This is a genomic window from Desulfonatronum thiosulfatophilum (assembly GCF_900104215.1).
In the GTDB taxonomy this organism is placed as follows: domain Bacteria; phylum Desulfobacterota; class Desulfovibrionia; order Desulfovibrionales; family Desulfonatronaceae; genus Desulfonatronum; species Desulfonatronum thiosulfatophilum.
Window position 1 is genome coordinate 57,672 of record NZ_FMXO01000013.1, and the last position, 57,671, is coordinate 115,342.

A 57,671-nucleotide genomic window follows, 5' to 3' on the forward strand; every position below is an offset into this window, starting at 1 on the left:
TCCCTGGAAGCCCTGCGCCCCGTGGCCGCGCGCTACTCGCTGCGACGAATGGTTCCAGGCCTGTCCGACAAGACCCTGCTCGACAACCTGGAGCAGCGGATGGATGAGCTGGTCAATCTGCCCAGACGGATCACCAAGCTGCTGGATACGGCCGTGGCCGGCAAGCTGTCCGTGGAACTGCACCAGAGCGATTTCGGCCATTTTCCCGACCAGCTCCGCCTGATCGGCAACCGTCTCGGCGGTGCCCTGATCACGGCGGCATTGATCATCGGCTCGACCCTAGTCTATATTTCAGATGTTGGACCGCACTGGAACGGCGTGCCTGCCCTGGGCGTGGCCGGATTCAGCGTGTCCGGCCTGCTGGGGGTTTTTCTGGCCTGGAAGATGTTCCGCGGAACCTGATGATTATGTTTCAACCGCTCCTGGACGAGCGCTTTTGGGAGAAATGAATGTCGGACCTTTTTCAGAAAGGATTCCAGACCGGATTGGGTGCGGGATTGCTGCTCTCCCAGGGGCTTGCGGACAAGGCGAACGAGATCCTGAAGACGCTGCAGGTCGGCCCGGAAACCATGCGCTCCCCCCTGGACAAGTTCGCTGCCGGAATATCCGAGGAACTGGCCAGTCTGAACATACGTGGTGAGGAGGAAACCGCACGGATTCTCGCGGACCTCGGCTTGGCCCGAAAACGGGATCTGGACATCCTGCAAGCCCGGATTGAGTTGCTGGAACAGGCTGTTGCCGAACTGCGGAGTAGTCCATGAGCCGGATTCTGGTTACCGGAGCCACGGGCTTCATCGGCCTGGAATTGGCCCGACAGCTGGCGGCCCGGAACATGGTCCCGAGGCTTCTGGTCCGCCGGCCGTCCAGGGCCGCGCTGCTCAAGGGCCTGGACGTAAAGATCATCCCGGGCGATCTGGAAGATGTTCAGAGTCTGCAACGGGCCGTTCAGGGCGTGGATACCGTGATCCATCTGGGCGGCAGAGCCCTGTTCGAACGCTACGAGCTGGTCCGGCCGACGTTGGTGGGCGGTTCGGCAGAGCTGCTGCGCGTGGCCGCGGCTGCCGGGGTCCGGTCCTTCGTTTTCGCTTCCAGTCTGCTGGTCTACAAGAGCCATGAAGGTTTCATTGACGCCGATACCCCTCTGACCCCCACCCTCGGCTATGGCCGGGCCAAGGTCGAAGCGGAACAGGTGCTGACCAGAATGGCCGGGGAAGCCGGGATGCGCTTGGCCATCATCCGCCTTCCACACATCTACGGGGCCACGTCCCTGATGTTCGACCACATCCGGCGCGGCTGGGTGATCCAGCCCGGCCCGGGCGACAATGTCTTTTCCCACATGCATGTCCATGACGCGGCCCGAATCCTGCGCGCCGCGGCCCTCTCCGACTGGAGCGGCGCCACTCCGGTGGGCGACAACCAGCCCATGAGCTGGGCCGCGTTCATGACCCAGGCCAAAGAACTGTACCCCCACTTCCGTCACCTGAAGGTTCCGGTGTGGCTGGCCATGACGGGGTGCACCGTGCTGGAAACCTGGTACCGCCTGCTGCGCCGCCCGGCCCTGCTGACCACGGACGCCGTACGCGGGTTCAATCTGCGGGTGGCCGTCCGCCCGAACCTGCTCTTCCCGGAGCTGGGTCTGGAACTCCGCTACCCGACCGTGCTCGATGGCATGGCCGAGATATTCTGCGAAAACGTCCCCTTTTCCTGGCTGCCTTCGGTCCGCGACCGCTGCGCCTGCTACCTGGACAAAGGGGCCTGCCCTTTGCCGGACGCCTGATCCTAAACCGGTACGTTCATGACTTCACCGCTATGGTGTCAAGTCTTTACGATTTCATAAAAAAGGTTCTCTGACCTTTCTATTTTTACCGCTCAGCGACGAACATGTGCTTTTCTGAACATGGGTGGACAGATTCCGCAAATCCCTCCGACCCGGATTTCGGGTCGGCTTTCACCTTAAAGGAGCTGCCCATGACCAACGATCGTTCGCCGGCCACTTTGGACCACAAGAAATTTCAAGATTTGATTGTCCGCAAGTGGAAAGTCTCACTCACCCTCGCCGCGATCCTGCTGATCGCGTATTACGGATTCATTCTCGTTCTCGCTTTTGCCAGTGACCTGCTGGCCGTAAAGGTCGGGGAGCATATGACCCTGGGAATTCCCGTCGGCATCCTGCTGATTGTCCTGGCCTGGGTCCTGACCGGGGTCTACGTCTTCTGGGCCAACTCATCCTATGACAAGTCCGTTCAGGATGTGCTCAAAAGCATGAGGAGGCAGTAGCATGGACCCAGTCGTCACTTCCATAGGCCAGCCCAATGCCACGTCCATCATGTTTTTTCTTGTCTTCATCTGCGCCACCCTCCTGGTCACCTATTACGCGGCGAAAAAAAGCCAGTCCGCATCCCAGTTCTATGCCGCCGGCAGAAGCGTGACCGGCATGCAGAACGGCCTGGCCCTGGCCGGCGACTACATGAGCGCGGCCTCTTTTCTGGGCATTGCCGGATTGGTATCCCTGCGGGGATACGACGGCCTGATCTACTCCATCGGTTTTCTGGTGGGATGGCCGATCATTATGTTCCTCATCGCCGAACCCCTGCGTAATCTCGGAAAATACACTTTCGTTGACGTGGTGGCCTATCGTCTTTCGCAGAAACCGATCCGCATCGCTGCGTCCATCGGTTCGTTGATGACCGTGTGCTTCTATCTTATCGCCCAGATGGTCGGCTCCGGTTCGCTGATCACGATGATCTTCGGGATGCCGTATGAAATCGCCGTGGTCATCGTCGGTGCGGTCATGATGATGTACGTACTCTTCGGGGGCATGCTGGCCACGACCTGGGTCCAGATCATCAAGGCGGTCCTGCTTCTTGGCGGGGCGACGATAATGGTCTTCTTCGTCATGCTGCAATTCGACTTCAGCTATGGAGAACTGTTCAGGCAGGCGGCCATCACCTACGGAGGTCAAGTTCTGGAACCCGGCGGATTGGTCTCCAACCCCTGGGACGCCATTTCCCTGGGCATGGCCCTGATGTTCGGCACGGCAGGACTTCCGCATATCCTGATGCGCTTCTACACCGTGCCCGACGCCAAGGAAGCCCGCAAATCCGTATTCTACGCCACGGGTTTCATCGGCTACTTCTATATCCTGACCTTCACCATCGGCTTCGGCGCCATGGTCATCGTCGGGCAGGACGTCATTGCCGCCATGGATTCCGGAGGCAATATGGCCGCGCTGCTCCTGGCCGAAGCCACCGGGGGGACGGTCTTCCTCGGATTCATCGCAGCCGTGGCCTTTGCCACCATTCTGGCCGTGGTGGCCGGGCTGACCCTCTCCGGAGCCAGCACCCTGTCCCACGACCTCTTTGTCAGCGTTTTCCGCTCCGGCAAGTCTTCCGAGGAGGAAGAGGTCAAAGTGGCCCGCATGGCCACCCTGGCTCTGGGCGTCGTGGCCATTGCCCTTGGACTGGCCTTCAAGGGGCAGAACGTGGCCTTCATGGTCGGCCTGGCCTTCGCCATCGCTGCCAGCGCCAACTTTCCGGCCCTGATCATGTCCATTCTGTGGCGAAATTTCTCGACCTTCGGCGCGGTCCTGAGCATTGCCACGGGAACAACCCTGGCCGTGGGCCTGATCATCATCAGCCCCACGGTCTGGGTTGACATCCTCCATAACCCCATGGCTATCTTTCCGTTGCGAAACCCGGCCATCATCTCCATGACCGGTGCATTCGTCATGGGATACGTGGGGTCGAAACTCAGGCCGGATGCCGAGGCCTCACGCAAGTACGAGGATCAGAAGATCAGGAACTACCTGGGCGTCGGAGCTGAATGAACCGCGAACTCATTGCCTTTCTTTCTAAAATCCACCCTTTTACCGACCTCCTCCAGGAAGAACTGGAGGAGGTCGGACTTGATGCACGGCTGGAGCCCGCTCCGGCCGGAGCAGTCCTGGTTCCGGACCGGGAAGACGAACGGTCGCTGTACGTCGTCCGGGATGGAACACTGCGGGTCATGGTGGACAACGAGATCATCGACACCCTGATCCGGGGTGATTTCTTCGGCCATGTCCAAAACTATTTTCCCTCCCCAAGCGGAGAATCCGTCACCGCCGTCCAGGACAGTTTGCTTGTAGTCCTACCCGCTTCCGCTTTTCAGCTTCTGCGGCGCCGCCAAAGCATCGACCGACATCTTCGCCGCAAGGCCAAAATTTTCCGAAAGAAAATCGTCGATATCCGAGACCGACGCGATGTTTCCCGTATCGATCCCTACCTGCGCCTGTCCCTGCGGGATGTGACCATCAAAAAGCCGGTCTATGTCCCCGCCGAGGCCACCGTGTCCCAGGCGGCCAAGCTTATGCAGCGCGAAAATGTCACGACCTGCCTGGTTGGACAGGAGCAGAACGTGCTGGGCATCGTAACGGAACACGACATCCTGAAAAAGATCGTAGCCCAAGACATACATCCCGACACCGCCGCCATCCGGTCCATTATGTCCAGCCCGGTGATCACCATCAAACCGGACGGCTTGTTGTTCGAGGCTTTTTCCAGAATGGTCCGGTCGGGCATCCGCAGACTGGTCGTCCGGGATGGCCAAACGAAAATTTTCGGCATCATCGAGGATCGAGACCTGCTCTCCGTGAAAGGGGAAAACCCCGTCTATCTGGCCGGGGAAATCAGACGGGCTGAAAACCTGACGGCCCTGACCAAGGTTTTTGATCAAGTCCAGAAAATGGTCGCCCGCTCCGTGGTCGAGGGAATCGGAATCCTGCAGATCGGTCGCTTGACCAGCGACATGCGAGACCAGATCCTCGATAAGGTTCATGACCTGGTCCTGGCCGAAATGGATCATCCGCCTCCCGCATCCTTCTGTCTGGCGGCCCTGGGCAGCGAAGGCCGCCGGGAACAGTATCTGGCCACGGATCAGGACAACGCCCTGATCCATTCCGCAACGCACGCGGAACATGCCCGGCGCTTCTTCGAAATATTTGCCGACAAATTCATCCGGGCCCTGCTTGATCTCGGCATCCCTCCCTGCCCGCACCAGGTCATGATCACCAATCCGGATTGGCGGATGAGCATCGACGAGTGGCTGGATACGGTGGATGCATTGACTCGTGGAACGGATCGCAACACCATTCTCAAAACGTCACTGCTGTCGGACATGCGCCCCGTGGCCGGCGATGCCCAACTGGCCGGCCATCTGAAGTCCTATCTGTTCAGGCGCATCGCCCAAAGCCCCTTCATCCTGAAATACATGGCCAATGAAGCCGTGCGGTTCAAGCCTCCCGTGAGCTTTTTCAACAAGTTCATCCTGGAAAAACGCGGAAACCACAAAGGCGCTGTGGACATTAAAAAGGGGGGAGTCTTTCCCATTACCCAGGGCGTCCGGACCCTGGCCGTGGAACATGGTGTTCTGGAAACGTCCACCGAGGAACGAATCAGGCTTCTGCATGACAGGGGCGTTTTTTCGGCCGGCCTGAGCGCCGGCATTCAGGAAGCCTATGCATCCTTCCAGACCCTGCGTGTCCGGTTCCAGACGCACCAGGTCAGATCAAACCACCAACCCGACAATTTCATCTTCCCGGACCAATTCTCGGCCATGGAACGAGACATGCTCAAGGATGCCTTCAAAATCGTTGCTGAATTCCAATCCCTGCTGTTCACCAAATACGGCCTGCACCTGCTGACATGACCCTCTTAGTCCCGAATTCGCCGCTTCGCCGCCTGCGCAAATGGCTTGACCGGTTCCCCGCACCCGAGGGCGGCCTCTTTCTTGTGGGAGGAGGCGTTCGGGATCTGGTTCTGGGCAGGCCGATCAGGGACCTGGATCTGGTCTGCCGAGGAGCCGCGAACTTCTCCGCTCGAATCGCCGCAGGACCTGGAACCCGTCTGGTCCCGCTGGGCCATGACCACGATCCTCCCAGCTATCGGGTGGTTTTCCGTGACGATCTTGCCAAAGAACTGAATATTCCCTCCAATTTCTTAGATATCACCGAGATTCACGGCCGCGACATCATCGACGATTTGCAGCGCCGCGATTTCACCGTCAATGCCATGGCCCTGGAGCTGAACAGTTTTTCCGCAACCCGTACACACCTACCGAACATGATCGATCCTCACGGCGGGCTCGCTGATCTGCGCGGGGGCCTCGTGCGCCACACCGGCCCACTAACCATTGCGCAAGACCCGGTGCGCATCCTGCGCGGTTTCCGCTTGCGCGCCCAGCTGGGATGGCGGATAGATCCCGCGACCTTCGCCGACTTTGCCGACCATGCCTCGGCCTTGTCCGCGATAGCGGCTGAACGCATCAACCTGGAACTGCGGCTGATCCTGGAATGTCCGTGCGGCGGCAACCTGCTTCCGGAACTGGACCGGGCCGGGGTGCTGCCCGTGCTCTTCCCGGAGATCGAGGCCATGCGGGGATGCAGCCAGAATCATTTCCACCATTTGGACGTTCTCGGCCATTCTCTCTTTGCGGTGGAACAGCTGGAAATTTGTCTTGCCGGTCTGGAAACGCTTTTTGGCCCGCAGCACGAGCAGGTCCGCCAAAACCTTTCAGCGTGGCGGCTGCCCTGGCTGAAACTGGCGGTATTCCTGCACGACGTGGGCAAACCCCAGTCCAGAGGTCGCAATCCGTCAACCGGCAGAACCACATTTTATGGACACGACGCCTTGGGAGCGGAGAAGGCGCATGCCATTGCGGGCAGACTGCGCCTGTCCGCGGCGGAACGCGACTACATCGCGTCTCTCATCCGCCACCACATGCACATCGGCACGCTGCTTCGCCCAGAAGCCAAGAAAAAAGCGCGCCTGCGCTGGATGCGCCGCCTGGGATCGGACCTGATCCCCGCCACTCTACTCTGCCTGGCGGACATTCGCGCCACCCTTGGCCCGGGCAGCCTGCTCCAGGATCGCCGGGATCAGGAAAAACAATCCATCAACCTGGTTAGCGAATACCTGGAAGAGGCGCAGACAACCCTGACAGCCTCCCCTCTGCTCACCGGACGCGACCTGTTGGCCCTGGGCATGATCCCGGGTCCGGCACTGGGCCGGACCCTCAAACTGCTTCAGGAAGCCCAGGATTCAGGAGAAATCACGAACCGGGAACAGGCTGTGAAGATGGCCCGGGAGTTGATACAAACGGAGTAATAATCAGTTGAAGAAGATGCCGAAGGACCATTTGATAATGCTGGAGCGGTTTCCTCTTGTAAGACGGCTCCGGAACGGATATTGCGCAGCCACCGCGACCTTTCACTCAACTTCCATATTCAAGGCCTCACAATGACGGTGCCGAACTCTCTGCATGCTGTCCTGCTGTTTTTACGCAGAAACATCATCGATGCCCTTGGCGTCTGCGCGGCACTCTTCAAGATCATGATTCCGGTGATGATCCTTATGAAAATTTTGCAGGAACTGGGGCTTGTGGCTGAACTCGGTCATTACATGGCCCCCCTGATGCAACTCTTCGGACTCCCCGGCTCCGTGGGTCTGGTCTGGGCCACGGCTTTGCTGACCAACCTTTATGCCGCCGCCATTGTCCTGATCACCCTGCTGCCGGAAACTCCCTTGACTTCCGCCCAGGTCACGGTCATTGCAACCATGATGCTCATTGCCCACGGCTTGCCGGTGGAACTGAGCATTGCCCGCCGCTCCGGGGCACGGATCCGTACGCAGTTCCTGATCCGAATGATTGCGGCCATGCTTTGCGGCTGGCTGCTGTACATGATCTATGCAGGGCTGAACTGGGGGACGGGTTTTGTCCAGCCGGCATGGATTCCCGATGCGCCCCCTTCCGGCCTCCCCGCCTGGGTGCTTCGTGAAATCCGCAATCTTGCCGGCATCGCGACCATCGTTCTGGTCATGCTCATGCTGCTGGACATCCTCAAACGTTTGGGTATCACGGACTTGATGATCCGCCTGCTCTCTCCAGTATTCAATTCCATGGGCATCGGCCGGGAAGCCGGAACCATCACTATTGTCGGCGTGACCCTGGGCTTGTCCTACGGCGGCGGATTAATTATTCATGAGGCCCGTTCCGGCCGCATTCCGGCAAAAGACGTTTTTTTGGCCCTGACCTTCATGGGCCTTTGCCATGCCCTGATCGAGGATACGCTTCTGATGCTTCTGCTGGGTGCGGATCTCGGCGGCATCCTCTTGGCAAGGATGGCTTTTTCCCTGGCCTTTCTTTGGGTGCTCTCCCGGATTGTGGCCCGCCTTTCGGAATCCACAATCAACGGCCTGCTGTTTCGCCAGGATGCGGTTCAGCGGAAACCGCCACCCTTTTTTTCCGTATAGTTACAATTCAAGGAGACGACCATGCTGCGTTTATTACGTTCCCTGGAGGGATTCCGACTGACACTGATCACGTTGGCCCTTGCCCTTCCCCTCGTGGCGGCTGCCCTGCTCTTCTACCAGATGCAGACGTGGGTTATCCTGGCCTGGCTGATGCTGGGCTCGACGGCAGTTGTCTTTTCGGTTCTTCTTTTCAGCCGGAATTTGTCTCAAGTTTTGCGTTCCAACACCCAGTGCGCGCGAGACATGGTTTCCGGAAAATACAGCACATTTTTCGAATTTGGGAGTCACCCCGGCCTGATTGGCGGCAACCAGACGGCGCTGCGGGAAATGCTCATCGACCTGAAGCATAAATTGAGCTTGTCCCAGGGTGTCATGAACAGCATGGTCACCCCCTACGTAGTCACGGACGTCAACGAAGTCTTTATTTCCGGCAACCCGGCACTGATCAGGATGCTGGAGCATGAGGGCAAGCCGGAGCAGTATTATGGGCAGGATGTGTCCATGTTTTTCTATGGGGAAAAACGGCAGACCGTGCTTGGACTGGCCATGCGGGACAAGAAATCCATCAGCAAGGAGGTGGAGTTCACCGGCCGCAAGGGGGGAAAACGCTTCATCCATATCGACGCTTCCCCGTTATTCGACATTGAGGGAAACATGATGGGTGCGCTGTGCATCTATACGGATCTGAGCGAAATTCGGGTATCCGAAGCCAAACTCAGCACCCAGAACGAGATGATTTTCAATTCCGCGGCCAGGGCCACGGACATTTCCAACGCCATGGCCACGGCGGCGGAAGAGCTGGCCGCCCAGGTGGAGGAGGCCAGCCGGGGTGCCGATGAGCAACGGAGTAGAACCACGGAAACCGCCACAGCCATGGAAGAAATGAACGCCACGGTCCTGGAAGTCGCCAAAAATGCCTCCCAGGCCGCTGAGGCGTCAGCCCAGGCCAGCATGAAGGCCCAAGATGGAACCAAGATTGTCGGCGAGTCCGTTGCGGCCATCAACCAGGTTCAGAAGCAGTCTTTGGAGTTGAAAAACAACTTGGGCAAACTCGGCCAACAGGCAGAGCAGATCGGCCGGATCATGAACGTGATCGAAGACATAGCGGACCAGACCAACCTCCTGGCTCTGAACGCGGCCATCGAGGCTGCCCGGGCCGGCGATGCCGGACGCGGATTTGCCGTTGTGGCCGACGAAGTGCGCAAACTGGCCGAGAAAACCATGAACGCCACCAAGGAAGTCGGACAAGCCATCGCGGACATCCAGCAAGGCACCCGGACCAATATCGAGAGCATGGACCATGCCGCCGCGGCCATTGCCGAGGCCACGTCCCGCGCCAACGCCTCCGGTGAAGCGCTCCAGGAAATCCTGCGTCTCGCCGAACTGGCGGCGGATCAGGTTCGCTCCATTGCCACGGCGGCGGAACAGCAGTCCGCCACCAGCGAGGAGATCAACAGGGGCGTGGACGATATCAACCGGATCTCATCGGAAACCAGCGACGTCATGAACCAGTCCGCTGAAGCGGTCTCCAACTTGGCCCAGATGGCTGTCCAGCTGCACACAATCATTGATGAGATGAAAAAGCAGTAGCTGCTGGCTGAGGTTCGGTTTGCCTTGTTTTGCGGCGTCGCAAACATCTTCGCCGGTTTCGTAACATCGAACCAGGCCGCCAGTTCACCGACCGTACGCCCCTGCTCCCGGGCGCTGATCAGGAATCCGCCAAAAGCGCCCAGCCCCAGGTCATTGCTCGAAAAGCACTGAGTACAACAGCACAGGTGATCTAACGACAAAAAAATGCCGCCGGACAAAGTCCGGCGGCATTTTTTATGGATCAAACTTCAGCGCTGAAAAACTACATGTCCAGCAATCTGAACTGGGCGCGACGGTTCTGGGCCCATGCGGTTTCGTTGCTCGCGGGATTCAAGGGACGCTCCTTGCCGTAGCTGACGATTTGCAATCTGTTGGGGCTGACGCCCAAGAGGACCAGGAATTCGTAGGCAGCCCGGGCACGGCGCTCACCCAGAGCCAGGTTGTACTCCGATGTGCCGCGCTCGTCGGTGTGACCTTCGATCAACAGCCGAATCTCCTGATTCTGCTTCAGCAACTCGGACTTGGTCTGCAGAATTTCCCGGGCATCAGGCCGCAGTTCGTAGGAATCATAGGCAAAATGGATCATGTTTGCCGTGATCATTTCCGCCATCTGGGACATTCTGGCACGCTGCTGCTCGTTGCGCTCCCTGGATAGACGTTCCTCCTCCAACTGTTGCTCCCGCAGCCTGGTCTCTTCCCGAAGCCTGGCCTCCTCGGCGGCTCGTTCCGCATCAATGGCGGTGACGCCGACCGGTGTGGAATCCACTTGCTTTTTCGCGCAACCTGAGCTGAAAGCCGCAAGCATGGCCAACATCAGCACACAAACAACAACCCAATTCCACCGCATACAGTTTCTCCTTAAAAGTGTTGATGCCAAATGAACAAGTTACGGTTGCCGGCTCCAAGCCGGTGATGAAAGTTGTCCATCTCCCAGGGGCGCCATCCGGGCTTCATCACCGTGTCGAGTCGTCAGATAAATCTTACTTTCTCCACTCCGATCAGAACTGAACGCAATGAAAAAATTATCGGGCGCCCAAGCTGGACTGACATCATTTCTTGGCCCAAATGTCAACTGCCTCTCGCGCCCGGAAACCAGGTCATGCAGAAAAATGCGATGTCCTTCACTGGTTTGGCGTGAAAAAACAACCATTCTGCCATCCGGGCTGAGGCTGGGATTCGTGTTGTACGTGCCCTCGAAGGTCACACGGCGGGTATCCCCGGAAGCCGTGTCCATGATGAAAATATGCGGATTTCCAAGTCTGCTTGAAACAAACGCCATTTTTGAGCCTGTTGCGTCGAAACTTGGCGAAATATCAATAGCCCAGCTCTGGGCGACTCTCGGGCCCATTCTCATGTCGTCGGTCAATTGGTAGATGTCCGGCCGGCCTTCGGGGTTCAGGCTGACGAATATCTTACCATCGTGATTGAATACCGGCGATATGACGCTGTTCCCGGGCAACTGCACCCGACGGACATTACCGTCGCTCTTGTCCAGGATCGCCAGGTAATGCCGACCGTCGGCGATCAGCGTGAACGTGAGATGCTGTCCATTCCTGGACCAGGACGGACTCATGCTGATTCCGCCCAGTTGGGTGAGTTGGCGCAGCCCCTGACCCATGGGCGAAGCTGCCCAGATCTCCTTGTTTTCGCCGTGTGCCCTCACAAAAGCCAGAGTCGAACGAAAAAAATCTCCCTGCCCGGTCAACTCGGCCATCAGGTCCGCGCAGAACCGGGCCGCCACCTGCGGCAGTTCCTCCTGAGTCACGCCGGAATAGGCCTTGCCCAGGACCAGACGCTGCTCAAATGTCTCATAGACTCGCAGTTCCACGGAATCCCCACCGCTGGTCCAACCGGAGGTAAGGACCAGATCGACACGCTCAAGGCGAAAGCGCCGGAAGTCAATGTCCGCGGCCGAGACTCCTTCCAATACGTCTCCGCCAAGCACCTGGGAACCGGGGACGAGGCGGAGGAATGGCATGAAACTCAGGTATTCCCGCAAATGATCCGCAAGAATGGCCGCCTTGGGGGGAACCGGCTGTCCGGAAGGAATTCCGAGGGGGGTGGCGGCAACCAGGTTCAACTGGGACTGTCCCGGGCCGTAGATGTCGATGCTCAGGGTTTGCTGCGCCCAGGCAACCGGTACAAAGCCCCATACGCAAAGAAAAAAAGAAATTATGCGAATGCTCCACCGAAGATTCGGTTTATGCTTGAGAGACATAGTTGTTACAACTCCTGAAGATTAAACGTAATGCGGATTGTGCGCAGATCGGGTCGCGGCGGCGGCGGAAGCTGCCCTGTTTCCTCCACGGCCCGTTCGGTTGAAGCATCAAAGTCCGCACGGCCCGATGAACGAATGACGCGACTGCCGAGCACCCGACCATCCCTGTCCACCTGAATTTCCAGGGTCGTGCTCAAATCCTGGCGAGATCCGCCCTTTGGAAAACGCCATTGGGCCTTGATGCGATTTTCCACGATCTGGGCGTAAACCTCCACCAGTCCGCCGTAGCCGACTTGGCCCTCCGCACCTCCCTGGCCTGCTCCTGGAGCAGTGGGCTGGCTACGCTGGGACACGTCCTTCTGGACCGCGCCAAGCGCCTCGGCCAAGATCTGCTCCCGTGTCGGCTCGGTTCGTTGCGGCGGCGCCGGAGTCGTCGGTTTTGGCGGAGTCGGAGTGGGTGCGGGCGGATCCGGTTTTGGCTCCGGCGACGGTGCAGGCTCGGGCGGTTCTGGTGCCGGTGCAGGCTTGGGCGGTTCCGGGGCCGGCTTGGGCGGTTCCGGGGCCGGCGCGGGCTTGGGCGGTGCCGGGGCTGGGGCCGGCTTAGGAGGCGCCGGTGTAGGCTTGGGTTGTTCCGGAATGCGCACCTCGGCCTTGGGTTGCGGCGGAGGAGGCGCCGGAGGGGCGGGCTTGGGCGGCGTTGGCGCCGGCTTCGCCTGCTCCTGCACCACCGGAGGAGGCGCCGGGGGAGCAGGCTGAGGCGCTGGCGCCACCGGCGCGGGACGACCCGGAGCCGGCGGCTCCAGCCGGACAAGGTCCACCTGGTAGACCACAGGCTGATCCAGCCGAACATGAATCTGCTTGCTGGAGGACAATTGGATCAACCCTAGCCCCACCACAATGATGTGCAGGAGAAGGGACAACCCGAAAACACGTACTTGCGTGGAAAAACCCACAGATACCTCTTAAAACCGTTCCAATTACTGTTCCCGCGATTCCGCTTCGGCCACGATGCCCAGGCGATCCACCCCGGCTTCTCTGGCCTCGGCCATGACCTGAACCACGAGACCGTACGGTACGTCCTTGTCTGCCCGGAGATACAGGATCTTGTCGCGGGTCTGGATCAGCCGGGCGACATGCGTTCCGAGTTCCTCCAGGGCGACCTCGTATTCATCCAAAAGTATGGTGCCGTCCCGACGGACCGTCAGCACCAGTGTGTCCTCATCCTGGGGCAGGGTCTGCACGGTGCGGGTCTGAGGCAAATCCACCTCCAGACCCTCCGTCATGAACGGCGCCGTGACCATAAAGATGACCAGCAGTACAAGCATGACATCCACGAAAGGGACCACGTTCATCTGGTCCATATATCCCTGACCGGAATGGGATTCCATGATTTTAATCCTCTTTTACCGATTCAATCAAATATCTGGGTCGGTCAAGCCGTTTTCCTCGACCTCGACCTGACCGGAAATCCAGGGCAGTTCACGCTGCACGCGGTTCAGAAACGCGCCGGCGAAATTGATCAGTTCCACCTCGATGCTGCCCAGCTGACCGCGAAAAAAATTGTAGGCGACGGACGCGGGAATAGCCACGGCCAGACCTATAGCCGTAGCCACGAGGGCCTCGGAGAGTCCCGGAGCCACCGTGGCCAGGGAGGCGCTGCCCATCAAGCCGATGGCATGAAAGGAGTGCATGATGCCCCATACCGTGCCGAACAGGCCGATAAAGGGGGCGGAACTGGCGCAGGTGGCCAAAAAAGAGAGCGATGACGCCATGTTGCGAAGCGAATTGCTCACGTTCTGACGCAGGACGCGCCGCAGGTTGTCCATGGCAATGCGGCTTCTCTGGGCCGCGGGCAGAGCAGAACCCTCCAGCCGTTTCAATTCCGCCACCGCCTGATATGCCAAAGGATACAGGGGCGAATCCGCGCTTCGAGCCAGGATATGCACGGCCGAACCAAGATCCGGGGCGTTCTGAAAACGCTTGAAATCAGCAAGAGCCTGTTGCTTTGCCCGGCGCAGAATGATGATTTTATAAAAGATAATGCTCCAACTGGCCAAGGACATGCCCACCAGAAGCAGCATGACCAATTGCACGACAATGGTAGCCTGACGCACCAGATCCCAAATGCCTGATTGAGGAACAAATTCCATGGAAATCCCTGTTGTTCAAACGTTGGCGATTGATAAAAATAAAAATGACATGGACGAAGCGTTCAAACAATGACCGTATCAAGCAAAACACGTTGATTCTTGCATCTGCTAAATTAAATTAAAAAATATGAGTACATGTACAGAAACACAAGTTGTTGCGCTGCCTCACCTGCTGGAGAACAAGGACTGAGATTCGCCTTCTGTCAGCAGATCCGCCAGGACCGGCAAGCATTCCTCTGCCGGGAGATCCAGGCGGACATCAGCCAAGTTGCCGTAAGCGGTCTGCCCCAGGTTGATCTCCAAAACCCGCCCTCCCTGAGCCTTAACTTGGTAGGGAATGACATTGGCCGGCGCCACATCACCGGACGTGCCGATGATCACGACCAGGTCCGCCTGTTCACTCCAGTGTCGGCTGCGGTTCAACGCCTCATGGGGAATGGCCTCCCCGAAAAAGACCAGGGTCGGCCGGATGACTCTGCGACAGACGTCGCAAAGCCAGGGCAGATCGGCTTTTTGAAGTCCAACGGCCGCGGCGGCCGGATATTCGCGCCGGCACCCGTTGCAGTAGAATCCGCGACAATTGCCGTGGAACTCGATGACATTGCGCGTGCCGGCCTGCTGATGCAATCCGTCGATGTTCTGGGTGATCACGCAACTCAGCGCTCCGGCCTGTTCAAGCCTGGTCAACGCCAAGTGCGCCGGATTGGGTTTTGCCTGCTCGAACATCTCCAAAGCGGACAGCAGAAAATCCCAGACTGCCTTGGGATTATGCTCCAGCCCCCAGGTGCTCGCGACCACGCTGGCATCGAACTGGGACCACAATCCCCCCGGACTTCGAAAGTCCGGGATGCCGCTGGGCACGGATATTCCGGCCCCGGTCAGGGCAATGACGCGGCGGGAATTTTGCCAGATGTCGGCTGCCTGTTGCAACAAAAGGCTCATGGGGAGAAATGAATGCAGATCATGAAGTTGAATGCGAGGAAGCGCAAAGAATAATCACTCGAAACTCAAGGCTGCGGGTTGGATGCATATCCGGATTTCCTTTTGCGATCAACCAGCGCCCAGGAGTTGGCTTCGGCCTGAAGATACTCGTCCTGGGTCATCCCCGCTCCGAGCGCAATGCGTTGCCGAAGCTCCCGGGAAACCATGTCGCCGGCCCCGTGCGCGTCGTTGTTGATGACCAGTCTGGCGCCGAATTCCCGGGCCATGGCCGCGACATGGCCATTGGTCAGGCTGTGCCCCTTGCGGGTGGTGATCTCCAGATGCACGCCCTTATCCGCTGCCAGTCTGGTTTCCTCGGCACTGATCAGGCCGGGGTGGGCCAAAATATCCACCCCGGCCTCGATAGCCGCAAGATTCGTCCCGGTTTCCACCGGTTCGACAATGGTCTCACCGTGCACTACAATGAGTTGGGCTCCGTTCATTCGGGCTGTTTCCGTCATCCGGGCGATCAGCCCTGGGGGGACATGCGTCAACTCCACCCCCAGCAGAATGTCCAGGCCATAATAGGCGGCGCCCTGCCCGGCAACCCGGTTCAGATTCTCCAGCAACAGAAACAGGTTGCTGGCATCCGCATGGTCGGTGAAGGCCATGGCCTGGTATCCGGCCACCTTGGCCCGCCGCGCCGATTCCGAGGGCAGGAAGGCCCCGTCGCTGAAGATGGTATGGGTATGCAGATCAATCATTAAATCACATCTTGTACTTTGTGTCGTCGACCGAATACTTTTCCAGAATCTCATTCCATTGCTGGGCGTCTTCGGTCTTGAGCACGGCTTGATACTGGTTTTCCCGCACCTCGACAATCTGGGCCAGCACTTCCTCGCTGACCCGAATCGGCACCTGGGCCCGCAATCCGAGGGCGATGGCATCCGAAGGACGGGAATCAATCCGCTTCAGGGAATCCCCCTGCAGCACCTCAATTTCCGAATAGTATGTGTTCTCATGCAGCCGAACCACGTCTACGAAACGAATTTTTCCGCCCAGAGCCTCAATGGCCTGCAGGAGCAGATCATGGGTCATGGGGCGCGGCAAGCGAACATCGTTGAGCACCATGGAGATGGCCACGGCTTCCATGGCGCCGATCCAGATAGGCAGAACCTGTTTCTCCGCCTTGTCCTTGAGAATCAAAACAGGCACCTGACTGTCCTCGTCCAATGCCAATCCGTAAATTTGCATTTCAATCATGGGACCTCCTCCATGCACCCCCAAAGGGAATGCTTTTTGGCTTCCAGGATGCGCACGGATACAATTTGTCCTGAAAAATCAAGATCCGAACCGGAAGGTGCGGCAAAATTCACGGTTCGACCGGATTCGTCGCGACCGCGAAAGCACTGAGTCGCCGCAGAGCGCTTCTTGCTCCGCCCCTCGACCAGCACTTCGGCCCGCTGCCCGACCCGTTCCTGCAGTGCAGCCTGCGAAATCTCATTTTGCAGGTCCTGCAGCGTCTTGAGCCGTGCGGCCTTGACGTCCTGGATGATCTTGTTCTCCATGGATGCGGCCCGGGTTCCGGGTCGGTCCGAGTACATAAAGGAATAACTGCTTTCAAAACCCACGTGACGCATGGCTTCCAGGGTTTGCTCAAAATCCTGGTCCGTCTCCCCGGGGAAGCCGACGATCAGGTCGGTACTCAAGGCGATCTCCGGCCGCTCCCGGCGTAAGAGTTCCACCTTGTCCAGGTAATGTTCAAGTGTATATTTTCGGCCCATGGCCCGCAATACCGCATTGGAGCCGGACTGCAAGGGCAGGTGCAGTTGCGGGCACAGATTCGGGAAGCGGCCGAAAGCGGCAATGGTTTCGGACGAGAGATCCTTGGGATGTGATGTGGTGAAGCGAAGTCTCCGCAAGCCGGGCAATTCGGCAATATTTCGCAGCAGATCAGAAAAAACCGGTTCCCTGCCCTTTGTGTCCAGTCCGTAACTGTTCACGTTCTGCCCCAGCAGAGTGAGGTCCCGTACCCCGCGGGACAACAGGCTCCGGCATTCGGCGATTACCGCCTCGCTGTTCCTGGAACGCTGCCGGCCTCTGGTCAACGGAACAATGCAGTAGGCGCAATAATTGTCGCAGCCCTGCATGATGTTGACAAAGGCTTGGCTTTGCACACCCTGGTCCGGCAATGCCGTGTCGCGCTCGGGAAACGATTCCGTGAAATCCAACAGGCTCAGGCGCAGGCCGGGTTCACGAGATAGACGGGCCAAGGCTTCGGGAACCATGGGCAGGCCGTCCGGTCCGAAAACCAGGCGCACATAGGGAAAGCGGGCGAAAAAAGCCTCCCCCACCTGCTGGGCCACGCATCCGCCCACGGCCACGAAAAGCTCCGGGTTTCGACTCCAGTAATCCCGCAGTCGCCCCAGATGGCTGTAGACCTTCTGCTCCGGCTTGTCCCGCACGCTGCACGTATTCAAGATCAAGACCTCGGCCTGGTCCTCGTCGCTATCCTCCCAGCCCTTGTCCCGCATCGTCCGACCGAGCCACTGGGAATCATGGACATTCATCTGACAGCCGAACGTGGTTATATGAAAACGCATTGTTCTCTCATATGTAACTGCTCTAATTATCTTTTGTTTCACTAAAAAGACATTCCTGGTTCAACTTGGCATTATTGTCAGGATCGAAATCGAAATCGGTATCGAAATCGAAATCGGTATCGAAATCGGCATCGGAATCGAAATCGCAGTAATTTGATAACCTATTTGTTTTTCTTTTCGATTGCGATTTCGATTTCGATTGCGATTGCGATTTCGAAAAGGACCCGGGCATGGACTGAACTGGTCGTGCTACGTCGTTGCCCACTGTTCAAAAAAATGCAGCACCTGGTCCCTGGCCTCCGCAACGGTGACCGCCCCGGAATCCACCACGCATTCCGCCTGGGGGTCCTCTTCAAAGGGCACGTCCACTCCGACCACCTGTCCCAGCCCGGGGTGGTCCCTTCCCGTGCGTTGCCGATCCAGGGCCTTTTCATACAGGCCGGCCATGACCAGTCCCTCGGGGCGACCTTGTTCCCTCGCAATGGCGATTTCCAGCGGACAGCGGATATAGACTTCGGCAAACTTGCGAATCCGGGCTCTGGCTTGCCGACGCATGGCTGCCTGATAGGCAGTGCCGTCCATGATCACGCCCTGTCCCTGAGCCACGACATGTTCGGCTTCCTGGAGAAATAGCTCATAGGCCCGTGCCCGTTCCTCAGCGGAATAGGTCGGATTGGGAAAGTATGCCTTGCGGCGGGCATCCATTTCCAGATACGTCACAACCGCCCCGCATTCCCGCAAGGCTTCAAGAACCGCTTTGGCAATGGAGCTTTTACCGGAACCGGGCAGTCCGACAAACCACAAGGCCCAGCCCTGCTTTTCTGGATGCGTCATGAAAAAATGACTCGTTGTGAGGACTCGTTGTTGCTTCAGCTCATGTAGGAATTGATCCGGTCGTAGGCGAAACTGTCGTCCGCGAGGACATTTTCCATGAACCGGAACAATCCTTCCCGGACTTCCACCGGATGATTGGGATACCATTCCGGCGAAGCAATGACCAGGGACCGGAAAACATAAAAGGGAGCAATGACCTCCAGGATCTCGCGGTCATTGGTCCGCTCCAGGTATTCATCCCAGAAGGTCATGTACAGCCTCTCGAACGGTCCGGAAAGCTTGGGTTGATCATAGAGGCCGAAGAGCAGGTAGTTGCAGCTCATGGTGGAAATGTCATCCGCCGCATCGCCCCATTCGCCGCGACTGCGGTCCAGAACCCGAAAATCCCCGTCCGGCTGGATCAGGACGTTCCATGGATGGAAATCGCCATGCACCGCGGCCAGGCGATGCGAATAATTCCGGAGCTTCCAGCGTCGATCAATGAGCCGACATTCAAGATTCCGGAACCGGTCCGGCGGAAACATCTCATAGGGATGAGGGTAGGAATCCACCAGCCCGAAAATGCACTCCGAGGCGCCGATAAGATTCCGGATGCGCCGCAGATACAGATCCGGATCGTCTTTCTTTTCGGCGTGCACCCTGGCCAGCCAGCGGGCGAAGGATTGCGCTCTGTCCAGGTCCTGCTGCTCCAGTCCCTTTTTCCTGATCCGTTCCAGATCCCGAAAGTAATCATACCCCTGGACCATTTCATTAAGAATGAAAAATTCCCGGGGATCATTCACGGGAATCATGTCGTCTCTTTGGTTCACGTAGCCCAGAGCCAGGGGGCGAACATGTTTCTCCATCCTGGCGCTGGTCTCGTACTGAAACATGAGGATCGCCGCCCGGTCCCAATAAAACTGATGGCCGTACTTGTCGCCGCGCATGGTGGAGAGCACGGCTTCCCTAGTTTCCCCGTTCTGCTCAAAACGAATGAAAACCGGTTTGCCGTAGCCGAAGTCCTTCATGCCCTGGGTGCCCTGCGCTCCGATCTCCCGCGCATCCAGCAAACGGACGCCGGAACCGAACTGATCCCGCAAATAGGCCTCGAGCTTGGACATGTTCATGCGCAAGGCCGGCCTTTTCTGGTTACGCATCGGCATAATGGCACCTCCTGAACAGTTTCATTACATCCGAAAACGAGGCCACCGAATGAGAGACGCTGCCGGCTGACCTGAAAAGCGAACGTGCGACTCCCGCTACCACATCACTTCCGGCATCATCCGTAGTTCTCGTTGTACCTGCTCCAAAACGCATCCTGGGAAAAGGAATGCTCCTGGGTGCCATGGTGTTCCACGGCATAGGCGGCGCTGGTCATGCCCATCTTGGCGGCATCATTCACGCTTCGCCCATTCACCAACCCCTTGACCAGTCCGGCCCGGAAGGCATCGCCCGCTCCGGTGGGATCAACGACCGCGGATACCTTGGCTGCGGGGAGCCTGTTCTCTGCCTCCGGCCGCAGGACGATACATCCGTTTTCACCGAGCGTGGTGATGATGGTTCCGGCCCGCCGCAGCAATTCATCCCTGTCTGCTCCGGTATTTTTCATGATCATTTCCAATTCATAATCATTGGAAATGAGGATGTCTGCCCCGGTAAGCATTTCGAGCATTTTTTCCCCGGAAAAGGCAGGTATGTTCTGTCCCGGATCAAAGATGTAGCGCACGCCCTTTTCCCGGTACATCCGGCTGTAGTTGTACATGTCGTCGAGGTTTCCCGGAGCCACGACGGAAAGGGTGTCGTCCGGCGAGATATTGGAGAAATCAAAATTTGAGGAGTGGTTCATGGCCGCCGGATTGAATCCGGTGATCTGGTTGTCGGATTGATCCGTGGTGATGTAGGCCGATGCGGTCAGTTCATCGGGAATGATCCGGATGGTTTCCTGGGCCAAGCCCAGTTTCCGCAGCCACTGTTCATAGCTCCCGAAATCCTTGCCCCCGGCCGCGGCCAGGATTTGCGGCTTTTCTCCCAGCAGGCTCAAGGAATAGGCGATGTTTCCGGCCGTGCCGCCGAATTTTTCATTCACCCCGTTGACCAGGAAGCAGACGTTCAAAATGTGGATCTTGTCCGGCATGATGTGGTCGGCAAAACGGCCGGGAAACGGCATGATGCGGTCATAGGCGATGGATCCGGAAACAAGAATGTTCATATTTACCTCATGGTAAAGATTTGAAACGTTAAAAAAAGATACGCAGTACCGCAAAAGCTGAAAGGCTCTTGCGGACTGCGTTTTATTGTCGCTTGGAGATACAGGCTGGTTGCTGAGACTGCTGGATTTTCTCGATTTACCCGGCTGCTCCGGTTTCCTTACCGATCCAGTCCAGAAAGGGCTGATGGCCGCCGGTCAAGGGCCAGGAGACGATGCATGGGCAATCATAAGTATGAACCTCACGGACGCGTCGGGTCAAATCTGGCAGCAATTCCTCTCGTGTTTTGGCCAGAACAACGACTTCCCGGCTTTCCTCAATGCTGCCTTCCCAATGGTACATGGAGCGCATTCCTTCCAGCACGTTGACGCAGGCTGCCAATCGATTCTCGATCAATTCCCGGGCAATAACCTTGGCCTGATCCAAATTTTCGGCCGTCATGTAGACCATGATCGGTTGCATGACCAACACCTACATCCTGGTCAAGTATTCCAAAACGGCATCACGCTCCGGACTGTTCAGCAACCCGCTGCGCTTGCCGATCATACGATCAACCGTTCGCTCCCACCATGGCATATCCTGACCCGCCCGCCGGTGGACCCGATCCAGGTTATGGCATTGTGTACATCGTTCTTGTACCAGCGCGTCACCATTTTGTGCTTCAGCGGAAATGACCACGGCCGAGAAAACAAGCACACACCCCAGAAGCAACACCCCGAACATGATGATGGATCTTTTCATATTTCTTCTCCTTGGTTGAGCATAAAGCTATACGATCATAAAAAATGAGAATTCAGGCTATGTCCTTTCCAACAATAATGCAATGAATACGCGTATCATCCAAACAAACCATCCAAGCCAAAGCACTACATATATTGAGAAAGCAACCCAAGCCCTGCCGGGCAATCATGACGGATGCTCTGCTCTTCCGCTTCATGTGAATGGCTTTCGCATGCATCTAACGCTTGAATTTTTCATTTTGATTCAGGTTTTCGTAGATTTTTGAAAGCATGTCCTTGAGTTGATCGATCTGCTCCCAGCTCAATCCCTGGTACGCCCGTTCCGCCAGTTGCCCGGCGACACGAAGAATTCCTTCCTGCAGGGCACGCCCCTCTTCCGTCAGATAGATTCTGCTGCAGCGCCGATCATGCTCATCACGTCTGCGGACCACCAGCCTACGCCGCTCCAATCCGTCCAGAATGCGGGTCATGTTGGTCATATCCTTGAAGGTGGTAGAGGCCAGTTCACGTTGCACCCCCCCCTCAAAATTCCAAAGCTGCCAGAGAACAACGCATTGCTCGGGGGTAACCTCATACCCCTGCTCATCCAACAACCGATGAAACTCCTTTTTGATCCGCAGCGCAGCCCTGTTTACCAGGAAACCCGGCGAGTCCTCCAACTCCATCCGCATCATTTTATCAATCCATGAAGTCATTAGTTGCCACTCCAATTATTTGTTGACTTTTTCCAGACTCGGCAACATACGCAGGCCTGCTGATTTATTGCAGGATTGGATTCTCTTTGCAAGATCGATCGCGGACAGCGGCGGACTGCGCTAAACCAGTACCAGCCCGGACAGGCCATTCATCATTCCGTGGTGGTAATGCACCAGTCTGCAAGACTTGGGGCGGAACAGCGAGCAGCAAAACGCCCTGCGTCTGATCCAGAAGCAGAACCACCTACTTGTCGCGGAGGCATGTTCGTCTTGTTAACTGATTTATTGTATCTGGAGGAAGTATGGCACGCATTGCAGGATTGACGATTTTCTTCGTACTCATCAGCCTTGGATCAGCGAATGGAGCAGGATTCGCGTTGTATGAGTTCGGAGCCAGAGGCACTTCCATGGCCGGGACCATGCTCGGACGGGCTGATGATCCTTCGGCTGTAGCCTACAATCCCGCGGGAATGACCCAACTGGAAGGCACCCAGACCATGATCGGCCTTTCCGTGGTCGCACCCAACGGAAAAGTGCGGACCCCCGGGGATACCACCTCGATTGAGAGCAATTATTGGGTTCCGCCCCACGCCTATCTCACCCGCCAAATGACCGACAAGACTTGGCTCGGGCTGGGCCTTTACACGAGATTCGGACTGGGGACGGAGTATCCGAAAGGTTGGCCGGGGGAGTACAATAATCTCTACACCCGGGTTAAATCCCTCTCTTTCAATCCCAATCTGGCGTATAAGTTGACTGATACGGTCTCCCTGGCTGTGGGCGCCGAGGTCATGTGGTTTGATTTTTACCAGAAAAAAATGGTAGGCAGGCCACTGGGCGGCATCGAGGCCGAACTGAATGGAGATTCCTACGGATTTGGAGGAAACGTCGCACTCCACTACAAACCGAGCGATACCTGGGCCTTGGGTCTCACCTACAAAAGCCGCATCAAACAGAGCATCAAGGGGGACGCGACATTTCAACGAACACCCACCGCCAGGGCGTTTGGGTATTTCAATGACACGTCGGCCAAAGGCGATATAACTCTGCCCGACTCGTTCGGAGTAGGCCTCATGTTCAGACCGCATGAAAGGCTGAGTCTTGAGGCGAACGCCATCTACACGCTGTGGAGCACGTACGACAAACTGGAAATTACCTACGGCGAAGCGCTTACTCCCGGCGCCCTGACCGGTAACACCAAGGTATCATCCATGGCAAAAAACTGGAAAGACGTCTGGCGGTTTCAGGTCGGAGCCGAGTACAGCCTGAGCGATCTCATTGATCTCCGCCTTGGTTATGTTTTCGACCAGATCCCGGACACGGATCAATATGCCGATTATATGACGCCCACCAGCGACCGACACATCGTCACCACCGGCATCGGATTCTCCGGCGAGAGGTTCAGCGTCGACATTTCCTACTCGTATCTCTGGTTCGCCGATCGGAATATTGTTGCACGTCCAGCTGACCATGTCCTGGACAGCACCTTCAAGGACGGGCACACCCATCTCACCAGCATCAGTCTGGGTTACAAGTTCTAGCCCGGATCATCCCCGGAGCCTGCCCGCACCCGCACCACATAGCGGCAGGCTCCGCTCCTGAAAACAGCGGATGTCAGGCGAGAAAGTCACCGGAACGCTCCGGCTGATAGATCACCTCGATAATCCGAACGCGCATCATCCCGCCCCCGGGTCGGGGCCATTGTATTTCATCTCCCTGGGACAGACCCAGAAGTGCGCTGCCGACAGGTGCAAGAACGGAAATTTTCTGTCCGCTCGCATCTTCGTTGCCGGGATAAACCAGGGTCATCCTGAACTCCTCGCCGGAAGGTTCCACCTTGAACTTCACCGTGGAATTCATGGTTACCACGGAGGATGGCATTCGGTGCGGCTCCACCACTTCAGCCCGCTCCAGCTCCTCTTCCAGTTCGGCCATGCCTGGAAACGAGTCCGGCGCAAGAGCATCCAAAAGAGTCTCCAGTCTTTGTACATCCACGGTCGACAGAATGATCTTCGGTTTTTTGTTCATTCAGTCCTCCCTCTCGGCTACGGTTGTCGTATACGCAATACGTTATCAGTCCGTTGAAAACTCTCAATTGCCGCGTTGCTGCACAGGCCAAACAAACCCCCTTACGCAAAAAAAAACCCCGCTGACGCGGGGTTTTCGAGCAAATCAGCAACTTGAACTAGATTTTTTCGACATTCTCGGCAGCCGGGCCTTTCGGTCCATCGACAACGTCGAATGTGACACGAGCGCCTTCGGCCAGGGACTTAAAGCCTTGTCCCTGAATGGCGGAATGATGAACGAACACGTCGTTGCCGCCATCCTCCGCGATAAAACCATAACCCTTGGAATCATTAAACCATTTAACTGTACCTTCCGCCATCTGCTACTCCTTGAGAATACGGCTTCCTTATGAAGCCACGTGAAAACGATCCGATTTACCGTCTGGAAAACCGGTTGGCAGTTACTTGTTCAGCATAAAAAAGCCACACGACCCAACGGGGAATTGTGCGGCGAATACGAAATATTTTTATACTTCAAACAGGTACTGCACACATGAGGAATCCATATACAGGAGAGCTCGACGTAAGGCAACATGAAATTTTCATCCCAAGGGTATCAGGGTCAAGAAGTAAAAACCCACAGCCAGCCTTCCCTCTCAAGCCTTCCAGTGCAGCCCTACAGAAAGACGCACGACATGCCTTTGGAAGCGCCGGTACTTCAGGATGGTCTGAGCGCGTCGGGAAACCTGTCCAGATCCGTCATGAACATGGGCCTGCCCTTGGGTTGTTCGTTGTTCGCGGGGAGATGACCAGGACGCTATCCCGACTGACCAAGCGATCCCCTGATGCCCCACCCGTTCAATTGAATGCCGATCCAATTCCCGAGCTTAAAAGGGAACGGAGCATATTTTCGCCCAAGAATGTTCATTATCCCGTAAAAAAAATGTCGTTCTCAGATTTCCTCTGCTGAAAACTTCTTCACTGCTGTTCGGTCGCCTTCTCTTTTTTGAACATGGTCGGATTGATGTTTTGGGAATTCGGGCCGCCGCATTCCGGAGTGTAGCAGGTCACATCCACGAATGAACACTTTTGCGAGCATGCCGGGCAGGTTTCCGGCGGCGCCGTTGTTTCAAGGGTGTTTCCACACTTGTCGCACTTGAAATAGGCCATTGCATCGCTCCTTGCGTCATGACGTTTTTTTCGGTTGTTTTTTCTAACGAGATAACAGGAAAGACGAGGGTGGCGTGGACCTGCCTTGCGGACGAAACGTGATCAACCGCATACCCCCATGGAGCCTTCGGCACATTCGCGTCCATCGATCCAAGTGGCCCCGCTGAGTTTAGCCCCTGTCAGGTTGGCTCGGGTCAGGGTTGCTTCCATCAAGTTCGCCCCTCTCAGGTCGGACCAGCTCAAGTTGGCATTGCTCAGGTCTGCATTGCTCAGGTTGGTTCCCATCAGCCGAGCACCGTTGAGATTGGCCCAACTCAGGTCGGCGTTGCGCAGATTCGCTTCCCTGAGGTCGGCCCTGTTCAGTCTTGTTCCGCTCAGGTTCGCTCCAGTCAAGTCGCATTTCGGACACTGATTGCTACCCCGCAACCGATCCAGGTCGGCTTGATCAAAAGCCTCAAGAGTTCCCAACATGCTCAGGAGCAGGAATACGGTGGTGATCGACACGGCAATGTAAATATTCATTGGCATACTTTTCTCATGTGTATAGGTGGCTCCTTGCTTGCGAAGTGAAACCCGAAGAGTCTCAAAAGTACTCCAGACTTAAGAACATATATGACGCCCCTTGATCTGTCCATGGCAATTCCAACTGCAGCAGGGCAATATAGTCACATAAACTTCCCCCCAAAAAACAGGTGCTCTCTCTCCGCCCTTTCCACGCATCAGCCCTGCGAATCTTTTGACATCGAAGAATCCCGTTCCTATGTATTGGTATCCAGAAACTTAACCGGAGGGAAATGCCATGTGCAAATTCATTGGAAAATCATTGGTGACGATCCTGTTCCTGCTTTTGGCCGTTGGAGCGGCCAAAGCCGAAAATCCGACCGCCTTCGCCGAATTGTTCGACAATGATGGAAAGTCCCTCGGGAAGGCGCATTTCGAGCAGGGGCCGAATGGAGTCCTGATCCGACTTGAACTTGAAGGAGTGGCGGAATCCGCCGGTTTCCATGCGATCCACATCCATGAGCATGGGGATTGCACGGATCATGAAGAGGGTTTCGAGGCCGCCGGGCAACACCTCAATCCCGAGGACAAGAAGCACGGGCTGATGCATCCCGATGGCCCGGATGCCGGAGATTTCCCCAATATTTACGTGCATGAAGACGGCAGCGTTCGCGCTGAACTGTTCACCAATTACGCTTCCCTGGATGGATCGGTGGGCGCACGCATGCTTGACGAATCAGGCGCAGCCATCGTCATCCACGCCAACCCGGATGATCACCACACCCAACCCACCGGCGATTCAGGTCCGCGTATCGCCTGCGGCACAATCTACGCCACATCGGATATCCAGCAAGAATAATCCAAGCGCCTCTTCGACCGTCATCTCCGAACCGCTGCCCGCACGGGCAGCGGTTTCCCTCGCAAAAGTTCTTCCCGCAAAGCGCGTAATCGTCACGTCACGATCATCGCCCAGATGTCCGTTATCGAATCCCCTGCATGCCCAAATGAGCAGTCTCCATCCAAATCGAAATCGAAATCGCAATCGCATCCCAGTCCCACTCGAATTCGACAAAGAATTCCGATTCTGCTCGACTTGCGTTCACGATGATGACAAATAAATGCTAACCTTTACTTGATCGTATCGACAATCTATCCTGCTTTGTATCCACCCACGTTGCCAAGGAGGAATGATTATGGACTTCGTCCACGTAGGAAACCTGCGCATTGCAAAGCCCCTTCACGACTTTATAGACAAAGAAGCGGCGCCTGGCTCTGGTCTCGACGCGGAGCATTTCTGGAGCACCTTGGAAGCACTGGTGCGAGAGCTCGGCCTCCGCAATGCGGAACTGCTGGCCAAGCGCGATGCCCTGCAGGCAGCCATCGATCAGTGGCATCAAAACAATTCCGGGCTGTCCTTCGACCCGAGCAGCTACAAGCAATTCCTGATTTCCCTGGACTATCTCATCCCTCCGGGAACCGAGTTTTCCATTCACACGGCCAATGTTGATCCGGAAATCGCCGTCATTGCCGGCCCGCAGCTTGTGGTTCCGATCACCAACGCCCGCTATGCCGTCAATGCCGTAAACGCCCGCTGGGGCAGCCTCTATGATGCGCTCTACGGAACAGACGTCATTGACGACGCGGATGGAGCGGGCAGGAGCGCCGAATACAATCCTATTCGCGGCGCCAAGGTCATGGCCGAGGCCGCCGCATTCCTGGACAAGGCCATTCCCCTGAATGAGGGCAGCCATACGGACGTGCGCCGCTACTCGGTTTTCGCAAACCAGGATGCACGGCACCGCCTGATCGCGGTCCTGGACAACGGAGCCGAAACCGGCCTTGCCCAGCCGGAAAAACTTGTCGGCTATGCTGGTGCGCTCAACGCCGACGGCGAACCCGAGGCGCTCCTCTTCCGCAACCTCGGACTGCACCTGGAAATTCGCATCGACCATGGTCATCATATCGGACGCGAACACAAAGCCGGCGTGTGCGACGTGATCATGGAAGCCGCACTGACCACCATTTTGGACCTGGAAGATTCCGTGGCCGTGGTGGATGTCGAGGACAAGACCCTGGCCTATCGCAATCTGCTGGGGCTGCTCAAGGGAGATCTGCGGGCCGGTTTTTCCAAGGGCGGTAAATTCATTGACCGCCGGATGAACACGGACCGGCACTATACAAAATTCAACGGGGATCGGCTCAATTTGTCCGGCCGCAGCCTGATGCTGATCCGCAACGTGGGGCTGTTGATGACCACGGACGCCGTGCTGGACGCGCAGGGGAAGGAAATTCCCGAAGGAATTCTGGACGCCCTGGCCACCGCCTTTCTTTCTTTGCATGACCTAAAAGCAGACAAAAGCACAGCCCGCAATAGTCGCGCCGGCAGCATTTACATCGTCAAGCCCAAGCTGCACGGCCCCGAGGAGGTGCGGTTCACCTGCGACCTGTTCACCCTGATCGAGGATGCCCTGGGTCTTGCCCGGAACACCATCAAGATCGGGATCATGGACGAAGAGCGCCGGACCACTCTGAACCTGAAGGAATGCATCCGGGTCGCTCGGGAGCGGGTCATCTTCATCAACACCGGCTTTCTGGACCGCACCGGCGACGAGATCCACACCAGCATGGAGGCAGGTCCCATGGTGCGCAAGAACGACATGCGCATCGAACCCTGGATGCTCAACTACGAGGATTGGAACGTGGATGTCGGGCTGGCCGCCGGACTCAGCGGCAAGGCCCAGATCGGCAAGGGCATGTGGGCCAAACCGGACAAGATGCGGGAAATGGTCGAAACCAAGATCGCCCATCCGCGTGCCGGAGCGAATTGCGCCTGGGTCCCCTCCCCCACTGCCGCCACCTTGCACGCCATGCACTACCATCAGGTGGACGTCTTTGCCCGGCAACGCGAACTCATTGACAAACCCAGAGCACGGCTGGACGAACTCCTCCGACTCCCCCTCCTCGGTGAAACCTCTCCCACGCCTGCCCAAATCGACGAGGAACTGGCCAACAACGCCCAGTCCATCCTGGGCTACGTGGTGCGCTGGGTGAACCAGGGCGTGGGCTGTTCCAAGGTGCCGGACATCACGAACGTGGGCCTGATGGAAGACCGGGCCACCTTGCGCATCTCCAGCCAGCACATGGCCAACTGGCTGCGCCACGGCATCTGCACCCGGGAACAGGTCCTGGCCACCCTGCGGCGCATGGCCGACGTGGTTGACGGCCAGAATGCCGGAGATCCCCTTTACCAGCCCATGGGGCCGGACCATGATCAAAGCATCGCCTTCCAGGCGGCCTGCGATCTGATTTTTCAGGGCCGCGAACAGCCCAACGGCTATACCGAACCGATCCTGCACGCCCGGCGGCGGGAAGTGAAAGCCGCTCAACGCGGCTGAAAATCATGATCGAAAAATAATTATGAGCTCATGATCTCCAATTTGATTTCCAAACTCCGCCGGAAGCTCCATGTCCCCATTATCGACAACGGGGCGTTGGACAATGGAGCCCTGGATAACGCCCTCAAGAAGGCCAGGGAGACGCACCCGCCACCCGTGGTCTGGCTTCTGGGCAAGACGCAGTCCGGCAAGACCTCCATCATCCGCTCCCTGACCGGCAGTCCGGATGCCGAGATCGGCAACGGGTTCCAGAGCTGCACCCGGACATCTCGCTTCTACGACCATCCCGCCGAAGCGCCGGTGGTGCGGTTCCTGGATACCCAGGGACTGGGAGAGGTGCGTTACGACCCTTCCGAAGACATTGCCTTCGCCGAATCGCAGGCTCACCTGGTCATCGCGGTCATCAAGGTCTCGGACAGCCTGCAGAATGCCGTCTTCGACGTGTTGCGGGCGGTCCGCAAGCGTCATCCGGAATGGCCCGTGATTGTGGCCCAGACCTGTCTGCACGAGCTGTATCCTCCCGAATTCGAGCACGTCATGCCCTATCCGTTCGTCAAGGAAGGATGGGAGCGTCTTGTGCCTACGGACCTTGCACGGGCCCTCCATTTTCAACGCCGGGAACTCGGCAGGTTGCCGGGCAACGGGGCCGTGTTCTGGATTCCGGTGGATCTGACGTTGCCCGAAGATGACATTGCACCCGCGGATTATGGCCTGAATGCCCTATGGGCGACCATTGAGCGCGCCTCCACCATGGAGCTTGAGCACCGGCTCCGGGGCGACGTGGATCAGGCCGACGCCTTTGCCCGGGCCGCGCATCAGCAGATTGTCGGCTACGCCATGGCATCGGCGACGTTCGGCGCCCTGCCCGTGGTGGATCTGGCCCTGGTGCCGGCCCTGCAGATGAAAATGCTGCACAAACTGGGAACCCTCGCCAACGTGAACTGGGACAAACGGCGCGTAGCGGAATTTATGGGCCTGCTGGGAGCGGGCTTTCTGGCCGGACATGGGTTGCGCATGGTCGGGCGGACAATGGTCAAGGTCGTACCCGTAATCGGACAGACAGGCGGCGCCGCCTACGGCGCGGCGGCCAGCGCCGGGATCACCTATGCCCTCGGCAAGGCCGGCTGCGCTTACCTGCAACGCATATCCAAGGGCCTGCCCGTGGACGCGGACACCGTGCGCACCGTCTTCAAGGACTCCTTGAAAAGCGGCAAAGCCCTCGCGACGTCTTTTTTGAAAAAGGACAAGAAATGATCGATAAGACCGCCCTGTTTCGCGAATTCGGTTATCTGCGGCTTCTTTCCATCATTTTCGCTGCATTGCCCCTGCTCGCCCTGCCGCTGTTCGGCATCATCTGGCTCTGGCAGGCGGATTATCGCTTGTTCTGGTTGCTGGCGTTGGCGCTGTGCGCCATGCTAGGCTACGGCCTGCACATGATCCTCTCGCGCCGGGAGCAGAAGCAACCCACGCGGCATGCAACTAAGGCCAACGAGCTTTGGCCCCCGTCCGCGGAAGCCTGCTGGGTCGAGGTGGAACGGCTGGCCGAACAAACTTCTCCCCGGGAATGGCCCGTGAACGACGTCCAGAAACTCGCCCTGCTGGGAAAAAGGACACTGGAACAGGTATCCCGGCATTTCCATCCCGAAGCCAGGGATCCCCTTTTGGAACTGACCGTTCCGCACACCTTGCTGATCATCGAACGAGCCAGCCGCGATCTGCGCATGGAAATCGCCCAGACCATCCCCTTCAGCCACAAGATGAACATGGCCCTCCTGGTCCGGGCCAATCGGTGGCGGGAGACGGCCATGCAGTATGAAAAGCTGTACCGGATCGGGCGCGGCATCATGGCTCCCTATTCCGCATTGTTCCACGAGGTGCGCCGCAACCTGGGCAACAGCATCGCCGGATACGGCATGGACAACATCAAGGCCTGGCTGCTGCGGGAATACGTGCGCAAGGTGGGTTACTACGCCATTGAACTGTACAGCGGACATTTACTGCTGGATACGGAAGATCCCACCGACCGGCGGACGTCCGCTACGATGCGGGACATGGAACGCGCAGACGCCGGGCAGGGCGCACCATCCGACTCAGCGGAACCGCTTCGCATCCTGATTCTGGGAAAGGCCAACGCCGGCAAGTCCAGCCTGATCAACGCCCTGTTCGGCAAGCTGACCGCCGCCGCGGACGTTCTGCCGCACTCCACGCAGGCAATCAAAGCCTACCGCCTGCAGCGCGAAGGTCATGACGAAGCGCTGATCTTCGACGCTCCGGGGATCGACACGGACAGGTTCGATGAAAAAGCCTTGAAACAGGCCGTGCTTGCGACGGATTTGATCTTGTGGGTCACGCCGGCCAATCGGGCTGATCGGCAGTTGGAACGCGAACGATTGGACAAGATCCGTTCCTGGTACGGTCAGCGCGTATCCCGGCGTATTCCTCCCCTGGTGACCGTGGTCAGCCACATCGACAGGCTCCGCCCTCCCCAGGAATGGCAGCCGCCCTACGACCTGACCCATCCGAACGGGAAAAAGGCCGAAAACATCGCCGCGGCCGTGACGGCCATCTCCAATGATCTGGCAGTCCCCCTGGATTTGACCATTCCGGTCTGCCTGGCGCCGGACCGGCTCTATAACGTGGAGGACACCCTGGCCGCGGTGATCCTGGAACTCCAGGATGAAAGCGAGAAGGCGCGTTTTCTGCGCTGTCTGGAAGTTCGGAAAAAAGAAGAAATGTGGAGCAACATCAAGGAGCAGCTGAAGTCCACCGGCCGGATTCTCGGCAAGATTATCAGGTAGGAATTGAACCGCCCGCTACGCTCGAGGCGCAGGGGACGCCAAGAAGATTTTTGGCTTCCCCTTGAAAGATGCGGAAGTCAACAGGCGTTACGCCTTACAGCGAACTTGACATCACCCCGGCAGGGGGAGGCATCCTTTTGGAAAGCAGCTCTTTCCCTGCTTTCCAAAATGTTTTCCTTGGCGTCCTCTGCGCCTTAAGCGAAGCGAGCGGTTCCAAAGTTCATCACTTCACTAAAGCTTCGCCTGTGCTTAAATCTGTCGGATCGATTCGGCCACGCCCTGGAAAGCTTCATGAGCCGTCATGGCCTGATCCTTGTCCTTGAAATGAAAGTGGATGCGCTCATTTCCGGATCTGGCCATCTCTTCATCCAAAGTCAGTTCGATCCAGAATCCCCACTCGTCGCCGGCCCCCAACAGACCCTGGGGCTCCGGGGTCACGTCGCTGACCTGCAAATCGGCAGCGCTTTCACATTCGATGTTGCCGTAGAAACGATGGTCATTGCCCACGAAATGCACGGTCCTGCCACGCACGTAGACGTCTTCCAGGCTGCGAAACGCCAGGCGCATGGTGTAGTTGTCCATCATCTCCGGCATGTTCGTCACTTCAGGTCGACCTGATCGGCGATTTCGGCAATGGAGGCCACGGCATCGTTCAGAAAATCGTCCAGGCTCACTCCGACCCGTTCGCATTCCCTGATGATTTCACGGTTCACGGCCGCGGCAAAGGCCTTGTCCTTCATTTTCTTCTTCAGACTCTTGGCACCCAGACCGTCCAGTTTGGTCGGCCGGACCAGGGCTGCCGCGGAAACCAGACCGGTGACCGTTTCGGCGCAACGCAGTGCGTAATCAAACTGTGCGGCGGGCATGATGCCGTTACGTTCCCCGTTGTGGGCACGTATAGCCTGCAAGGCTTCCCCTGGCAGGGCATCCGCCAGCCACGTTGCTGCACGCAAGGCGTGCTCATCGGGGATGTCCTTGGTCTCATGGAAGTCCAGATCATGGAGCAGCCCGGTAAGCCCCCAGACGTCCTCATCCTGTTCCAGCCGCCTGGCAAGCCCCCGCATCACCGCCTCGGTTTCCAGAGCGTGATGCAACATGTGTCGTTCCTGTCCCTTGGAGGCCAACAACTCCCAGGCTTCTTCACGAGTAAGCATTACTATTTCCTTGGATTAAAAAACGATTTCCGTGCCGATCCCGCCCTTCGTGAACATTTCCAAAAGTATGGAGTTCTCCAGGCGGCCGTCGATGATGTGCGCCTTTTCCACACCGGCTTCCACGGCTTCCAGACAGCACTTCACCTTGGGAATCATGCCGCCGCGCAAAACGCCCTTTTCCAGCGCGTCCACGGCCTTGTGCCGGTTCATGGAGGAGATCAGCTTGCCTTCCGCATCCAGGACGCCGGCCACGTCGGTCAGCAGGATCAGCCGTTTCGCTTCCAGCGCCCCGGCCACGGCCCCGGCCACGGCATCGGCGTTGATGTTGTAGGTTTCGCCGTCGTCGTCCACCCCTACCGGGGCGATAACCGGAATAAATCCCTCCTTTTCCAGGGTCCTGATCAGTCCGGTGCGGATGTCCGTGACCTCGCCGACCTTGCCCAGGTCGATGATTTCGGGAGGCATGTCCTTGTGCGGGATGACCATTTCCATCTTCTGGGCATTGATGATCCGCCCGTCCTTGCCGGACAGCCCCACGGCCTTGCCGCCATGCTGGTTGAGCAGGTTGACGATTTCCTTGTTCACCTTGCCCACGAGCACCATCTCCACCACGTCCATGGTGGCCTGGTCCGTGACCCGCAGCCCTTCCCGAAACTGACAGCAAATGCCCAGCTGATCCAGCATCTTGCCGATCTGCGGTCCGCCGCCGTGCACGATCACCGGATTGACGCCGATATAACGCAACAAAACGATGTTCAGGGCGAACGCCTTCTTGAGGTGCTCATCCTTCATGGCATGACCGCCGTATTTAATGACCACGGTCTGCCCGAAAAAATCTCGAATATAAGGCAACGCCTCAAGCAGCGTCTTGGCTTTGGCGACTTCGTGTTCCATATATGATGTGCTCGTGAAATTCGTTTGCTGGTTGAATGTGGAAAAAATTCATTACAAAATGTACCGCGACAGATCCCGGCGCTGCTGGATGTCCTGGAGCTTGTCGCGCACGTAGGCTCCGTCGACCCGGACGTGTTCGCCGGAGCGTTCCGAGGCGTCGAAGGAAAGATCTGAGAGAATTTTCTCCAGGATCGTGTACAGGCGGCGGGCGCCGATGTTCTCCGTGTCCTCGTTGATGGTCTGGGCAAAACTCGCGACTTCTTCCAGGGAGTCGTCCGTGAATTCCACGGTTACGCCTTCCGTGCCGAGCAAGGCCATGTACTGCTTGGTCAGGGCGTTTTCCGGCTCAGTCAGGATACGCAGGAAATCCTCCTTGGTCAGGGCGGCCAGCTCGACACGCAGCGGAAAGCGCCCCTGCAGTTCCGGAATCAGGTCCGAAGGCTTGGACATGTGGAACGCTCCGGCGGCGATGAACAGAATATGGTCCGTGCGCACCATGCCGTACTTGGTGTTCACGGAACTACCCTCCACCACCGGCAGGAGATCGCGCTGCACCCCTTCCCGGGAAACATTGGCCTTGGAACCTTCCAGAGTGCTGCAGACCTTGTCGATCTCGTCCAAAAAGACGATGCCGCCCTGCTCGACCCGCTCCCGGGCCGCTTCCATGATCTTGTCCATGTCGATCAGCCGATCGCTTTCTTCCTGGATCAGCAGCTCGTAGGCATCCTTGACCTTGACCCGGCGCTGCTTGCGGCGCTGGGGAAAAACCCGGCTGAACATGTCCCGGAACTGCATTTCCATATCCTCGAGGCCCGGCATGGCCATGATCTCCACCTGAGGCGAAGAGGCCTTGACCTCCAGTTCCACCATGCGCTCGTCCAGCTTCCCGTCCCGCCACAACTTGCGCAGCTTTTCCCTGGTGGAATCATGGGTTGCGTCCTCTTCGCTATCAGCCATGGCGCCCGTAGTGGCCGGAATGGTCGGCGAAGTCGGCGGCTGTGCTTTTTTGGGAGGCAGCAGAAGATCCAGCAGTCGCTCTTCGGCCAACTTCTCGGCCTTGACCCGGACCCGTTCGGTTTCCTCCTTGCGCAACATGGTCACGCCGATTTCCATCAGATCCCGAATCATGGACTCCACATCCCGGCCGACGTAGCCGACTTCCGTGTACTTCGTCGCCTCCACCTTGATGAACGGTGCATGAGCCAGCTTAGCCAGGCGACGGGCGATCTCGGTCTTGCCCACACCGGTGGGGCCGATCATGATGATGTTCTTGGGGGCTATCTCATCCCGCAATTCCGGAGCCAGTTGCTGTCGGCGCCAGCGGTTGCGCAGGGCGATGGCTACCATGCGTTTGGCATCCTTCTGACCGATGATGTAGCGATCCAGCTCGGAAACAATTTCTCGTGGGGTCATGTGGCTCATGAGGTGGTGATCTCCTTATTGGACGCGTCTTTGCGCAAGGTCTCAAGGGTAAGCTGATCATTGGTGAAAACGCAGATCTCCGCGGTAATGGCCATGGCTTTGCGTACGATCTCTTCACCCTCCAGAGAGGAATTCCGGACCAGAGCCCTGGCAGCGGCCAAAGCAAAGCTGCCGCCGGAACCAATGGCCGCTACGCCGTCGTCCGGCTCGATCACGTCGCCGGTACCGCTGAGCAGAAGAATGGACGTATCGTCGGCCACCAGAAGCATTGCTTCCAGGCGGCGCAGGTACTTATCCAAACGCCATTCTTTGGCCATTTCAACGCTCGCCCGAACCAGATTTCCGTTGAACTGCTCAAGCTTTGCCTCGAATCGTTCGAAGAGGGTCATGGCATCAGCCGTTGCCCCGGCAAAGCCCACTATCACCCGATCCTTATAGATTTTGCGAACCTTGCGCGCCTTGTGCTTCAAGGCCACGCTCTGGCCCATGGTGACCTGACCGTCCCCGGCCATGGCCACACCATGCGCATCACGCACGGCCAGAATTGTCGTTCCATGTAGATGCATTCCGGTACTCCTGAAGTCCTGACAACATTATCGAATGCAAGCCCGATCGGGTTCGGGCCCGCCCCAATGACACCAAGTAAAATCAAATCGGGATTTGTCCAACGAGATGCGAATGATCGGCGAGCGGCAAACGGTCAGTTTCATCCTTTTTTGGACTTGATCACAGCCCGAGGCTTGCTGCCTTCCTGGGCCCCAAGCAGACCATCCTTTTCCATCTGCTCGATGAACCGCGCCGAACGATTGAAGCCGATGCGAAACCGACGCTGCAGCAGCGAAATGGAAGCCCGTCCCTGCTCCAGAACGAATTCCACCGCCTGGGTGTAGATAGGATCTTCCGCCACATCCGCACCTTCCGGCATCACGCCGTTCTTGGCCGTCTCTTCCTTGGACCACTCGCTGAAATCCAACTCAAAGCTCGGCGGCTGCTGATCACGCCAAGCCTGGACCACGGCCGCGATCTCCTCGTCCCCGACAAAAGCGCCGTGCATGCGTTGCAACCGGCCGGCGCTGGGCTTGAACAGCATGTCTCCCTGTCCCAGCAAATGCTCCGCTCCCACCGTATCCAGAATGGTTCGGGAGTCGTGTTTCGAAGTAACCTGGAAACTGATCCGGCACGGAAAATTGGCCTTAATCAGGCCGGTGACAACGTCCACCGAGGGCCGCTGGGTGGCCAGGATCATGTGAATGCCCGAGGCCCTGGCGAGCTGCGCCAGCCGAACGATGCTGACCTCGACTTCCTTGGCCGCGGTGAGCATCAGATCGGCCAACTCGTCGATAATGATCACCAGATAAGGCATGGCCCGCTGCTCGGCCGCTTCCTCCGGTGGCATGGCCGCGACCTTCTGCTGATAGGCAGCGATGTGCCGCACCCCCAGCAAGGCCATGGCTTCGTACCGGGCGTCCATTTCGGCCATGGCCCAGTCCAGAGCGCTTTTGGCCATGGACATTTCCGTGACCACCGGATGCACCAGGTGCGGCAGGTTGGCATACACGGCCAATTCGATGCGTTTGGGATCCACCAACAGGAACTTCACTTCATCCGGCCTGGCCTTGTACAGGATGCTCAGGATCATGGAGTTCAGCCCGACGCTTTTGCCGGCCCCGGTGGCGCCGGCAACCAGCAAGTGCGGCATGCGGGCCAGATCCGCGACCATGGGTAAACCTTCAATATCCTTGCCGATGGCGATGGTCAGCTTGGATTTCGAATTCTGGAAGGCATCGGACTCCAGAATTTCCCGCAACCAGACCGACTGGCGATATTCGTTGGGAATTTCCACCCCCACGGCGTCCTTGCCCTGCAAATTGGCGACAACACGCACGGAAGAGGCTTTGAGGCCCAGGGAAAGATCGTCGCTCAATCCGGTGATCCGGCTGATTTTCACGCCGGGCGCCGGCTTGTACTCGAACATCGTGATCACCGGGCCGGGCTGGATATGCTGCACTTCGCCCTGAACACCAAAATCCGCAAGGCAGCTTTCCAAAGCCTTGCCCATTTCCTTGAGCCGCTGCGGAGAAGTCCGCGGCTGCTTGCGATCGGGAGCGGCCAGGATATCCAGGCTTGGCAAGCGAGGCAGGCCTTTGTCTTCCGGACCAAGTTTCGATTGATCCGTCGATCCGGCTTTGGAGAGAATTGTGCTTTTCGTCGCCTTTTTTGCCGGCTGTTTTTTCGCACCGGAGAGCTGAAAGTCTTCCAGTAGCGAGGTCGGCATATCCTGATTACTCTTCCTTGGCGGCTTGACCTTTTCAGGACGTGGCTGAAAAGCGCGATGCAGCCATATGGCCAACCCATCTCCCCATCGCGTCCAGTACAGGCCGAAGAGCAGTTGGGAAGCGAGGAAAACCAGGAACAGCCAGAGCAGCATCGCTCCCCGCTCCTTGAGCAAGGCAATCCCTAGGGCATGGAGTTGATCGCCGAAATACCCGCCGCCATGGATACCGGCAATGGAGACGGTCTCGACGACCCAGGGGTGACTGCTTGCCGCCAGAAAGGACAGACTCAGCAGCAACAGCCCGACCCATCGCCACCATGGCGGCTGCCAGAAACGCCAGACACTGGTCACGGCCAGCCAGACGAACATGACGGGGAAGACAAACGCCGCCAGTCCGAACAAATCCACGATCAGGCCGGAGACATAGGCCCCGATGATTCCGGCATGGTTGTGGATGGTGGCGACACTGGTAGCTTGCTGATTAAAGGACGGATCCTGCGGATGATAGCTGGACAGGCTTAGAGTGAGAAACGCCGCGATGAACAGCAGGGTCAGTGCACAGACTTCCCGGAGCAGACGCGTCTCATTTCCTGTCGTAGAATCGGCGGACAATTGGGATGGACTCATGAATCGTTGGACAAGCCACAACGGCGTGAGCCGTTACTCACGGCTGATATAGGCTCCGCTACGGGTATCGACCTTGATCCGGTCGCCCTGGTTGATGAACAGCGGGACGTTGACGGACAATCCGGTTTGCACCACCGCCGGCTTGGTTGCGCCGCTGACCGTATCGCCCTTCAAGCCGGGATCGGTCTCGGTGACTTCGAGGACAACGGATGCCGGCAGGTCCATGTCAATGGCCTGGCCGCGAAAGAGCAGCACCTTGACCTGTTGGCCGTCCAACAAATAGCGGCCTTTTTCCCCGGCCTGCTCCTCGGTCACGCTGAGCTGCTCGTAGGTGGTCATGTCCATGAACACATACCCTGTACCGTCATGATACAAAAACTGCATTTCCCGAGTTTCCAGATCGGGTTTGGCGAATTTTTCACCTGATCGGTAGGTCTGGTCGAGCACGCGCCCCGTCAGGATATTGCGCAGCTTGGTGCGGACAAAGGCGCCGCCCTTGCCGGGTTTGACGTGCTGAAACTCCACGATTTCGTAAGGAACGTCGTCAATTTCGAGTTTCAAACCGCGCTTGAAGTCAGTCGTTGAAGGCATGGGGTCATCCCTAGAGTTGAGTTGAAGATTCAGACTGATCCGCCATGGACGTGGTCCAGCGGAGCCAAAGAGTTTGGATAGCCAAAGCGTAACTCAAAAGACCGAAACCGGAGATCACGCCGATGCATTGCGGAGCGATCAGGCTGACATGGCGCATTGACTCGCTCCTGGCCAGGATATTGCTCAGATGCACCTCGACGCAGGGTGGATCGATCCAGGCCAGACAATCGGCCAGCGCCAGGCTGGTATGCGTGTAGGCGCCGGCATTGAGCGCCACGCCATGAACGCTCTCTCGGTGGGCCTGTTCCAGACGATCGATGATCTGGCCCTCGCCGTTGGCCTGGAAGAAAAGCAGCTCAACTTCATCCACCGCCTGGCCCATCAGTGTTTCCACAAGATCCGGGAGATCCCGCATGCCCTGGGTTCCGTAGATATGCGGCTGACGCTGCCCAAGATGGCCGAGATTCGGTCCGTTCAGAACGAGAATGCGACAAGTCATGACAGTTCGTTTCCAAAAGAAGCGAGAAATCGGGGGTGAACAAAGGTTCCGACGCCAAGGAAAGGGTTCAGGACCGACAAATGAGGTGCGACAAAAGCAACGTGTTTTCTAGCTGGTTGCGCGAAAAATCGCAACACGGCTTCAAAATGTTCAACTGATGTCAGCTGGATCCGTGGACTCCGTCTCCATGACGCCCGCTTCCTCTTTCCGCACCTTCGCCTTGCGCCCTTCATGTCTGGCGAAAACGAGAAAACCGGTGTGGGCGACCATCCGATCATCCGGACGCAGTCGCTCTGCAACAGGCTTGTAGCGGCGCAACAGGATTTCCAAGACCTCGACATCCTCGAAGGGCCCCTGTTCCAGCGCGGTGAGCAGGGAGCTGACCTGATTGGTGGTGGGCAATAAAAAGCCCAGCGGCGCCCCGGGCATGATCGCCGCGACGGCCTGATCGAGAAAGTCCCACGGCGTGCGCACGTCCAGAAACAGGGCGTCCACATTGGTCTGCTCAAAGCCTTCGGCGATATTTCGGTTGAACTGTTCAACCCGTTCCCCAAGGCCGGACCATCCGAGATTCTCCCCGCACAATCGGAAGAATTCCTCCCGCTGTTCGTAGGTGTAGACCCGCCCGTGGTCGCCGACGTACCAGGCCAGGGCCGTGGTCAGCGAGCCCGATCCGCTGCCGGCCTCGATCACCCGGCAGCCGGGCGCGATGCCCAGCTTGAGCAGGATGTAGCCGATCTCCTTGGGGTAGATGATCTGGGTCCGACGTTTGAGCATCTTCACCAGATCGTACAGACTCGGCTTGAGCAGCCGAAACGGATGGCCGAGATGGGTCAGCACTTCTTCGCCGTACCCGGCCTGGAGCAACGTCTCGTGCGGCAGGATCCCGAAGTGGGTCTGCATTGTTTCGCCTTCGCGAATTTTTCGAATATAACGCTTGCCTTGCGGACAGACCAGCATTACCAGATCACCTGGATTGAGCATGATGCCTCCTGAATGAAAGATTTGAGCTGGTATGTGCTGATCCTTGTCCTGTCAAGGTCAGCCGCCTACCCGACCAGGGCCAACCTGTTCTCATCAAAATCCAAGTCGCGATCGAAATCGTATTCGAAATCGGAAGATACTGTGCATTACCTCGTGATAAAAATATCTTCATTGAAATCCACATTCGATTTCGATCACGATTTCGATTTCGATTTCGATTCAGATAGCGGGTAGGGATTGAGAACAAAATGGCAGAATCATGTGTCTGACTTTAAATTCAAAGCAAATCAAGAGAACAGAATTGAAACCCGCTACCCATTTTAAAACATTATACGGACCGGTCCGTTCCGGTCGACTCGGACTGTCGCTGGGCGTGGATCTTCTGGGCCGACGCATTTGTTCCCTGGACTGCATCTACTGCGAAGTCGGCCCGACGCGTATCCATACCTTGCAACGGCGGCCCTACATGCCGACCCGAACCATCCTGGACGAACTCCGCGCATGGAAATCGCAGCAGCTTCCCAGGCCTGAATACATCACCCTTGGCGGCCTGGGCGAACCGTGCCTGAATTCCGAGCTGGCGCAGATCATAGCCGGCTGCCGGGACATCTTTCCGGACATCCCCGTGGCCGTGCTGACCAACTCCACCCTGCTTCCCGATCCTGCCGTGCGCCGGGAATTGGCCGGCGCCCAGGTGGTTCTCCCCTCCATGGACACCCTTGTACAAAGTGAGTTTATAAGGATAAACAAGCCCTGCAAGGACGTTGACCTGAACAGCATGGTGACCGGGTTGCTGGATTTCCGGAAGGAGTATTCCAGACAAATATTTCTTGAAATTCTCCTGACCAGGGGCGTCAACGATTCAGAAAAAAACTTGGCCCTGCTCCGGGAGTTTATTCCCCGGCTCGCACCTGACCGGGTGGATGTGGTCACCATGACCAGACCGGGGGCCTCGCCGCTGGCTGAAGCGATCAGCGATCGGACGCTTTCCGAATGGCGTTCCGCACTGTGCACCGCCGGCCCCATGAGCGCCCTCAGCCAGGTCGGACAGGTCAATTCCGAAAGGAACGCCGGGATGGATCTTGCCTCCGGTCCCGTGGACGGACATCAGGCTGATCTGCTGCATAAAACCAGCGAACCATTGTCCGACGACGCAGCCCGTGACTTGATCCTCAACTCCCTTCGCCGGCGCCCGCAGACGGTGGATCAGGTCCGCGCCGCCCTAGGACTGGACGGCGCACGGACCGAAACTCTTTTCGCCGACCTGTTCGCCCAAGGCCTTATCCGGCACGCCCATGAGCTGGGAGAGGATTTTTATCAGGTTGCACCGTAAATTTTGCAACATACTTCCGAGTCCACATCGGAAGACTATATTTCCGGCAACTCTTCAGCAATTACTGATCGCATGACAAAAATGATCACGATCTAGTGGTTAACTAGCTGAAAATGCCACACTTTTTGATCAAGGAACGACAATGCCGACTCCCAAAAAACGTAAGAAAATGTTCATCAGCGTCCTGCCGGGTGAACAGGTTGAGCTGATCCTGGCCGAGGACGCCAAAATCACCGATTACTTCATCGAGATGCTGCACCAGGCCAAGACCAAGGGCAACATCTACAAAGGCACCATCAACAACATCGACACGGCCCTGCAGGCAGCCTTCATCAACTATGGCGAGGATCGCAACGGGTTCCTGCAGATCGATGAGGTTCATCCGGAGTACTACCAAACGGAACACAAGCCGGAAAACGGCCGCAAGTATCCGCCGCTTCAGAAAGTGCTCAAACCGGGTCAGGAACTGCTGGTCCAGGTGGTCAAGGAGCCCACGGTGAACAAGGGCGGCTTTTTGACCACGTACCTTTCCCTGGCCGGTCGGTTTCTCGTGCTCACCCCCGGCCAGGACCAGCTCGGAGTATCCCGCAAGATCGAGGATGATGAAGAACGCTCTCGGCTCAAGGATATTCTTCGCGAACAGGATCTGGGCGAAGGCATTGGCCTGATTGCCCGGACCAACAGCGAGGGCCAGAGCAAGACCAATCTGCTCAAGGACCTGCAGTTTCTGAAGCGGCTTTGGAAGGACGTGCGCAAGAAAGGCATGACCGAGCAGGCCCCCGTGCTCATTTACCAGGAAAAGGAACTGGCTTTCCGGGCGGTTCGCGACTACCTGACCACGGACGTTTCCGAAATCTGGATCGACCATCCTGAAACCGCCGAGCTGGTCAAGGAATTCGTTTCCCTGACTTTCCCCCGCCGTCAGAGCATGGTCAAGCTGCACGCGGACACGGACCGCTCGCTGTGGGAACGCTTCAATTTGGAAAAACAGCTGGAGCAGCTGTTCGGCCGCGATGTCGCATTGCCCAGCGGCGGGCGCCTGGTCTTTGACCAGACCGAGGCCCTGATGGCCGTGGACGTGAATTCCGGCAAAATCGGCGGCACCAATTTCAATGAAATGGTTTTCAAGACGAACATGGAAGCGGCCCAGGAGATCGGTCAACAGCTCCGGATGCGGGACGTGGGCGGACAGATCGTCATCGACTTCATTGAAATGCGCGACCCCAAGCACCGCCGGGAAGTGGAAAAGGAACTTAAGGCCGCGCTCAAGGTGGACAGGGCACGGGTGGATGTGGGCCGTCTCTCCAAGTTCGGCCTCCTGGAAATGGTGCGCCAGCGCCTGGGTTCATCGGCCCTGTCCGTCAGCACCGAACCTTGCCCACACTGCAAGGGCTGGGGATTGCGCCGGAACATGGAATGGCGGGCCCTGCAGGCTTTGAAGGACATCTACCGGAAACTGCGCGCCAAGAACTGCCCGGATCCTCTGGAATACCGCACTGACGCCGAACTGGCGCTGTATCTGCTGAACAACAAGCGGATCATGATCAAGGATCTGGAAGAGCGTTTCCAGAATGCAATTCTCGTCTACAGCGAAAAATGCCCGGGACAGTAAGGGTGTTCCGGCATGTCCGTGACATTTGAATGCGGTAACCAGGACAGGCCGCTGGGAAAGCTTCTGCTGCACGTCTGTTGCGGGCCCTGCGCATTGATTCCGGTGCGCGAGTTGCGTTGCGAAGGCATGGATCCGGACGGACTGTTCTACAATCCGAACATTCATGGCGTGAGCGAATACCTGAAACGCCGCGAGACATTGCAGGAGACGGCAAACCGATTGAATTTGCCGATCATCTGCCTTGACGACGAATATGACCCCCGTCTTTTTTTTCGGGCCGTGGCCAACCGCGAGGACGACCGCTGCCCGCACTGCTACCGCCTGCGCCTTGAACGGACCTTCCTGTTCGCCCGGGAGCACGGCTACTCCTGCGTCAGCACCACTCTGCTTTACAGCAAATACCAGAACAGGGAAGCCATCCTGGCCGTGGGCCGGGAGCTGCAGGACCGCACCGGCATCCGTTTCCTTGGCCGGGATTTCCGCCAGGGCTGGCAGGAGGGCATCGACCTGTCCAAGGAATGGGGCCTCTACCGCCAGCTCTACTGCGGCTGCCTGTACAGCGAAATGGATCGACGCCGCAACGTGCTCCGTCGCCTTGCCGTACAATCAGCAACATCTTCGGATACATCCTGAACCGACTTTCGGCTGATGCGGCTCTATATCCACATTCCTTTTTGCCGCAGCAAATGCGGCTACTGTTCCTTCTATTCTCTTCCCGGGGTTGATGCGTCTGCCATGGACGCATATGTCGATCTGCTTGTCCGGGAGATCGCTCTCTGGGATCGACGTTTGCAACTCACCCCAACCAAACGGTCCGTCACATCGATTTATTTCGGCGGCGGCACCCCCAGCCTGCTTTCCCTGGACCAACTGCAACGCATTGCGGATGCCCTGCGCGGCGCATTTCACTGGACTCCGGAGCTGGAGTGGAGCCTGGAAGCCAATCCCGATTCCGCGGCGGATCTGGATTATCTGCGCGGCCTGCTTGGACTGGGCGTGAATCGTCTCAGCCTTGGGCTGCAAAGCCTGGATAACAGAAAGCTTGATCTGCTCGGCAGACGCCACCAGTCCGCCCAGGGCCTTAAAGCCGTGGATCTGGCCCGCTGCGCCGGATTCGGCAACATCAGCCTAGACCTGATCTGGGGGCTGCCCGGACAACGGGCCCTGGAATGGCTGCGCGAGCTGGAAACCGTCCTCAAGCTCCAGCCCGAACATCTCTCCTGCTACGGCCTGACGCTGGAGCACGATACCCCTCTGGCCCAGGCTGAAAGCTCGGGAAATATCGTTCTGCCCACGGAAACGGAGCAGGCAAAAATGTTTCTGCAGGGAACGGAATTGTTGGAATCAAAGGGCTATCTGCAATACGAAATATCCAACTACAGTCGAATGGGGTTTACCTGCCGCCACAACGAGGGATACTGGAAATCGGAAAGCTACCTGGGGCTGGGCGCCGGCGCGGTTTCCACGCTGGGCGACCGGCGCTGGGAAAACCCGAAGGATCTTGATGAATACGCCGGGCTGGTTCGCGCTGAACGTATCGGCACCAACGCGGTGATTCTCACTCGAACGGATCGGATCAAGGAACTGGTCATGTTGTCCCTGCGCACGACCAGGGGACTGAATCTCAAGGATTACAGCACGATCAGCGGCAGGGATTTTCTCCAGCAGCACCGCCGATTGATCCAGGTTCTGCGCCAGAACGAACTCATCCGCGTCCACTCCGGATTCGTACGTTTTACCAAATCCGGCATGCTGGTCAGCAATTCGATCCTGGAACGGTTCATCGACGCAACCTCCGATGTCTCATCCGCCGACACCTGAGCCGAACACATTGCCACTCCATTTCGAAAGGAACCGAAATCATCGTTAGACAAAATCTCTTCTTGGCGAACTTTGAGTCCTGAGCGAAGCGGGCGTTTCAGTTCCGCAAGAGTCAGCGGCTTCTGAACCATTCCCGGATTTAAGACGACAAAAGCCCGTCACGGCATGCGCTGTGACGGGCTTTAAAAAATTGTAGCGTGAAGAACGTTAGGCCTGCATATTGTTCACCGCGGCAGTGAGGCGGGAAACCTTGCGGGCCGCATTACCCCAGTGAATGACTTTCTTGCCGGCGGCCTTGTCCAGAACGGCCGTGGCCTGAATCAATCCGGCCCGAGCCTGTTCCTGGTCGTTTTGTTCAACTGCCTGCCGTACAGCCTTCACGGCGTTCTTGATTCTGGTCTTGATTGCCTTGTTCCGAGCTTGAGCCTTCAGGCTCTGGCGATGCCGCTTGATTGCCGATGGATGATTGGCCAATTTCGTTACTCCCTCAAATTTGAATATGTGCTATGTCAATTGGTTCCCATGCGTTGAAACATCAATCTCTACCCAAAGGGCCTTGAAAATGTCAATACCGTATTTCTGAAATATTCAAATCGCTCAAACCTGCAGGGCCGGAAAATCGGCCAGCTTGTCGAACCTGTCCACCAGGGATTTGAGCAGATTCAGCCGGTTGATCCGCAGATCCCGCTCTGGACACATGACCATGACGTGATCGAACAAGCCGTCCACAAGGGGCTTGATTTCCAGCAGCAGCCCCAGCAACTCCGGATAGCCGTCCCCGGCCCACAGGTCTTCCCAGCGCGGAGCGATGGCCTGCCATGCCTGGGCCAATGCTTTTTCCTGGGGTTCGGACAACAGTTCGTCTTGCCACTGGCCGGTCAGCATCTTGCCGTCTTCCGTTTCCATGGCCTGCTTGCGGATGATGTTCGCGGCCCGTTTGAAGGTCTGCACCGAGGCGACAAACTCCTCTTCCCGGCTGAACTGCTCCAGGGCCTCGATCCTGGCCCTCAAGGCCCAGATGTCGGCGAAACCGGCGCCCACAGCGGCATCCACGATCCGGGTCGGATAGCCCTGGCCGTGAAAATAGGCTTTCAGACGCTGTCCGAAAAAATCCAGCAGCTTGGCCAGGCTCTCTTCCGCGGGTACCTTCCAGGCAATGTGGCCGTAGGCTTGTTGGGCATTGGCTAGAAGCGTTTCGAGGTCCAGGCGCAGTCCGTGCTCCATGACGATCCGGCTGATGCCCAGGGCGGCCCGGCGCAAAGCGTAGGGATCGTTGGCCCCGCTAGGCGTCATGTTCAGGCCGAAACATCCGACCAGGGTATCGGCCTTGTCCGCCAGGGCCAGGAGTGCGCCCAGACGACTCCCAGGCGTGGGACTGTCCGGACCGGCGGGCAGATACTGTTCGGCAATGGCCTGGGCCACGGCTTCGGATTCCCCCTGCCGCCGGGCATAGATGCCGCCCATGGTTCCCTGCAGCTCGGCAAACTCCTTGACCATCTCGGACACCAGGTCCATTTTGGCCAATAAGCCGGCCCGGGCGGCCTGTTCCGCGTATTCAGGAAGCACTTTCTCGGCCAGCATCCGGGTCAGTTGTTCCAGCCGACGGCACTTGTCCCCCATGCTGCCCAGGGGTGCCAGGAAAACCACGTTCTCCAGCATGGCCAGCCATTTCTCGCTCGAGGCTTTGCAATCCGCGTGAAAAAAGAAGCGGGCGTCCTCCAGCCGGGCCTTGAGCACGCGTTCCCAGCCCTTGCGAACCAACTGTTCGTCCTTGGGCCGCAGATTGATCACCGTCAGGAAGTTCGGCAGCAACCGGCCTGCCGAATCCTCCACTCCGAAACTTTTCTGGTGCTGCTCCATGCTGGTCAGCAAAACTTCCCGCGGCAACTCCAGATAGGAGGGATCGAATCCTCCCAGAACCGCCACCGGGTGCTCCACCAACTGGACCACCTCGTCCAGCAGCCCCTGCTTCCAGACGATCCGGGCCTGCCGGGCGCCAGCCAAGCCGTCGGCCTGGGAGACAATAGTCTCCCGCCTGGCAAGGCTTTGCAGAACCACATGGCCCTGCTCCGTCAGAACCTGAAAATACTCACCGGCATCCGGCACGTTCCACGGCCCGGGACCGAGAACGCGGTGACCGTGGGTTATCCTGTCCGAAGAGACGCCGGCAAAGCGAACGTCCACTGTATCCGGACCGAGCAGGCATAATATCCAGCGAATCGGGCGGCCGAAGGTGGCGTCGCCGTTTGCCCAGCGCATTTTCTTGGGAAAAGCCAGCCCGGAAACGAGCTCTGAAAGAATCCCGGGCAGAATGTCCACCGCGGCGCCGCCGCCGACCTGCTTGCGCAGCGCGGCATACGCCCCCTTGGGCGTTTCATGGGCGAACAATTCGGAGACATCCGCGCCGTGTCCGGCGGCAAAGCCCAAACCGGGCTTCTGAGGCCGGCCTTCGGCGTCAAAGGCGGCCTTCCAGGGCGGCCCGATGAACAATTCTTCGACCACGTCCTGCTTCCGGCTCATGGCCTCGCAGAACACGGTCATTCGGCGAGGCGTGGATGCGGTTTGGATTTCTGGCGCGGCAATCCGCGCCGCTTCCAGAGCCTGAGCCAGATTTACGGCCAATTGCTTTTCCAGGGAAAGCAGGAATCTGGATGGGATTTCCTCGGTGCCGATCTCCAATACAAACGCTGAACTGTTCATGATGCACCCCCGGAAAGCATTGGAAAGCCCAGTTCTTCACGCTGGGCCGCATACAACCGGGCGACCCGGGAGGCCAGCTTGCGGACGCGAGTGATGTATCCGGTGCGTTCGGTGATGGAAATGGCCCCGCGGGCATCCAGCATGTTGAACGTATGCGAGCATTTCAGGCAGTAGTCATAAGCCGGCCAGGGCTGTCCGGCTTCGCCCAGGCGCGTGCTTTCCGCCTCGTACATGTCGAAAAGTTGCGAGAGCATGGCGGCATCACTGAGTTCAAAGTTGTACCGGGAATGCTCCACTTCACCCTGATGATGGACCTGCCCGTAGGTGACGGCGCGGTTCCATTGCAGATCGTAGACCGATTCCTTTTCCTGGAGGTACATGGCCAGTCGCTCCAGGCCATAGGTGATCTCCACACTGACGGGTTTCAGGTCAATGCCGCCGACCTGCTGAAAATAGGTGAACTGCGTGACTTCCATCCCGTTCAACCAGACTTCCCAGCCCAGCCCCCAGGCGCCCAGGGTCGGCGATTCCCAGTCGTCCTCCACGAAACGGATGTCATGTTCGTCCGCGCGGATGCCCAGTGCGCCCAAGCTCTCCAGGTACATCTCCTGAATATTGTCCGGAGAGGGTTTCATGATCACCTGGAACTGGTAGTAGTGCTGCAGACGGTTCGGGTTTTCGCCGTACCGGCCGTCCGTGGGCCTGCGGGACGGTTCCACATACGCCACGTTCCACGGCTCCGGCCCGATCACCCGCAGGAAGGTGGCCGGATTGAAGGTTCCCGCCCCCACTTCCACATCGTAAGGCTGTTGAATGACGCACCCCCGCTGCCCCCAATACGTCTGCAGCGTGAAAATAATGTCTTGAAAGTACATGACGATTCCTGGCTAAAGTGTTGAGGATATATCCGAAGGAGAAGCGGCTGGACCGGACCCGGGCAACCCATCGCATGCCGCATGTCCGGACGGTTGCTCGAAAGCGGTAGGCATCACCTATCGTCCCTATGCCGCGACAAAACGCCCGTGGCTCCAGCGCAGGCCGAGATGGTGCCGTACATAGCCGTCCACAACCTGAAAAATTTCACCCCGCGTGGCCGCAGACATGGGAATCAGGACCCACTGGCCGGGTCGGCTGGTGGAAAGACTTCCCAAAATGACCTGGGTTTCCGGGCCGATTTCCAGATTACGACCCGCTCCGGGGACACATCGTGCGCAGCAAATTCGCCCTTTGTCCAGGGCCAGGGTCAACCGCTTTCCTGTTTGCTCCGGCTGTTCGCGGCCGCACACGGCGCAAGTTTCCAGCTCCGGCGCATAACCGTGATCAAAGCAGATCCTGGCTCGAAACAGTTGCAAAAATACCGGCGAAACATTCTCGGCCTGATCCAGGACCTCCAGGGTCTCCATCAGAAGTGCGTACACAACCGGAGCCTCTTCCGGCGTGATGCGCAGAGCCTGCAAGAAACTCAAACAATTCGCGGCCAGGCCGGTCCGGGCGGCATCCTGACGCAGACGGGGGAACATGCGCAGCAACGTCGCTTCTTCCAGGGTACAGCATCCCTTGGCCGGGAAAAAGCGAACCTTGAACAGCACGCTGTTCAAGGCATCGAGGCAACCGCAAAAACGGCGACGGCTTCGAGAACCGCCGAAGGCCATGGCCGTGGTCAAGCCGAATGTCGGCGAGAAGAAACGCACCCAGCAATCGATCTCCCGAAACCGCCCTACCTTGAATATCAAACCTTCGCCGGTCCACTCCTGCTGCACGCGAAGCCCTATTCAACTCGCTTGATTCTTGACGGCCAGTGACGGGTGACCGAACCGCAAAACCTGTCACCCGTCATCTTTTTCCTCAAGTCCGTCAGGGAAATCGCACCACCATCACCTCGCCGGACCGCGCGGACAAGGGCCAAGGCTTTCCGTCAAGGTACAGGGAGACGCCGCCGGCGTTGCCAAGTCGTAATTCCAGGTTGTTTGCAAAGGCAATCACGAATCGTTCGCCGGGCCGCAAAAATGCCTCTCGGGGACGGTTGGCGTCAGCCTGCGCTGAAAGCCAGCAGTTTTCATGAGCCCTGATCTCCAGGGTCTTTTCAACCCCGGCAGGGGCCATGACGGCCTGTTGCGGAGCGGCCGGACTCGCCGGTTCCGCGCTTTGCTCCGGCTCCGGACTTTGCACCGGTTCCGGTTCACGAGGTGCGGCTGGAGCGCTCTGCGGCGCCTCGGCCTGGACCGCGGGTGACGGATTCCCCTCCGGCATGGGGGACGAATTCTCGAGACCGTTGGCTACCTCGGAGTGCAGCTCGGGCAGGGTTTCGTCTTCCAGGGCTTCTCGGCCGGTTTCTTCGGTCAGGGATGGAAACGGAGAAGCCAGGGGAGCAGGTTCAAAACCCGCTTCGGGACTGAAGGCATCATCCCGGCTGTCCATATCGGACATCGGGCCTTCGCTGGGAAATTGTTCTTCGGAAGGCGCGAAAGCCGGCGGTGTGTCCGGAGCCTCGCTCTGGAATACCGACCGCAGATTGTCCTGAAAAAACCAGGCTGCTCCGGCACCGATAAAAACCAGCAAGAGCAGGACAATCAGATAACTGACGACCCGCGGCAATCCATGATTGACCGGCGGCAGTTTCTCGGTATCGGCCAAGGCCAGATCATCGTAGTCCAAATCATCCTCGGCAATATATATTCGGGCCAGGGCGTTTCCCATCTTGTCCGCGTCCATTCCCAGGAATTTGGCGTAATTCTTCACGAATCCCTTGGCGTACACGGGATGAGGCAGAGCATTTTCATTGCCCTCTTCAATGGCCTCCAGATTCATGCGACTGATCTTGGTTCTTTCCATGACCTCGGAAATTTCCAGACCCTGGCGCAGCCGCTCGTCTTTCAACATTTTACCCAATTCTTTCAAATTCATATTTGTCTCCCAAAAACCACGACAACCTGTATTCTGGTCGCGCAAGGCCCTTCAGGACGCCGACAGCTCGGGGTCGTCCGAAAGGCACGACCAAATGCAGTATCAATGGGTCTTGGCGCGATGTCGTGTTGGAATGGTTGGTTCGAATGATGCCGAAGTAATACTTTACCACCTGAAACCCGGTTTGCCTTGCAAATACATATTTGACGACAAAGATATCCGGGGATAAACCGCTCAATGCAAAGCGCAGTCCGCGAGGAACCAATATGGGTTCCGTGATGCAACAACACCCCGCAGAAGCGCCTTACTCCTAGAGGCGAATGTCAATCAAGGCTCGATTTCGCAGTCCCGCCATGTAATTTTCATAACGTTCTTCCAGCCGCGGTTCCATCAGGATCTCCCGAATCTGATCCTCGACAGCGGCCAGAGGCTTTATCTCTCCAGGCTCTTCATCCATCAGCTTGAGGATGGCTGCGCGATCTTGAATGCGTATGATGGAAGAGATCTCGCCTTTCCGGAGCGGTTGCAGGGCACTGCGCCAGTCCGCCGCCAGATCACGCCATGCCAGCAGGCCCATGTCGCCGCCCTGTTCCGCTCCCGGCCCTCGGGAATATTCCCGTGCCGCATCGGAAAACGTGATCGTACCGGCATTGAGTCTTGCCTGCACCTCTTCAGCCTCGGCGTGGGAAGCAAACAGAATCAGGCCCAGACGGACCTGCCGCTGCTGGGCAAAGTCATCCTTGTTGTTTTCGTAGTAGGCGCGAATCTCGTCCGAGGTGACAACCACCTTGCGCCGAATCATGAAACCCAGCAGACGATGCCGGAGCATTTCCTCGCGCAATCGACGTTCATACTGGTCCTTGGTCAATCCCTGGAGGGTCAGATATTCCAGGAACTGGCTTTCGCTCGCCCCCAACTGTTCGCGAATCTGACGGATCTGGGTCTGCACCTCCAGGTCCGTGACCTGCATCTCCAGACGCTCCGCTTCCTGCCGCATCAGCACTTCCTCGACCATCCTGTCCAGCAACTGCCGCTTGCCGTCCAGCAAAGCACGTCTTTCCTCGTCCTGAAGTTCGCGTCCCTGAAACTGCTCCACCACCGGACGAAATCGCTGATTCAGTTCAAAAAGCGTAATGACCTCACCATTGACCACCGCCACGATCCTGTCCACCACATTCCCGGCCAGAACCGGAGAGACGCAGAAAACAAATCCGATAATCGTCATCAAAGCCAATCTGCATATTGAAAAATGTCGCATATGATCCCATGAAAGTTTTAGAGATTTTAACAGCTCTTCGCCAGGCAGTGTCCTGCAGAACGTGCCGCTTAATGCCGCTCAATCCAACCACCTGACTCCGTGGTAAAAAAGCCCTATCCGGCAGTTTCTTCAAGAAGCTGCTGGTTGATTACGATATTTGCGGATGCGAGGGCATCAGCAAGCCACGCGTCGAAAGCCTGTTCCATTTTTCGTTCCACCAGTATCCGCTCCACCAAAGGGTAGGCCTGCGCGGGATCAATGATCCGCCCCTGGGTTCTCTCCAGAAGCACCAGGGCATAATGCCCCTCAGGTTCCCGCATCAGAATGCTCGTGGCCTGCTTCGGCTCCAGTTCGACGAGCAGAGCCTGCCAGTCCGTGGAAAGATTGTCTTCGCGCAGGTTATAAGTGTACACGCCGACCCTGTCGAATCGTTTCCCCAGAATGACAGGATCAGGTTCACTCGCGGACATTTCCAAAACCCTTTCCACGAGATCCCGATCCCGGCCATGGATAAAGAGAAACTCGACCCTGGGGTGAAGATAGAAGTCTCCAATATTGTTTCTGTAATAGGAGTCGACTTCCTGATAATCGATGGAAATGGATGGCCGCAGGACCTTTTGCAGTAGTTTCTCCTGACTCAGAGTGGCTTTGAGCTGCTCACGCCATCTGTCCAGATGAACATACTCCTCCACCAGTGTCTGCTCGAAGGCCCCTTCGGGGTAATCGGCCCGTACTTGCGCCTCCGAGGCGCCCAGTTCATTCTCGCTGACGGCCAGGCCGCGTTCTTCCAAAAACTGAGCCACAAGATACTGCACCACGATTTCCGACAGCACCGCCCCATACTCCTGGCGTAAACGACCCAGAGAGGAGGAATGCTGCGTGGTCCTTGCGAGATATTTCAAATCATGGACGGCTTCAAGCTGCGCCAGATAAACCGGCTGCCCGTTGATTCGAGCTACGACCCCGTCTTCCACCATAGGGGAAGAACACCCTGATCCGGCCAATACAACGGCCAGGGCAAGAAGAAAAGGGATTGAAAATGGGGTGATGCGCATGAAACTCATGAAGGCAAAGAGTGCGGTGACATCGCCAGATGGGAAAATTCGACAACAGCTTGACGCAAATGGGTACAATTAGCCGCCTTGTCGGCAAAGCGCAACTCCACTCGATTCGGGGGCAGGAATCGAACGCGGTCCTGGCGTTGCATCACCCAGGGCACGATGGACTGAAGAACATTCTGATCCGCGGAGTCGGACCAGGCTACGACCACTCTGCCCGGCGTCAGATCCGCCCTTGCCGCTTTGAGCGCCGACAAAAGCCGCTTCAGCTTGACCACTTCCACAAACGTCTCCAACTCCTCGGGAAAATTACCGAACCGGTCCCTGATTTCGCTTTCCACTTCCTGCGCCGCTTCATCCGTGGCCGCAGAGGACAAGGCCTTGTAGAAGTGCAGCCGATCCCGGGATTCAGGAATGTAATTCTCGGGAATATGGGCCGGAAACGAAACATTCATTTCCGTTTGCCGGTCGTCCCGAGGCGCCTCGCCCTTGAGACGGCTGACTTCGTTCTCCAACATTTCCAGGAACAGTTCCAGGCCGACCTTGGATATGGTTCCGGACTGGGATTCCCCGAGAATATTACCAGCGCCGCGCAGCCGCAGGTCTTCCATGGCCACGAAGAAACCGGCACCCAGATAGTCCATGTCCAGAATGACCTGCAAACGCTTGCGGGTGGATTCCGGCAACGCATCCAGCTTGTTGACCACGAAATAGGCGTAGGCCTGGCGCTCGCTGCGTCCCACCCGGCCCCGCAACTGATAGAGCTGGCCCAGACCGAACATCTGGGCCTGATCCACAATCAGCGTATTCGCCCTGGGAAAATCAAGGCCGGACTCGATGATCGCCGTGCAGACCAGGATATCCAGTTCACCGTGCCAGAACTGATGCATGCATTTCTCAAGCGCAGTAGGGGTCATCTGACCGTGGGCCCGTCCGATCCTGGCTTCCGGAGCCAGGGAACGGACGTACTCTTCAACCTGATCCAGGCCCTGCACCCGGTTGTGCACCCAGAAGACCTGTCCGCCCCGCTCCAGTTCCTGCGCCAGGGCCTGCCGGAGCATGTCCGCGTTACGCTCCAGCAGGTAAGTCTGCACCGGCTTGCGGTCCACAGGTGGAGTTTCAATGACGCTCAGGGAGCGGATCCCGGATAGGGAAAGCTGCAAGGTCCGGGGGATGGGCGTGGCCGTGAGCGTCAAAACATCGACGTTCTTGCGCAGTTTTTTCAATTTCTCCTTGTGCTTAACCCCGAATCGCTGTTCCTCGTCCAGGATCAACAAGCCCAGGTTCGGCAGGTTCACGTCGTCGGAAATCAGGCGATGCGTCCCAATCAGGATGTCCACCCGGCCGCGGGCCGCGGCTTCCAGAACCTGTTTCTGGCGGGGCTTGGGCACAAAACGGCTGAGCATGGCCACCTGCACGGGAAAGTGTTCCATGCGCATCCGGAAATTCTGGTAGTGCTGTTCCGCCAGGACCGTGGTCGGGCAGAGCAGGGCCACCTGCTTGCCGTCCATGACCGCACGGAATGCGGACCGCATGGCCACTTCGGTCTTGCCGAAGCCCACATCCCCGCAAACCAGGCGATCCATGGGCTGGGGCAGATCCATGTCCGTGAACACGTCGTCAATGGCCCTGGACTGGTCCGGCGTTTCCTCGAACCCGAAGGAAGCTTCAAAGTCCCGGTACATCTCGTTCATGGGGCTGTAGGCATAGCCCTTGGCAATGCGCCGGTAGGCATAGATTTCCACGAGGTCCTGGGCAATCTTTTCAATGGCCTTGCGCGCCCGCTCCTTGGTCTTGGTCCACTGCCCGCCGCCCAGCCGGTCCAGAACCGGAGAATTTCCTTCCGGACCTTTATAGCGCTGCACGAGGTTCAAGCGGTCCACTGGCAGGTACAGCTTGTCTTCCCCAGCATACTCCACCAGCAGGTAGTCATTGGCCGCGTCGCCAATCCGCACCCGGTGCAGCCCGCCGAACCGTCCCAGGCCGTAATCCCGGTGCACCAACAGATCGCCCGTGGTCAACTCGTCAAAGGAATCCAGCCCGGCGAATCCCTTCTTGCGCAACTGCCTGGCCGGACCTTTTTTCTCATCCGGCTGCAACACGTCCTCGGCCAGGATCAACATGCCGTTCCACTCCAGGTCCATGCCGGTCCGCAACGGAGAGCGTATCAGCGAGATCTCTTTGCCGTCCGTGGAGAATTCCTGGTTGAAGGCAATACCTTCCTCATCCAGCCGCTTGCCGAAACGGGCTCGGGAATGGTCGGAATGAAAGGAGATGAGCACCTGGGGCCGCTCCTCCCGCCATGTGCGCAGGGACTGCATCAGGGTGCTCCAGGGCCGCTGGCGGGCGTCGGGTCTCCAGAACAGGTCCTGGAATGAGGCGTGATTTTTTTCCGGGAGGTCGACACCTTGTTTATCCACGCCGATCAGCAGATCCTCAAAGATGATCTGCCGCCGGTTGTGCCAGGCCAGCCTGGCCGAGGAAGCCGGTTGGATCAGGCTGGACCGCAGCCAGCGACTGTCCGCCTCGCAATTGTTCTGCCGAGCCACGTCTTCGAGATGGGTCTGCCAGGCCCATTCCCCTTCCTCCAGCCGCGGCCGCAGCTGGGATGATCCGCACAGTAAAAAAACCGTATTCTCGGGCACCCACTGATTCAGCGTCGAATATTTGTCATAGTAGATTCCCGGCGCCAAAAATCCGTCGCCCCGCTCCAGAGCCTGTTGCAACCCGGCATGACCGCGACTGGTCACTTCCCCGGTGGCGTCGAGACGCTGCCAGCAGGCATGGGCCTTGTCCCGGATCTGGTCCGCCAGCAAAGCCGGAGCGACCGGCAGGATGATTGCATCGGGGATGTCGCGAATGGAACGCTGCCGAAGCGGTTCGAACAGGCGCATGCTTTCCAGGTTTTCCCCGAAAAATTCCATCCGCAGCGGCGCGTCGTACCCCGGAGGAAATACATCCAGAATGTCTCCGCGTCGGGCCATTTCACCGACATCCGCAACCATGGACGACCGGCGATAGCCCCAGGTCACGAGCTGCTCCAGGATGACGTCCGGAGAAAGTTCCTCCCCCTGGCTCAGGTGCAGAAAGGAATTTTCAACAACATCCCTGGGAGGCCATTTTGGCAAGAAGTTTTCCACGCCGGTTATCAGGCCAAACGGTCGGGACGCATTATGGAGAGCGAACAGGGCCAACCACCGCTGGCTCCAGGCTTCCGCGTCGGCTTGCAAGGGATCTTCCGGCGGATAGGCCGGCAACGAAAACCAGCGCCGCTTCCAGAACAATTCCTCCTCGTCCCGTGAGAACAAGCGCACCAGGGCCTGCATGTCCGGCATATGCCTGGAATCCGGCAAGACAAGCACCACGTTGATCCCCCGGTTCAGCAAGGCCTCGGCCAGGTAAGCCTGGGTCGCCGGACCGCTTTTATGGACGTACAGGGCCTCCTGGCGACCTCGCAAAAAATCTTGAATATCTTTGGTCAAATACACGAAAAAATTTCCTTACACGATAAAGATGCGAAGAGACTGCCGCACCATTTGGCTCCATTAGAAGTCAGCCATGCGCCGAAATAAGTTGCAAAAATCCTGCAGATCATTAAAACAGGCTCGGAAGCGCATGAAGTGCCCTTGAAACGTGGTTGAAACATTTCACCCCGGGCACTCATCCTGTTTTCATCCCTGCTCGACACATGCGGTTCATGACCGGCGGGTTCGCCTTGTTCCCGCCTCATGTTCAGCAAACGTCCCTTGTACGCACGGCCGTGGCTGGATGACGGCTAACCCGATCAAGGCACGCCAGCTCAGCGTTACGAGCAGCGACCTTTCCCGAAAACAACCCGAACAGCTGACCCAAAGAACTGAACCAGCCGACCAAACGGAGGATATCTGACGAATGGCCTATCACTTCGAACACTCCGCACCGATTTCCATGGATGAACATGTGAAGATTCTTGGGGACGATGAATTGTTGGATTTTTGGGAAGAGAGTCAATACCTGGACGGCTTTCTCCAGGAAAACGAGATCCAGATTACCCAGACCATGGGAAACTGCGAGCGGTTGATTCTTCAGGAGCTGCAGCTGCGCTTTTGCCAGCGAGAACAACCCCAGCGCGTAAACGCTGTGCGCTGATTCATCGATACTCTTCGCATCAACGAGAGTCATAACCTTCAAAAACCCTTCGCGCAAATTCCTTGAGAGTTTGCGCGAAGGGTTTTTCAATATTTTTCCCCGGTGCAAGTGCGGCACGTCTTGCCATAATACCGCTAAAAGACACGGAAGATCTGTTTGATCAGGTTTTGGTGCACGCCTGCTTTCAACTTCAACCGACCTGCGAGGCATTGGCTACGCGGCCGATGCAGTGATACTCCAGTTCGTATCTGCGCAGGAACTCGGCTCCATACAGATTGCGGCCATCGAAGATGACGGGTTGCTTCAGGGTTTTCTT

At 57.7% G+C, this 57,671-nt stretch carries 56 protein-coding genes (2 of these 56 cut by a window edge); 19 read left to right on the forward strand and 37 right to left on the reverse strand.

Going from position 1 to position 57,671, the window contains the following annotated elements; translation table 11 throughout:
• The 9 genes from BLP93_RS11585 to BLP93_RS11625 form a co-directional block, all read left to right on the forward strand.
• Positions 1–402: the end of an ABC1 kinase family protein gene (locus BLP93_RS11585; protein ID WP_161946306.1), read on the forward strand. Its footprint begins 1,257 nt before the window's first position; only the last 402 of its 1,659 coding nucleotides appear in the window; the start codon falls outside the window, past its left edge; its stop codon occupies positions 400–402.
• Between the two features lie 47 nt (positions 403–449).
• Entirely contained in the window at positions 450–761 is a 312-nt protein-coding gene (locus BLP93_RS11590; protein ID WP_092121691.1) for a hypothetical protein, read from the forward strand.
• Complete coding sequence (locus tag BLP93_RS11595; RefSeq protein WP_092121694.1) at positions 758–1,777, forward strand: NAD-dependent epimerase/dehydratase family protein; 1,020 nt, start codon at positions 758–760, stop codon at positions 1,775–1,777. Before BLP93_RS11590 ends, BLP93_RS11595 begins: the two co-directional genes overlap by 4 nt.
• 191 nt (positions 1,778–1,968) lie before the next feature.
• A complete protein-coding gene (locus BLP93_RS11600; RefSeq protein WP_092121697.1) occupies positions 1,969–2,277 on the forward strand; it encodes a DUF485 domain-containing protein in 309 nt (102 codons plus the stop codon).
• 1 nt (position 2,278) lies between these two features.
• Positions 2,279–3,826, forward strand: coding sequence for a sodium:solute symporter family transporter (locus BLP93_RS11605; RefSeq protein ID WP_092121699.1), 1,548 nt, complete (start codon positions 2,279–2,281; stop codon positions 3,824–3,826).
• Positions 3,823–5,685: a putative nucleotidyltransferase substrate binding domain-containing protein gene (locus tag BLP93_RS11610; protein ID WP_092121702.1), complete on the forward strand. Its 1,863-nt coding sequence runs from the start codon at positions 3,823–3,825 to the stop codon at positions 5,683–5,685. The genes BLP93_RS11605 and BLP93_RS11610 overlap by 4 nt, the downstream gene beginning before the upstream one ends.
• On the forward strand, positions 5,682–7,142 hold the full coding sequence (locus BLP93_RS11615; RefSeq protein ID WP_092121705.1) for a tRNA nucleotidyltransferase/poly(A) polymerase-related protein: 1,461 nt from the start codon (positions 5,682–5,684) through the stop codon (positions 7,140–7,142). The genes BLP93_RS11610 and BLP93_RS11615 overlap by 4 nt, the downstream gene beginning before the upstream one ends.
• A gap of 132 nt (positions 7,143–7,274) precedes the next feature.
• Positions 7,275–8,288: a nucleoside recognition domain-containing protein gene (locus BLP93_RS11620; protein WP_139162988.1), complete on the forward strand. Its 1,014-nt coding sequence runs from the start codon at positions 7,275–7,277 to the stop codon at positions 8,286–8,288.
• A 21-nt stretch (positions 8,289–8,309) separates the two neighbouring features.
• On the forward strand, positions 8,310–9,878 hold the full coding sequence (locus BLP93_RS11625; RefSeq protein WP_092121711.1) for a methyl-accepting chemotaxis protein: 1,569 nt from the start codon (positions 8,310–8,312) through the stop codon (positions 9,876–9,878).
• A gap of 262 nt (positions 9,879–10,140) precedes the next feature.
• Here BLP93_RS11625 and pal read toward each other — a convergent pair whose 3' ends face one another.
• The 15 genes from pal to BLP93_RS11700 all read right to left on the reverse strand — a co-directional run bounded on the left by pal (position 10,141) and on the right by BLP93_RS11700 (position 22,225).
• A complete protein-coding gene (pal, locus tag BLP93_RS11630; RefSeq protein WP_092121714.1) occupies positions 10,141–10,725 on the reverse strand; it encodes a peptidoglycan-associated lipoprotein Pal in 585 nt (194 codons plus the stop codon).
• Between the two features lie 39 nt (positions 10,726–10,764).
• A complete protein-coding gene (locus BLP93_RS11635; protein WP_092121717.1) occupies positions 10,765–12,096 on the reverse strand; it encodes a PD40 domain-containing protein in 1,332 nt (443 codons plus the stop codon).
• Between the two features lie 5 nt (positions 12,097–12,101).
• On the reverse strand, positions 12,102–13,049 hold the full coding sequence (locus BLP93_RS11640) for an energy transducer TonB (RefSeq protein WP_092121719.1): 948 nt from the start codon (positions 13,047–13,049) through the stop codon (positions 12,102–12,104).
• Positions 13,050–13,073: 24 nt separating this feature from the next.
• Positions 13,074–13,484 carry an ExbD/TolR family protein gene (locus BLP93_RS11645; protein ID WP_092121722.1) on the reverse strand — a complete coding sequence of 137 codons (411 nt, stop codon included), beginning with the start codon at positions 13,482–13,484 and terminating at the stop codon, positions 13,074–13,076.
• Between the two features lie 27 nt (positions 13,485–13,511).
• Positions 13,512–14,246 (reverse strand): MotA/TolQ/ExbB proton channel family protein, encoded by a 735-nt coding sequence (locus tag BLP93_RS11650; protein WP_092121725.1) that lies wholly within the window; start codon positions 14,244–14,246, stop codon positions 13,512–13,514.
• A 165-nt stretch (positions 14,247–14,411) separates the two neighbouring features.
• Complete coding sequence (locus BLP93_RS11655) at positions 14,412–15,176, reverse strand: SIR2 family NAD-dependent protein deacylase (RefSeq protein WP_341844800.1); 765 nt, start codon at positions 15,174–15,176, stop codon at positions 14,412–14,414.
• 77 nt (positions 15,177–15,253) lie between these two features.
• Positions 15,254–15,931: a histidinol phosphate phosphatase domain-containing protein gene (locus BLP93_RS11660; RefSeq protein ID WP_092121731.1), complete on the reverse strand. Its 678-nt coding sequence runs from the start codon at positions 15,929–15,931 to the stop codon at positions 15,254–15,256.
• A 4-nt stretch (positions 15,932–15,935) separates the two neighbouring features.
• Entirely contained in the window at positions 15,936–16,430 is a 495-nt protein-coding gene (locus BLP93_RS11665) for a bifunctional nuclease family protein (RefSeq protein WP_092121734.1), read from the reverse strand.
• A complete protein-coding gene (miaB, locus tag BLP93_RS11670; protein ID WP_092121736.1) occupies positions 16,427–17,770 on the reverse strand; it encodes a tRNA (N6-isopentenyl adenosine(37)-C2)-methylthiotransferase MiaB in 1,344 nt (447 codons plus the stop codon). Before miaB ends, BLP93_RS11665 begins: the two co-directional genes overlap by 4 nt.
• 249 nt (positions 17,771–18,019) lie before the next feature.
• On the reverse strand, positions 18,020–18,604 hold the full coding sequence (locus BLP93_RS11675; RefSeq protein ID WP_092121739.1) for an adenylyl-sulfate kinase: 585 nt from the start codon (positions 18,602–18,604) through the stop codon (positions 18,020–18,022).
• 35 nt (positions 18,605–18,639) lie between these two features.
• Positions 18,640–19,746 carry a phosphotransferase family protein gene (locus BLP93_RS11680; RefSeq protein ID WP_092121742.1) on the reverse strand — a complete coding sequence of 369 codons (1,107 nt, stop codon included), beginning with the start codon at positions 19,744–19,746 and terminating at the stop codon, positions 18,640–18,642.
• Positions 19,747–19,862: 116 nt separating this feature from the next.
• Positions 19,863–20,792, reverse strand: a complete 930-nt coding sequence (locus tag BLP93_RS11685) for a carbohydrate kinase family protein (protein ID WP_092121745.1) — start codon at positions 20,790–20,792, stop codon at positions 19,863–19,865.
• A 136-nt stretch (positions 20,793–20,928) separates the two neighbouring features.
• A complete protein-coding gene (cutA, locus tag BLP93_RS11690) occupies positions 20,929–21,252 on the reverse strand; it encodes a divalent-cation tolerance protein CutA (RefSeq protein ID WP_092121931.1) in 324 nt (107 codons plus the stop codon).
• Positions 21,253–21,261: 9 nt separating this feature from the next.
• Positions 21,262–21,531 (reverse strand): hypothetical protein, encoded by a 270-nt coding sequence (locus BLP93_RS11695; RefSeq protein ID WP_092121748.1) that lies wholly within the window; start codon positions 21,529–21,531, stop codon positions 21,262–21,264.
• Positions 21,532–21,748: 217 nt separating this feature from the next.
• Positions 21,749–22,225 (reverse strand): MarR family winged helix-turn-helix transcriptional regulator, encoded by a 477-nt coding sequence (locus BLP93_RS11700; RefSeq protein WP_092121751.1) that lies wholly within the window; start codon positions 22,223–22,225, stop codon positions 21,749–21,751.
• Between the two features lie 302 nt (positions 22,226–22,527).
• Between BLP93_RS11700 and BLP93_RS11705 the strand changes: the two genes are divergently transcribed.
• Positions 22,528–23,766: an OmpP1/FadL family transporter gene (locus tag BLP93_RS11705; RefSeq protein ID WP_092121754.1), complete on the forward strand. Its 1,239-nt coding sequence runs from the start codon at positions 22,528–22,530 to the stop codon at positions 23,764–23,766.
• Positions 23,767–23,839: 73 nt separating this feature from the next.
• Here the strand turns inward: BLP93_RS11705 and rnk are convergent, their stop codons facing one another.
• From rnk to BLP93_RS11725, 4 genes are all read right to left on the reverse strand, one after another.
• On the reverse strand, positions 23,840–24,253 hold the full coding sequence (gene rnk, locus BLP93_RS11710) for a nucleoside diphosphate kinase regulator (RefSeq protein ID WP_092121757.1): 414 nt from the start codon (positions 24,251–24,253) through the stop codon (positions 23,840–23,842).
• Between the two features lie 157 nt (positions 24,254–24,410).
• Positions 24,411–24,611: a cold-shock protein gene (locus BLP93_RS11715; RefSeq protein ID WP_092121760.1), complete on the reverse strand. Its 201-nt coding sequence runs from the start codon at positions 24,609–24,611 to the stop codon at positions 24,411–24,413.
• A 598-nt stretch (positions 24,612–25,209) separates the two neighbouring features.
• A complete protein-coding gene (locus BLP93_RS11720; protein ID WP_092121763.1) occupies positions 25,210–25,401 on the reverse strand; it encodes a rubredoxin-like domain-containing protein in 192 nt (63 codons plus the stop codon).
• A gap of 102 nt (positions 25,402–25,503) precedes the next feature.
• Complete coding sequence (locus tag BLP93_RS11725; RefSeq protein ID WP_092121766.1) at positions 25,504–25,929, reverse strand: pentapeptide repeat-containing protein; 426 nt, start codon at positions 25,927–25,929, stop codon at positions 25,504–25,506.
• A gap of 271 nt (positions 25,930–26,200) precedes the next feature.
• Between BLP93_RS11725 and BLP93_RS11730 the strand changes: the two genes are divergently transcribed.
• The 4 genes from BLP93_RS11730 (at position 26,201) to BLP93_RS11745 (ending at position 32,095) form a co-directional block, all read left to right on the forward strand.
• The gene (locus tag BLP93_RS11730; protein ID WP_092121769.1) at positions 26,201–26,761 is read left to right on the forward strand and encodes a superoxide dismutase family protein; all 561 of its coding nucleotides are present in this window, start codon (positions 26,201–26,203) and stop codon (positions 26,759–26,761) included.
• 328 nt (positions 26,762–27,089) lie between these two features.
• Positions 27,090–29,297 carry a malate synthase G gene (locus BLP93_RS11735; RefSeq protein ID WP_092121772.1) on the forward strand — a complete coding sequence of 736 codons (2,208 nt, stop codon included), beginning with the start codon at positions 27,090–27,092 and terminating at the stop codon, positions 29,295–29,297.
• Positions 29,298–29,327: 30 nt separating this feature from the next.
• Positions 29,328–30,551, forward strand: a complete 1,224-nt coding sequence (locus tag BLP93_RS11740; protein WP_092121775.1) for a YcjF family protein — start codon at positions 29,328–29,330, stop codon at positions 30,549–30,551.
• Positions 30,548–32,095 carry a GTPase family protein gene (locus tag BLP93_RS11745; RefSeq protein WP_092121778.1) on the forward strand — a complete coding sequence of 516 codons (1,548 nt, stop codon included), beginning with the start codon at positions 30,548–30,550 and terminating at the stop codon, positions 32,093–32,095. The genes BLP93_RS11740 and BLP93_RS11745 overlap by 4 nt, the downstream gene beginning before the upstream one ends.
• A gap of 249 nt (positions 32,096–32,344) precedes the next feature.
• On the opposite strand, the gene BLP93_RS11750 is transcribed toward BLP93_RS11745, so the two are convergent.
• The 9 genes from BLP93_RS11750 to BLP93_RS11790 all read right to left on the reverse strand — a co-directional run bounded on the left by BLP93_RS11750 (position 32,345) and on the right by BLP93_RS11790 (position 40,541).
• Positions 32,345–32,689, reverse strand: coding sequence for a hypothetical protein (locus tag BLP93_RS11750; protein ID WP_092121781.1), 345 nt, complete (start codon positions 32,687–32,689; stop codon positions 32,345–32,347).
• Positions 32,690–32,694: 5 nt separating this feature from the next.
• Entirely contained in the window at positions 32,695–33,249 is a 555-nt protein-coding gene (locus tag BLP93_RS11755; protein ID WP_092121784.1) for an HD domain-containing protein, read from the reverse strand.
• A 15-nt stretch (positions 33,250–33,264) separates the two neighbouring features.
• Positions 33,265–34,143: an acetylglutamate kinase gene (gene argB / locus BLP93_RS11760; protein ID WP_092121787.1), complete on the reverse strand. Its 879-nt coding sequence runs from the start codon at positions 34,141–34,143 to the stop codon at positions 33,265–33,267.
• A gap of 51 nt (positions 34,144–34,194) precedes the next feature.
• Complete coding sequence (hslU, locus tag BLP93_RS11765) at positions 34,195–35,565, reverse strand: ATP-dependent protease ATPase subunit HslU (protein WP_092121790.1); 1,371 nt, start codon at positions 35,563–35,565, stop codon at positions 34,195–34,197.
• Entirely contained in the window at positions 35,562–36,131 is a 570-nt protein-coding gene (gene hslV / locus BLP93_RS11770) for an ATP-dependent protease subunit HslV (RefSeq protein ID WP_092121793.1), read from the reverse strand. The genes hslU and hslV overlap by 4 nt, the downstream gene beginning before the upstream one ends.
• A 140-nt stretch (positions 36,132–36,271) precedes the next feature.
• Positions 36,272–38,452, reverse strand: coding sequence for a DNA translocase FtsK (locus BLP93_RS11775; protein WP_244148732.1), 2,181 nt, complete (start codon positions 38,450–38,452; stop codon positions 36,272–36,274).
• Positions 38,453–38,500: 48 nt separating this feature from the next.
• Complete coding sequence (efp, locus tag BLP93_RS11780) at positions 38,501–39,058, reverse strand: elongation factor P (RefSeq protein ID WP_092121799.1); 558 nt, start codon at positions 39,056–39,058, stop codon at positions 38,501–38,503.
• Positions 39,059–39,068: 10 nt separating this feature from the next.
• A complete protein-coding gene (locus tag BLP93_RS11785) occupies positions 39,069–39,557 on the reverse strand; it encodes a type II 3-dehydroquinate dehydratase (RefSeq protein WP_092121802.1) in 489 nt (162 codons plus the stop codon).
• Positions 39,558–39,707: 150 nt separating this feature from the next.
• Entirely contained in the window at positions 39,708–40,541 is an 834-nt protein-coding gene (locus BLP93_RS11790) for a tRNA (adenine-N1)-methyltransferase (protein WP_092121805.1), read from the reverse strand.
• Between the two features lie 301 nt (positions 40,542–40,842).
• On the opposite strand from BLP93_RS11790, the gene BLP93_RS11795 reads away from it, so the two are divergent.
• From BLP93_RS11795 to hemW, 4 genes are all read left to right on the forward strand, one after another.
• Complete coding sequence (locus BLP93_RS11795) at positions 40,843–41,874, forward strand: radical SAM protein (protein ID WP_244148733.1); 1,032 nt, start codon at positions 40,843–40,845, stop codon at positions 41,872–41,874.
• Between the two features lie 142 nt (positions 41,875–42,016).
• Positions 42,017–43,486, forward strand: a complete 1,470-nt coding sequence (locus BLP93_RS11800; RefSeq protein ID WP_092121811.1) for an Rne/Rng family ribonuclease — start codon at positions 42,017–42,019, stop codon at positions 43,484–43,486.
• 12 nt (positions 43,487–43,498) lie between these two features.
• Entirely contained in the window at positions 43,499–44,119 is a 621-nt protein-coding gene (locus tag BLP93_RS11805) for an epoxyqueuosine reductase QueH (RefSeq protein ID WP_244148734.1), read from the forward strand.
• Between the two features lie 15 nt (positions 44,120–44,134).
• Positions 44,135–45,307, forward strand: coding sequence for a radical SAM family heme chaperone HemW (gene hemW / locus BLP93_RS11810; protein WP_092121814.1), 1,173 nt, complete (start codon positions 44,135–44,137; stop codon positions 45,305–45,307).
• A gap of 207 nt (positions 45,308–45,514) precedes the next feature.
• Here the strand turns inward: hemW and rpsT are convergent, their stop codons facing one another.
• From rpsT to mfd, 8 genes are all read right to left on the reverse strand, one after another.
• On the reverse strand, positions 45,515–45,781 hold the full coding sequence (gene rpsT / locus BLP93_RS11815) for a 30S ribosomal protein S20 (protein ID WP_092121817.1): 267 nt from the start codon (positions 45,779–45,781) through the stop codon (positions 45,515–45,517).
• Positions 45,782–45,904: 123 nt separating this feature from the next.
• The gene (gene glyS / locus BLP93_RS11820; protein ID WP_092121819.1) at positions 45,905–48,007 is read right to left on the reverse strand and encodes a glycine--tRNA ligase subunit beta; all 2,103 of its coding nucleotides are present in this window, start codon (positions 48,005–48,007) and stop codon (positions 45,905–45,907) included.
• Positions 48,004–48,882: a glycine--tRNA ligase subunit alpha gene (gene glyQ, locus BLP93_RS11825; RefSeq protein WP_092121822.1), complete on the reverse strand. Its 879-nt coding sequence runs from the start codon at positions 48,880–48,882 to the stop codon at positions 48,004–48,006. Before glyQ ends, glyS begins: the two co-directional genes overlap by 4 nt.
• Positions 48,883–49,008: 126 nt before the next feature.
• Positions 49,009–49,767, reverse strand: coding sequence for a DNA repair protein RecO (gene recO / locus BLP93_RS11830; RefSeq protein WP_279615061.1), 759 nt, complete (start codon positions 49,765–49,767; stop codon positions 49,009–49,011).
• A 94-nt stretch (positions 49,768–49,861) separates the two neighbouring features.
• Positions 49,862–50,911, reverse strand: coding sequence for a helix-turn-helix domain-containing protein (locus BLP93_RS11835; RefSeq protein WP_092121829.1), 1,050 nt, complete (start codon positions 50,909–50,911; stop codon positions 49,862–49,864).
• 310 nt (positions 50,912–51,221) lie between these two features.
• Positions 51,222–52,136 carry a SurA N-terminal domain-containing protein gene (locus tag BLP93_RS11840; protein ID WP_161946309.1) on the reverse strand — a complete coding sequence of 305 codons (915 nt, stop codon included), beginning with the start codon at positions 52,134–52,136 and terminating at the stop codon, positions 51,222–51,224.
• A 146-nt stretch (positions 52,137–52,282) separates the two neighbouring features.
• Positions 52,283–53,224 (reverse strand): SurA N-terminal domain-containing protein, encoded by a 942-nt coding sequence (locus BLP93_RS11845; protein WP_092121835.1) that lies wholly within the window; start codon positions 53,222–53,224, stop codon positions 52,283–52,285.
• Positions 53,225–53,229: 5 nt separating this feature from the next.
• A complete protein-coding gene (mfd, locus tag BLP93_RS11850; protein WP_092121838.1) occupies positions 53,230–56,715 on the reverse strand; it encodes a transcription-repair coupling factor in 3,486 nt (1,161 codons plus the stop codon).
• Between the two features lie 403 nt (positions 56,716–57,118).
• Between mfd and BLP93_RS11855 the strand changes: the two genes are divergently transcribed.
• A complete protein-coding gene (locus BLP93_RS11855) occupies positions 57,119–57,355 on the forward strand; it encodes a hypothetical protein (RefSeq protein WP_092121841.1) in 237 nt (78 codons plus the stop codon).
• A gap of 190 nt (positions 57,356–57,545) precedes the next feature.
• Here the strand turns inward: BLP93_RS11855 and BLP93_RS11860 are convergent, their stop codons facing one another.
• Positions 57,546–57,671, reverse strand: partial view of a UDP-glucose dehydrogenase family protein gene (locus BLP93_RS11860; RefSeq protein ID WP_092121844.1) — the final stretch only. Its footprint extends 1,224 nt past the window's final position; the window shows 126 of its 1,350 coding nt (coding positions 1,225–1,350); its start codon lies off the right edge, out of view — the gene reads right to left on this strand; the stop codon is at positions 57,546–57,548.

Bases quoted from the DNA above. Each gene is read 5' to 3' on its own strand.
- BLP93_RS11590 (WP_092121691.1), top strand. From the start codon at position 450: ATGTCGGACCTTTTTCAGAAAGGATTCCAGACCGGATTGGGTGCGGGA.
- BLP93_RS11595 (WP_092121694.1), top strand. From the start codon at position 758: ATGAGCCGGATTCTGGTTACCGGAGCCACGGGCTTCATCGGCCTGGAA.
- BLP93_RS11600 (WP_092121697.1), top strand. From the start codon at position 1,969: ATGACCAACGATCGTTCGCCGGCCACTTTGGACCACAAGAAATTTCAA.
- BLP93_RS11605 (WP_092121699.1), top strand. From the start codon at position 2,279: ATGGACCCAGTCGTCACTTCCATAGGCCAGCCCAATGCCACGTCCATC.
- BLP93_RS11610 (WP_092121702.1), top strand. From the start codon at position 3,823: ATGAACCGCGAACTCATTGCCTTTCTTTCTAAAATCCACCCTTTTACC.
- BLP93_RS11615 (WP_092121705.1), top strand. From the start codon at position 5,682: ATGACCCTCTTAGTCCCGAATTCGCCGCTTCGCCGCCTGCGCAAATGG.
- BLP93_RS11620 (WP_139162988.1), top strand. From the start codon at position 7,275: ATGACGGTGCCGAACTCTCTGCATGCTGTCCTGCTGTTTTTACGCAGA.
- BLP93_RS11625 (WP_092121711.1), top strand. From the start codon at position 8,310: ATGCTGCGTTTATTACGTTCCCTGGAGGGATTCCGACTGACACTGATC.
- pal (WP_092121714.1), bottom strand. From the start codon at position 10,725: ATGCGGTGGAATTGGGTTGTTGTTTGTGTGCTGATGTTGGCCATGCTT.
- BLP93_RS11635 (WP_092121717.1), bottom strand. From the start codon at position 12,096: ATGTCTCTCAAGCATAAACCGAATCTTCGGTGGAGCATTCGCATAATT.
- BLP93_RS11645 (WP_092121722.1), bottom strand. From the start codon at position 13,484: ATGGAATCCCATTCCGGTCAGGGATATATGGACCAGATGAACGTGGTC.
- BLP93_RS11650 (WP_092121725.1), bottom strand. From the start codon at position 14,246: ATGGAATTTGTTCCTCAATCAGGCATTTGGGATCTGGTGCGTCAGGCT.
- BLP93_RS11660 (WP_092121731.1), bottom strand. From the start codon at position 15,931: ATGATTGATCTGCATACCCATACCATCTTCAGCGACGGGGCCTTCCTG.
- BLP93_RS11665 (WP_092121734.1), bottom strand. From the start codon at position 16,430: ATGATTGAAATGCAAATTTACGGATTGGCATTGGACGAGGACAGTCAG.
- miaB (WP_092121736.1), bottom strand. From the start codon at position 17,770: ATGCGTTTTCATATAACCACGTTCGGCTGTCAGATGAATGTCCATGAT.
- BLP93_RS11675 (WP_092121739.1), bottom strand. From the start codon at position 18,604: ATGACGCATCCAGAAAAGCAGGGCTGGGCCTTGTGGTTTGTCGGACTG.
- BLP93_RS11680 (WP_092121742.1), bottom strand. From the start codon at position 19,746: ATGCCGATGCGTAACCAGAAAAGGCCGGCCTTGCGCATGAACATGTCC.
- BLP93_RS11685 (WP_092121745.1), bottom strand. From the start codon at position 20,792: ATGAACATTCTTGTTTCCGGATCCATCGCCTATGACCGCATCATGCCG.
- cutA (WP_092121931.1), bottom strand. From the start codon at position 21,252: ATGCAACCGATCATGGTCTACATGACGGCCGAAAATTTGGATCAGGCC.
- BLP93_RS11695 (WP_092121748.1), bottom strand. From the start codon at position 21,531: ATGAAAAGATCCATCATCATGTTCGGGGTGTTGCTTCTGGGGTGTGTG.
- BLP93_RS11700 (WP_092121751.1), bottom strand. From the start codon at position 22,225: ATGACTTCATGGATTGATAAAATGATGCGGATGGAGTTGGAGGACTCG.
- BLP93_RS11705 (WP_092121754.1), top strand. From the start codon at position 22,528: ATGGCACGCATTGCAGGATTGACGATTTTCTTCGTACTCATCAGCCTT.
- rnk (WP_092121757.1), bottom strand. From the start codon at position 24,253: ATGAACAAAAAACCGAAGATCATTCTGTCGACCGTGGATGTACAAAGA.
- BLP93_RS11715 (WP_092121760.1), bottom strand. From the start codon at position 24,611: ATGGCGGAAGGTACAGTTAAATGGTTTAATGATTCCAAGGGTTATGGT.
- BLP93_RS11720 (WP_092121763.1), bottom strand. From the start codon at position 25,401: ATGGCCTATTTCAAGTGCGACAAGTGTGGAAACACCCTTGAAACAACG.
- BLP93_RS11725 (WP_092121766.1), bottom strand. From the start codon at position 25,929: ATGCCAATGAATATTTACATTGCCGTGTCGATCACCACCGTATTCCTG.
- BLP93_RS11730 (WP_092121769.1), top strand. From the start codon at position 26,201: ATGTGCAAATTCATTGGAAAATCATTGGTGACGATCCTGTTCCTGCTT.
- BLP93_RS11735 (WP_092121772.1), top strand. From the start codon at position 27,090: ATGATTATGGACTTCGTCCACGTAGGAAACCTGCGCATTGCAAAGCCC.
- BLP93_RS11740 (WP_092121775.1), top strand. From the start codon at position 29,328: ATGATCTCCAATTTGATTTCCAAACTCCGCCGGAAGCTCCATGTCCCC.
- BLP93_RS11745 (WP_092121778.1), top strand. From the start codon at position 30,548: ATGATCGATAAGACCGCCCTGTTTCGCGAATTCGGTTATCTGCGGCTT.
- BLP93_RS11750 (WP_092121781.1), bottom strand. From the start codon at position 32,689: ATGCCGGAGATGATGGACAACTACACCATGCGCCTGGCGTTTCGCAGC.
- BLP93_RS11755 (WP_092121784.1), bottom strand. From the start codon at position 33,249: ATGCTTACTCGTGAAGAAGCCTGGGAGTTGTTGGCCTCCAAGGGACAG.
- argB (WP_092121787.1), bottom strand. From the start codon at position 34,143: ATGGAACACGAAGTCGCCAAAGCCAAGACGCTGCTTGAGGCGTTGCCT.
- hslU (WP_092121790.1), bottom strand. From the start codon at position 35,565: ATGAGCCACATGACCCCACGAGAAATTGTTTCCGAGCTGGATCGCTAC.
- hslV (WP_092121793.1), bottom strand. From the start codon at position 36,131: ATGCATCTACATGGAACGACAATTCTGGCCGTGCGTGATGCGCATGGT.
- efp (WP_092121799.1), bottom strand. From the start codon at position 39,058: ATGCCTTCAACGACTGACTTCAAGCGCGGTTTGAAACTCGAAATTGAC.
- BLP93_RS11785 (WP_092121802.1), bottom strand. From the start codon at position 39,557: ATGACTTGTCGCATTCTCGTTCTGAACGGACCGAATCTCGGCCATCTT.
- BLP93_RS11790 (WP_092121805.1), bottom strand. From the start codon at position 40,541: ATGCTCAATCCAGGTGATCTGGTAATGCTGGTCTGTCCGCAAGGCAAG.
- BLP93_RS11800 (WP_092121811.1), top strand. From the start codon at position 42,017: ATGCCGACTCCCAAAAAACGTAAGAAAATGTTCATCAGCGTCCTGCCG.
- BLP93_RS11805 (WP_244148734.1), top strand. From the start codon at position 43,499: ATGTCCGTGACATTTGAATGCGGTAACCAGGACAGGCCGCTGGGAAAG.
- hemW (WP_092121814.1), top strand. From the start codon at position 44,135: ATGCGGCTCTATATCCACATTCCTTTTTGCCGCAGCAAATGCGGCTAC.
- glyS (WP_092121819.1), bottom strand. From the start codon at position 48,007: ATGAACAGTTCAGCGTTTGTATTGGAGATCGGCACCGAGGAAATCCCA.
- glyQ (WP_092121822.1), bottom strand. From the start codon at position 48,882: ATGTACTTTCAAGACATTATTTTCACGCTGCAGACGTATTGGGGGCAG.
- BLP93_RS11835 (WP_092121829.1), bottom strand. From the start codon at position 50,911: ATGAATTTGAAAGAATTGGGTAAAATGTTGAAAGACGAGCGGCTGCGC.
- BLP93_RS11840 (WP_161946309.1), bottom strand. From the start codon at position 52,136: ATGACGATTATCGGATTTGTTTTCTGCGTCTCTCCGGTTCTGGCCGGG.
- BLP93_RS11845 (WP_092121835.1), bottom strand. From the start codon at position 53,224: ATGCGCATCACCCCATTTTCAATCCCTTTTCTTCTTGCCCTGGCCGTT.
- BLP93_RS11855 (WP_092121841.1), top strand. From the start codon at position 57,119: ATGGCCTATCACTTCGAACACTCCGCACCGATTTCCATGGATGAACAT.